Origin of the sequence: Stieleria sp. JC731 (genome assembly GCF_020966635.1) — a bacterium.
Classification (GTDB): domain Bacteria; phylum Planctomycetota; class Planctomycetia; order Pirellulales; family Pirellulaceae; genus Stieleria.
In genome coordinates this window covers 576,712-634,382 of sequence record NZ_JAJKFQ010000001.1, presented here as the reverse complement: position 1 = coordinate 634,382, position 57,671 = coordinate 576,712, and the positions used below count along the sequence as shown (strand labels likewise).

40 protein-coding genes and 1 tRNA gene (2 of these 41 only partly in view) are annotated in these 57,671 nt (G+C 54.3%); 16 read left to right on the top strand and 25 right to left on the bottom strand.

Annotated features, from left to right (window positions below; genetic code table 11):
- Positions 1-930, top strand: partial view of a hypothetical protein gene (locus tag LOC67_RS02150; protein WP_230260855.1) — the 3' portion only. Its footprint begins 819 nt before the window's first position; only the last 930 of its 1,749 coding nucleotides appear in the window; the start codon falls outside the window, past its left edge; it ends in the stop codon at positions 928-930.
- Positions 931-1,016: 86 nt separating this feature from the next.
- Here LOC67_RS02150 and LOC67_RS02145 read toward each other — a convergent pair whose 3' ends face one another.
- The 5 genes from LOC67_RS02145 to LOC67_RS02125 all read right to left on the bottom strand — a co-directional run bounded on the left by LOC67_RS02145 (position 1,017) and on the right by LOC67_RS02125 (position 7,806).
- Positions 1,017-2,723 (bottom strand): hypothetical protein, encoded by a 1,707-nt coding sequence (locus tag LOC67_RS02145; RefSeq protein ID WP_230260853.1) that lies wholly within the window; start codon positions 2,721-2,723, stop codon positions 1,017-1,019.
- A 119-nt stretch (positions 2,724-2,842) separates the two neighbouring features.
- Positions 2,843-3,502 (bottom strand): tRNA (adenine(22)-N(1))-methyltransferase, encoded by a 660-nt coding sequence (locus LOC67_RS02140; RefSeq protein ID WP_230260852.1) that lies wholly within the window; start codon positions 3,500-3,502, stop codon positions 2,843-2,845.
- Entirely contained in the window at positions 3,502-5,433 is a 1,932-nt protein-coding gene (locus LOC67_RS02135) for a glucosamine-6-phosphate deaminase (protein WP_230260850.1), read from the bottom strand. The genes LOC67_RS02140 and LOC67_RS02135 overlap by 1 nt, the downstream gene beginning before the upstream one ends.
- A 244-nt stretch (positions 5,434-5,677) precedes the next feature.
- Complete coding sequence (locus tag LOC67_RS02130) at positions 5,678-6,697, bottom strand: ROK family protein (protein ID WP_230260848.1); 1,020 nt, start codon at positions 6,695-6,697, stop codon at positions 5,678-5,680.
- A complete protein-coding gene (locus LOC67_RS02125; RefSeq protein WP_230260846.1) occupies positions 6,694-7,806 on the bottom strand; it encodes a PQQ-binding-like beta-propeller repeat protein in 1,113 nt (370 codons plus the stop codon). Before LOC67_RS02125 ends, LOC67_RS02130 begins: the two co-directional genes overlap by 4 nt.
- 426 nt (positions 7,807-8,232) lie before the next feature.
- On the opposite strand from LOC67_RS02125, the gene LOC67_RS02120 reads away from it, so the two are divergent.
- Both LOC67_RS02120 and LOC67_RS02115 read left to right on the top strand, forming a co-directional pair.
- On the top strand, positions 8,233-8,730 hold the full coding sequence (locus tag LOC67_RS02120; protein WP_230260845.1) for a Crp/Fnr family transcriptional regulator: 498 nt from the start codon (positions 8,233-8,235) through the stop codon (positions 8,728-8,730).
- A gap of 265 nt (positions 8,731-8,995) precedes the next feature.
- Complete coding sequence (locus tag LOC67_RS02115) at positions 8,996-10,219, top strand: M20 family metallopeptidase (protein ID WP_230260844.1); 1,224 nt, start codon at positions 8,996-8,998, stop codon at positions 10,217-10,219.
- A 135-nt stretch (positions 10,220-10,354) separates the two neighbouring features.
- On the opposite strand, the gene LOC67_RS02110 is transcribed toward LOC67_RS02115, so the two are convergent.
- Entirely contained in the window at positions 10,355-10,615 is a 261-nt protein-coding gene (locus tag LOC67_RS02110; protein WP_230260843.1) for a Trm112 family protein, read from the bottom strand.
- 135 nt (positions 10,616-10,750) lie between these two features.
- Between LOC67_RS02110 and LOC67_RS02105 the strand changes: the two genes are divergently transcribed.
- Positions 10,751-11,503: a hypothetical protein gene (locus tag LOC67_RS02105; RefSeq protein WP_230260842.1), complete on the top strand. Its 753-nt coding sequence runs from the start codon at positions 10,751-10,753 to the stop codon at positions 11,501-11,503.
- Positions 11,504-11,533: 30 nt separating this feature from the next.
- Here the strand turns inward: LOC67_RS02105 and LOC67_RS02100 are convergent, their stop codons facing one another.
- From LOC67_RS02100 to ftsY, 5 genes are all read right to left on the bottom strand, one after another.
- Complete coding sequence (locus tag LOC67_RS02100) at positions 11,534-11,926, bottom strand: hypothetical protein (RefSeq protein WP_230260841.1); 393 nt, start codon at positions 11,924-11,926, stop codon at positions 11,534-11,536.
- A 14-nt stretch (positions 11,927-11,940) separates the two neighbouring features.
- Positions 11,941-12,885 carry a universal stress protein gene (locus LOC67_RS02095; RefSeq protein WP_230260840.1) on the bottom strand — a complete coding sequence of 315 codons (945 nt, stop codon included), beginning with the start codon at positions 12,883-12,885 and terminating at the stop codon, positions 11,941-11,943.
- A 204-nt stretch (positions 12,886-13,089) separates the two neighbouring features.
- Positions 13,090-14,091, bottom strand: a complete 1,002-nt coding sequence (locus LOC67_RS02090; RefSeq protein WP_230260839.1) for a hypothetical protein — start codon at positions 14,089-14,091, stop codon at positions 13,090-13,092.
- An 898-nt stretch (positions 14,092-14,989) separates the two neighbouring features.
- A complete protein-coding gene (locus tag LOC67_RS02085; RefSeq protein WP_230260838.1) occupies positions 14,990-15,571 on the bottom strand; it encodes a tRNA-(ms[2]io[6]A)-hydroxylase in 582 nt (193 codons plus the stop codon).
- Between the two features lie 75 nt (positions 15,572-15,646).
- Positions 15,647-16,675, bottom strand: a complete 1,029-nt coding sequence (gene ftsY, locus LOC67_RS02080; protein WP_230260836.1) for a signal recognition particle-docking protein FtsY — start codon at positions 16,673-16,675, stop codon at positions 15,647-15,649.
- Positions 16,676-17,382: 707 nt separating this feature from the next.
- Between ftsY and LOC67_RS02075 the strand changes: the two genes are divergently transcribed.
- Together LOC67_RS02075 and LOC67_RS02070 are read left to right on the top strand one after the other, a co-directional pair.
- Positions 17,383-18,630 carry a porin gene (locus LOC67_RS02075; RefSeq protein WP_410001116.1) on the top strand — a complete coding sequence of 416 codons (1,248 nt, stop codon included), beginning with the start codon at positions 17,383-17,385 and terminating at the stop codon, positions 18,628-18,630.
- Between the two features lie 421 nt (positions 18,631-19,051).
- On the top strand, positions 19,052-20,443 hold the full coding sequence (locus LOC67_RS02070) for a porin (protein ID WP_410001108.1): 1,392 nt from the start codon (positions 19,052-19,054) through the stop codon (positions 20,441-20,443).
- Positions 20,444-20,792: 349 nt separating this feature from the next.
- Here the strand turns inward: LOC67_RS02070 and clpX are convergent, their stop codons facing one another.
- The 5 genes from clpX to LOC67_RS02045 form a co-directional block, all read right to left on the bottom strand.
- Positions 20,793-22,073: an ATP-dependent Clp protease ATP-binding subunit ClpX gene (clpX, locus tag LOC67_RS02065; protein ID WP_230260833.1), complete on the bottom strand. Its 1,281-nt coding sequence runs from the start codon at positions 22,071-22,073 to the stop codon at positions 20,793-20,795.
- Between the two features lie 385 nt (positions 22,074-22,458).
- Entirely contained in the window at positions 22,459-22,734 is a 276-nt protein-coding gene (locus LOC67_RS02060; RefSeq protein ID WP_230260832.1) for a hypothetical protein, read from the bottom strand.
- A gap of 237 nt (positions 22,735-22,971) precedes the next feature.
- Positions 22,972-23,796, bottom strand: a complete 825-nt coding sequence (locus tag LOC67_RS02055) for a sugar phosphate isomerase/epimerase family protein (RefSeq protein WP_230260831.1) — start codon at positions 23,794-23,796, stop codon at positions 22,972-22,974.
- 470 nt (positions 23,797-24,266) lie between these two features.
- Complete coding sequence (locus LOC67_RS02050; protein ID WP_230260830.1) at positions 24,267-25,247, bottom strand: UbiA family prenyltransferase; 981 nt, start codon at positions 25,245-25,247, stop codon at positions 24,267-24,269.
- A gap of 253 nt (positions 25,248-25,500) precedes the next feature.
- Complete coding sequence (locus LOC67_RS02045) at positions 25,501-26,625, bottom strand: TlpA disulfide reductase family protein (RefSeq protein ID WP_230260829.1); 1,125 nt, start codon at positions 26,623-26,625, stop codon at positions 25,501-25,503.
- A 601-nt stretch (positions 26,626-27,226) separates the two neighbouring features.
- Between LOC67_RS02045 and LOC67_RS02040 the strand changes: the two genes are divergently transcribed.
- The 3 genes from LOC67_RS02040 (at position 27,227) to dprA (ending at position 30,900) form a co-directional block, all read left to right on the top strand.
- Positions 27,227-28,663: a PQQ-binding-like beta-propeller repeat protein gene (locus LOC67_RS02040; RefSeq protein WP_230260828.1), complete on the top strand. Its 1,437-nt coding sequence runs from the start codon at positions 27,227-27,229 to the stop codon at positions 28,661-28,663.
- A gap of 269 nt (positions 28,664-28,932) precedes the next feature.
- A complete protein-coding gene (locus tag LOC67_RS02035) occupies positions 28,933-29,532 on the top strand; it encodes a phosphatidylglycerophosphatase and protein-tyrosine phosphatase 1 family protein (RefSeq protein WP_230260827.1) in 600 nt (199 codons plus the stop codon).
- Between the two features lie 156 nt (positions 29,533-29,688).
- Positions 29,689-30,900, top strand: a complete 1,212-nt coding sequence (gene dprA / locus LOC67_RS02030) for a DNA-processing protein DprA (protein ID WP_230260825.1) — start codon at positions 29,689-29,691, stop codon at positions 30,898-30,900.
- 1,291 nt (positions 30,901-32,191) lie between these two features.
- Here the strand turns inward: dprA and LOC67_RS02025 are convergent.
- The 3 genes from LOC67_RS02025 to LOC67_RS02015 all read right to left on the bottom strand — a co-directional run bounded on the left by LOC67_RS02025 (position 32,192) and on the right by LOC67_RS02015 (position 35,793).
- The gene (locus LOC67_RS02025; RefSeq protein ID WP_230260823.1) at positions 32,192-33,397 is read right to left on the bottom strand and encodes a nucleoside monophosphate kinase; all 1,206 of its coding nucleotides are present in this window, start codon (positions 33,395-33,397) and stop codon (positions 32,192-32,194) included.
- A 175-nt stretch (positions 33,398-33,572) separates the two neighbouring features.
- Positions 33,573-34,259 (bottom strand): DUF2461 domain-containing protein, encoded by a 687-nt coding sequence (locus LOC67_RS02020; protein ID WP_230260821.1) that lies wholly within the window; start codon positions 34,257-34,259, stop codon positions 33,573-33,575.
- Between the two features lie 616 nt (positions 34,260-34,875).
- Positions 34,876-35,793 (bottom strand): hypothetical protein, encoded by a 918-nt coding sequence (locus tag LOC67_RS02015; protein WP_230260819.1) that lies wholly within the window; start codon positions 35,791-35,793, stop codon positions 34,876-34,878.
- A gap of 584 nt (positions 35,794-36,377) precedes the next feature.
- On the opposite strand from LOC67_RS02015, the gene LOC67_RS02010 reads away from it, so the two are divergent.
- The 3 genes from LOC67_RS02010 to LOC67_RS02000 all read left to right on the top strand — a co-directional run bounded on the left by LOC67_RS02010 (position 36,378) and on the right by LOC67_RS02000 (position 45,898).
- Complete coding sequence (locus tag LOC67_RS02010; RefSeq protein WP_230260817.1) at positions 36,378-37,574, top strand: phosphoglycerate kinase; 1,197 nt, start codon at positions 36,378-36,380, stop codon at positions 37,572-37,574.
- 214 nt (positions 37,575-37,788) lie between these two features.
- Positions 37,789-40,524, top strand: a complete 2,736-nt coding sequence (locus LOC67_RS02005; protein WP_230260816.1) for an MGH1-like glycoside hydrolase domain-containing protein — start codon at positions 37,789-37,791, stop codon at positions 40,522-40,524.
- Positions 40,525-41,554: 1,030 nt separating this feature from the next.
- The gene (locus tag LOC67_RS02000) at positions 41,555-45,898 is read left to right on the top strand and encodes a PVC-type heme-binding CxxCH protein (protein ID WP_230260815.1); all 4,344 of its coding nucleotides are present in this window, start codon (positions 41,555-41,557) and stop codon (positions 45,896-45,898) included.
- A gap of 808 nt (positions 45,899-46,706) precedes the next feature.
- Here LOC67_RS02000 and asnB read toward each other — a convergent pair.
- The 5 genes from asnB to LOC67_RS01975 all read right to left on the bottom strand — a co-directional run bounded on the left by asnB (position 46,707) and on the right by LOC67_RS01975 (position 52,649).
- Complete coding sequence (gene asnB / locus LOC67_RS01995) at positions 46,707-48,614, bottom strand: asparagine synthase (glutamine-hydrolyzing) (RefSeq protein WP_230260814.1); 1,908 nt, start codon at positions 48,612-48,614, stop codon at positions 46,707-46,709.
- A gap of 9 nt (positions 48,615-48,623) precedes the next feature.
- Positions 48,624-49,610 carry a serine/threonine protein kinase gene (locus tag LOC67_RS01990; RefSeq protein WP_230260813.1) on the bottom strand — a complete coding sequence of 329 codons (987 nt, stop codon included), beginning with the start codon at positions 49,608-49,610 and terminating at the stop codon, positions 48,624-48,626.
- Positions 49,611-49,738: 128 nt separating this feature from the next.
- Complete coding sequence (gene pdeM, locus LOC67_RS01985; RefSeq protein WP_230260812.1) at positions 49,739-50,428, bottom strand: ligase-associated DNA damage response endonuclease PdeM; 690 nt, start codon at positions 50,426-50,428, stop codon at positions 49,739-49,741.
- A 13-nt stretch (positions 50,429-50,441) separates the two neighbouring features.
- Complete coding sequence (gene mutL / locus LOC67_RS01980) at positions 50,442-52,457, bottom strand: DNA mismatch repair endonuclease MutL (protein WP_230260811.1); 2,016 nt, start codon at positions 52,455-52,457, stop codon at positions 50,442-50,444.
- A 118-nt stretch (positions 52,458-52,575) separates the two neighbouring features.
- A tRNA-Ile gene (locus LOC67_RS01975) sits at positions 52,576-52,649 on the bottom strand.
- A gap of 335 nt (positions 52,650-52,984) precedes the next feature.
- Between LOC67_RS01975 and LOC67_RS01970 the strand changes: the two genes are divergently transcribed.
- Together LOC67_RS01970 and LOC67_RS01965 are read left to right on the top strand one after the other, a co-directional pair.
- Positions 52,985-53,167, top strand: coding sequence for a hypothetical protein (locus LOC67_RS01970; RefSeq protein ID WP_230260810.1), 183 nt, complete (start codon positions 52,985-52,987; stop codon positions 53,165-53,167).
- Positions 53,168-53,193: 26 nt separating this feature from the next.
- The gene (locus LOC67_RS01965) at positions 53,194-54,009 is read left to right on the top strand and encodes a biotin--[acetyl-CoA-carboxylase] ligase (RefSeq protein ID WP_230260808.1); all 816 of its coding nucleotides are present in this window, start codon (positions 53,194-53,196) and stop codon (positions 54,007-54,009) included.
- Between the two features lie 46 nt (positions 54,010-54,055).
- On the opposite strand, the gene LOC67_RS01960 is transcribed toward LOC67_RS01965, so the two are convergent.
- Positions 54,056-54,682 (bottom strand): hypothetical protein, encoded by a 627-nt coding sequence (locus LOC67_RS01960; RefSeq protein WP_230260806.1) that lies wholly within the window; start codon positions 54,680-54,682, stop codon positions 54,056-54,058.
- Between the two features lie 381 nt (positions 54,683-55,063).
- Here LOC67_RS01960 and LOC67_RS01955 point away from each other — a divergent pair, with 381 nt between their 5' ends.
- Both LOC67_RS01955 and LOC67_RS01950 read left to right on the top strand, forming a co-directional pair.
- Positions 55,064-56,308 (top strand): ABC transporter substrate-binding protein, encoded by a 1,245-nt coding sequence (locus tag LOC67_RS01955; protein ID WP_230260804.1) that lies wholly within the window; start codon positions 55,064-55,066, stop codon positions 56,306-56,308.
- Positions 56,305-57,671: the 5' portion of an ATP-binding protein gene (locus tag LOC67_RS01950; protein ID WP_230260803.1), read on the top strand. The gene runs 1,294 nt beyond the window's last position; the window shows 1,367 of its 2,661 coding nt (coding positions 1-1,367); its start codon is at positions 56,305-56,307; its stop codon lies beyond the right edge, outside the window. Before LOC67_RS01955 ends, LOC67_RS01950 begins: the two co-directional genes overlap by 4 nt.

Genomic DNA, 57,671 nt, shown 5'->3' with positions numbered 1-57,671 from the left:
GGAACCAAATCCGCAACTGGGATGATCCGTGCCTCGCGATTGATCACTAGTAGCGAATCGCCTGCTGACATTTCTGTTGGTGATGTGTTGCAGCCTATGATCCGAAAGAATGACCGCAACGGGAAACCGATTGCGATCGGCCCTATCGAGTGGGCCTATCTTTTGGCGACCGAGCGTGATGGCCCAAATGTCAAAATGGATTTTTACTCTGGAATGGCGGGCGGACTGTCGGGAAGGGCCAACAAGCGAACATTCAAGATGGCTCGCTTATTAAAGCCACAAATGCCAGACACAACGCTGCGGCTACACGCCAAAGGCGATCCCAACTTGCCATTGATTGGGTATGAGCTTTACCAACGCGAATTGCAAGGCAAAGAAATGACGTTCGTCGGGCGAACCGACTGGGACGGAAGACTTGTTATTCCGCGCACCGATGATCCGCTTCGTCTGCTCTATGTGAAAAATGGTGGAGCCGTCCTCGCGCGTTTACCACTTGTACCCGGCAGTACAAAGATTGAGATCGCGGACTTAACAGGAGACGACATTCGCCTCCAGGCGGAGGCTTATATTCGCGGGGTGCAGAACGCGATCATTGACTTGGTCGCCATCCGAAAGCTGTTCGCCGCCCGTATCCGCTTGCGGCTTAAACGGGGCGAACTTGAAGAAGCCGAAAAGATGCTGAATGATCTGCGAGACCGTCCGACCAATGAAGAACTGGCCAACGACATGGGTCGAAAACAGGGCCAGTACTTGAAAGAGATCGGAACAAGAAACGCGAATCAACGCCGCAAAGTTGACTTGATGTTCAAGGAAACTCGCGAGATGTTGGGTAAACAGATCAACCCAACGATCATCCGTGAACTTGAATCCGATCTAGAAACCGCACGTGCGAACGGCGGCAAACTCCCTGAAACCGAAACGGATTCGTAAGGTTTCCGCCGATAGAAACGGCTCATTTCTTCTAGACCCGAACTCACTCTCAAGCCTTGAGAGTGAGTTCCCGTAGTGTTCACTGATCAGTCACAACTGTTTTCGACCGTCTGATCATCAGTGTCTGAATTTGACGGACCGAATTGGTAATTGGTGATCGCGACTTTATCGATCAAGGCACCATCTTCCCGATAGGCAATGTCCAGACGATGCTTTCCAGGAGACAACGCCTGGTTGGTCAACTCGACCCAGTCCCAGCCCACTGTGCGTAGGCCGTTTGCAGCTTGAAATGGCCCCTCATCGATTCGAATCCAAAACGAATCGTCATCGGCACTGGGGCATTGGGCACGCGCAAACACATAAAACTTCGAATTCTTGGTGATCTCAAAGTCGATCTGCACAAGAGCCTTGTCTCCTTCAGGAGCTTGATCGGTTTTATTGAGCCCTGGCTTGGCCGTCAGCGCACGCCCTCCGGAAGCCTGCTCGTCGTCGATCACTTGCCAATCGCTGCCAACAGTTCCGCATTCGGCTTCGTAGTAGACCGCTTCGAAGTCATCCGCGTTGGGTTCAGGGAAAGTTGATTTCCCCGTCAACCATCCGTCGTACCAGTGGATGTATTCGAAATCGCTAAATGGATGCTTCGTCACGTCAGTACGGACATCTGTATGCCCCAAAAGGAACCGATCGATGAACGCTGTTACTTCAGGACGTTGACTAGCCGGCAGCCGGCAATGCGGGTGACCAGCAACAATCGAAAACCCAAACCGATCTCCGACCCCAAATGCCTTCCAAACCTCATGTGCGGCACGGCAAGAGACATACCCAGATTCATCGGCAAGCCACTCATAATCCGGGTTTCCAAGTACTAACAGCGCTCGCGGTGCAACCATCGCCATCAACTCATGATGGTCATAAGGAAGCTTGGGAACCCGGTTGGCAAACCGGAACAAGTCTTCGCGAAACCATGCACCACTGGTCTTACCCAGCGTTTCGACATTTCCGAGCGTTTCCGACACTCGCCACGCGGCCGCACCACCACCACCAGATTCCTGTGCAATCGTCAACGCAATTCGCTCATCGAAAGCCCCGGCAAACAGAGCCATTTTCCCTGCGAACGAACAGCCTGTGACGGCAAGTCGGTTCATGTCCACAGGAAGCTCCTCTTGGACCATCGCAAGACCATCGATAAGTCGACTGATTCCCCATGACCAAGCACTATAGGCGCCGATTGCGGTTTGCTTGGGGTAAAGACGGTTGATCGGCTCCTGCCCACGCTTCTGCGTGTGAGACATGACCTGTTGAAAGTTGAAGGGGATCTGCAAAATCCCACGATCTTTAAAAAGATCGGCGGGCAAGCTGCCACTACCTCGACCAATCCCAATGACCGCTGGAAATGGTCCGTCACCCTCAGGCACCTGGATTTCAGATGTCAATTGAAGCGTTTGGCCTTCAACTGTGATATCCACAGTCAAGACACCGTTTTCGAACTTAGCCTTGATATCTTCAGGCCGATTTGGCTTTTCACCGATCCCATAGTGTTCGATCTCGCATCGGATCTCGTTGCGTCTTCGACTCCAATCCGAAAATTCCGTTGACCGACCTTTTTTGTCCGACCACTCGAATGGATCGGGCAAAGGTCGAACCATTGGCAGATCACCAAATTCAGGCAATACAGGCGTCGGGAAATCGGCACCTGTGTTTTCAACTTGATAGACCAGAGGTGGTTCGCTCCCTTCACCTATCGAAACGGAAACAACCACCAAACAAAGAAAAACCGCAGGCCAGTATTTCATCACATCGCCTCGACCAGATTAAGACAAGAAGAACAAGCACAACGCCTGTTGAAGATACCAAGTTCAACTTTGGTAAGCAGCCATTAATCGTCGCATCGAGTGTTCACAGACGTCGACGATTACACCGATGCAGATTTTTCGGCGAGCAATCGAACGATCGCATCAAGCCGCTGCTGAGACTCAGCTGTCCGTTTCGCATACCCATCCAAGCGTTTTTTTTCACGTTGAAGATATGCAACGAACTCTGGCTCCCATCGTTCAATTAACAAAGGCCCAAATTGTAATGCGATCGCATCGTCTTGATTGTCACATTCTAACGAGCCTAGCATTCCACGTTCAAAGCGCATGATCATGTACGGATGGCGATCCAAGACGAATGATTCATCCACCAAGCCGTATCCCATTCGAATTGCCCAGCGACGTACTTGATCAGGATGATCATTTGGTGCCGCGATGACTGTCGCAGGCACACGATCAGGAAACGCTTCCAAAATATTGCTAATCAAGCGGCCGCCCATCCCACAAAGGCTGACACTATCGGCCTCCCCTTGTGACAATCCTGCAAAGCCATCTGCCAATCGAACGTCTGCCTTCAAACCTTTTAGCGTCCGTAAAGAGTTTGCAAACGGACTTTCCGTTTTTTCGATGGCAATTCCACATCTGATCTTGTTGTGACGCAACAACCAACGCAGCAGGTACGCGTGATCTGAACCGATATCCGCATGTGCTCCGAAAGGAATCTGCATTGCGACAGCCGCTAACCGCCGATCCAATCGCATCACTCCGCACCATCCTGTTGAAACCCTTTCCAACGAACGAAACCTTCGATCGCTTGATATTGCGCGAGCCCCAATCGGTCATAAATATTTGCGGTCAACGCGTTTCTCGCTTCGGCGCGTTGCCAGAATTCTCGCGCATCAGACCCCGGAAACAAGGCTCGATCCTTTTGAGACTCGTGTTTGAAGATCGCATCACGTTTACGATCCACCTCTTGAGGACTTAACGGGACGGCCATTTCGATTTCATGCGGTGCCCATTCCTGCCACGCACCTCGATACAGCCAGATGACTGCTGATTGAAACCAGTCATCATTTCGGCAAACTTCACAAGCGGCAAAAATGATATCGATACAAACACGGTGGGTGCCATGTGGATCACTAAGATCACCTGCCGCATAGATTTGGTGCGGTTGTACGGCACGCAACAAGTCCACGGTGATCTGGATATCATCTTTACCGAATGGATTTTTGCGAACTTTGCCCGTTTCATAAAAAGGCAAATTCAAATAGTGCAATCTCTCATCTTTGACACCACACACTCGGGCCCCGGCTGCTGCCTCACCTCGTCGGATCAAGCCTTTTAGCTTTTGCACCTCATCGATATCGATACTGCCGGATTGTTTGTTTTGCAGAGCATCGATCATCTTTGACGTCAGCTGGCGCATCGGCTCTGTCATCACGTCATATTGTTCGCAAAAGTCGACGACGAATTCGGCAAACCTCAATGCATCTCCATCGAACACCGCCAAATTCCCCGAGGTCTGATAGGCGACATGGACTTCGTGCCCTTGGTCAGCCAATCGAGTCAACGTCCCTCCCATCGAAATGACATCGTCGTCGGGGTGTGGCGAGAACAAAATGATCTTTTTGGGAAACACCGTTTCAGATTGCCCCGGCTTTCCGGCAGGCCAGCCCGTAATCGTGTTTTGCAAATACCGAAACACACTCAGGTTAATTTCATAAGCCGAACCATACTCGGCAAGCAAACTCTGCAAACCGTTGTTGTTGTAGTCCGTATCGGTCAACATCAACACTGGTTTCTCGATCGTCTGCGAAAGAGCGATGACGGCGCGACGAACCAGTTTGTCATTCCACTGCACTTCATCGACTAACCAAGGCGCACGGAATGCTTCCAAATTCGCAGCTGCGGCGCTATCAAGAAAGAACTCAACATCGTCATGCTGCTGCAAAAATGTTGCGGGAACACTCGGTGCCACTTCACCTTCGACCGCCCGGGCGACGATCGATGATTTCCCTTCACCATAGGCGAGCAAGATAATACGCCTGGCATCCAAGATCGTACCGACTCCCATCGTGATCGCTCGACGAGGGACGTTTTCAACACCGAAGAAATTGCTTGCCGCATCGATTCTTGTGATCGCATCTAAGGTAATTGGGCGAGTCCGTGAATCCGTTCCCGACCCAGGTTCGTTGAACCCGATATGCCCCGTCCGTCCGATACCGAGCAGCAACATGTCGATGCCGCCAAGCTTCTCGATACGCTTTTCGAACTTCAAACAATAATCAGCAAGCTGGTCTTGCGATGTCGTCCCGTCAGGAACAAAAACCTTCTCCGTCGGAACGTCAATATGATCCAGCAAGTGTTCTTTGATGAACCGGACGTGGCTTTGCAGACTTTCTGGCGCCATCGGCAGAAATTCATCTAACACAAATACGGCGACGTTCGCAAACGAAAGCGACTGTTCCTGATGCATTCGCACCAACGCCGAGTAGACGTTCACAACGGTCGACCCGGTCGCTAGCCCAAGAACACAGGTTCTGCCTTCGGCCGCCCGGCTTCGAACGAGTGTCGCGATCTCTTGTGCAGCAGCCTCACTGGCATCCCTGGCTTCTGGAAAAACGCGATACGGTATATTCGTTGATGGCGTCACGTTCCCAAAACCACGAATTTTCGAGTGATGTGATTTCATGTTGTTGATTCAGGATGATAACCGACAAAGGACTGTGCATTGAGCGGTGGTTGGACCGCTCCACCAAAACCTACGTCCCGACAAACCGTCAGATTGTTGAAATACAGCGGACGGAACGAGGCTCTGACCGAAATCATGTCACGCGAGTCGCATCGTGACAGCGAATCTAGCACTTAGCCGCCAAGATGGTTACGTGACGAAACGGATGACCGACAAGTCATCATGGGACCTTTCGAAATCTCGGCTAACGCAGCGCAACCAGTGACGCATGACGGGCCGCCCCCAACATTCCAGCATCGTTCCCCAGGCTGGCAAAATCGATCTCGATTGCCGAACCGATCTGATTGAGTGACAGACGTGCCATTTCGCCGCGAATGCTCATAAGGAATTCGCGACCGGTATCGGTTGCGTGTCCACCAAACGTGACGGCTCCACCTAGAAGCACGACGTCAGGATCTGCGACATGCGCCAAGATCGCGATCGCTCGCCCCAAGTAGCACGCGGTTTGTTTGACAACAGCCCGCGCGATTGGATCACCTTGCTCTGCAAAGTCAGCGATGACTTCGCACGAAAGGTCTTCAATGCCCCTGAGTTTTGACGCTTGATCGGAGTTGGCTAACTGTTGCTGGGCGGTTTGCACAATTCCACCGGCTCCTGCGTAGGCTTCCAAGTGGCCCGGTTTTCCACAGCCACAAATTCTGGCGTCGTCGGCATAATCGATGGTGACGTGTCCGACTTCGCCGCCGCACCCGTGTTCGCCATTGATCGGACGCCCACGCACAATCACACCCCCACCGACTCCGGTACCAAGCGTCAGAAAGGTCAGGCTGTCCGCTCGATGCTCTCCATAGTGTGCCTCGCCCAAAGCGGCCGCGTTGGCATCGTTGATCACGGCGACAGGCTTTTGAAAGACACTCTGTAGTTCCCGATAAAAACCGATCCCATGCCATGACTGCAGGTTTGCGGTTTCCATCAAAGTCGCCGTCGCCTCGTCGATCACACCCGCCATGGCTAGGCCAACCGCCTGCAGGTGATCAAAGGTCAGGCCTGCAGTTTCCAACGCTCCGGATGCAAAACGTCGAGCTTCGTCAAACGCGTCCGAAGGCCGATCAAAATCGGATGTGCGAATCAAAGCCCTGGCAATGACATCGTCGCCACGCAGCAACCCTAATTTGACGCTGGTGCCACCCAAGTCAATTCCTAGCACAATCGGATCGACGTCGCTGATTGGATTCCCGACTAGTAAACCTGGTTTTGTGATCACGGCTTCGAAATACAGAAAAGGTGTTGTTCGCCACGGATGAATAGTTCGTCACCGGCAACAGCCGGCGTGGCATCAATCCCTTCGCCCAATGTGTTCTCAGCAACGACTTCAAAATCCTCGCTATCCTTAATCACGACCACTGTACCTTCACGGCCAGTCAAATAGACAAATCCGCCTGCAGCGATCGGTGATGCATACGTTGAACGAATCGATGGCACACGCTGAGCTGAATAGTGCGCCGTTCCGGTCTTCGCATCGACGCAGGTTAAGATCCCGCCTTTTCCTTTGTGATAGTACAAGCGTCCGTCGGACAGCAGCGGCGAGGCGATATCCGGTGTGTCGCGGTTCACCGTCCAAGCGACTCGGTCGGTGCCTTCGATGTCACCGCTTCCACCGGGTAAGAACGCGGCCAAGAAGGAACCTCGAAAACCGCTACCGATGTAAACGCGCTCATGATCTGCAACCGCCGAAGCAACTGGTCTAGCCGTTTGGCCACCACAACGCCAAAGCTCTTTGCCGGAGTCCAGGTCATAAGCACGTGCATAGTTCTGACCGTTCATAATGACTTGCTGCTGACCACCACGCTCGATAATCAGTGGTGTGGCCCAACAACTCGGTTCGTCTCGGTCTGCCTTCCAAACCGTCTTGCCAGTTCGTTTGTCGAGTGCGTAGAGCGCCGACGCACCTTCGTGATCCCAAGGCACGATGATCTTGTCGCCGGCAAGCGTCGGTGAGCTGCCTTCGCCAAAACTGGAACGAGTTTCCATCCGGCCGAAATCGTCACGCATCCAAACCAATTCGCCATCGAGGGTGTAACAGTAAAGCCCTCGCGAACCGAAGTGAGCATAAATATGTTCGCCATCTGAACATGGCGAAGCCGAAGCGAACCCATTCGTCGAGTGCGTTTCTTGGTGGGGAGTCGCAACGATGGCCACTTGCTTCCATTGTTGTTGCCCCGAATTGCGATCGTAGCAGTGCAGTTGGAAGCTCAGCTCGGGAAGCGAACCGGTCCCCTTCCCTGTTGCCACAGCCGTGACGACAAAGACTTTGTCACCGACGACGATCGGTGACCCCGAACCTCGTCCTGGGATTTTGGTTTTCCACTTCACATTCTGCGTTGAGGACCAAGACGTGGGTGGAGAACCACTCGTGGCAACCCCATTCCCAATTGGTCCACGCCAATGGAGCCAGTCATCAGCACTCGCGATTGGCGCTATCGAAAGCGCCAATAGGCAAAATTTCCAAAGGAGAGGCTTGCGTCGGAAAGATGTTTTCCGGCAATGCGATTTCCAAACGGGAAGATGGGACATCTTGATTGATTGAAATTTGGCGGGGAAAGTCCAACTTTCGACAGTACACCTAGCGTCGTCGATGCCCCAGTTTATTCAAACCGACCCCGTCGATCCAAAGGACAGGAGGGATCAGGCCTGTTGTTTGCGAGAAAACTTTGACACCCCCTGCTGGATGCGAGACGATAGAGAATCACCGGATCGCAGATCGATCTCGAAATTGATTCCTTGTCTTGGAAGACGACGATGCTGCTCGAACAAACCCAGTTGATTCAAAAAATTCCGATCTGTGGCGGATTGAAGGTCGAAACATTGCGTTTCATCCTCGAACAGTCACAGGAAATTGAGTTCGAGGCCGGCGATTTCTTGTTTTACGAGGGAGATCCAGGCGACAGCTTGTTTGTCATCCGATCAGGGTCCGTGGTCGTTGAACGCCAGTGGGAAGGAAACGCGATCGTGTTGGCACGTGTCGGTCCTGGCGACTGCGTCGGCGAAATGTCACTGATCGATTTTCAAAAACGATTCGCATCCGTTCGCGCTGAATCCGATTGCGTCGTTGTGCGTATTCCTTACATAGCACTAAGCAAGCTTTGCAAAGTCGATACCGAACAGTACGCGATGGTAATGATGAATCTCGGCCGCGAAGTCAGCCGAAGACTACGAATCGCCGGAGAGCGACTCTTTCGCTACCAGCAAGAACTAGGACATCATTGGTTTGACGACGAACTGCAATACGATGCTTAGCAGCGTAGAACTGCCCACTAACGCAAAGTCATTTTGTGATGGCGAACCCGGTTGTCTGGCTGCTCTCTCTTTGTTTGTTGAATCGATACCGTGCCAGATGTCATGATCTGGCATTTAACGAACACTTCTTCACCGTTAGGATTTTCTAGCCGGACAAGACAAGAGTGTGGCGGAAGCACGCGGGACACCCACTGCTTCGCAGACAACCTGTCGATCGAGATCCGGTTCGCCTGAATGTCCCTTCGTTCAACCCACCCGAGTTCCAATGACGCCCGCGACCGATGGCGGTCAAACCGATCCATCTACCGAACTGGCAATCGACTATCTTGCAGAGCTGATTGGGTTCCCATCGGTTAGTTCGACAAGCAATGTTGAAATCAACCAATATGTGGCGACTGTCCTGAAGGAACTCGGTTTCGAAATCGCCGAAACTTTCTACCAAGACCACCACCAGGTAACCAAAGCCAACTTGGTCGCCGTGCGTGCTCCAAAACAATCCACGACTTCCCAAACCAAGGGACTTGCCTACTTCTGTCACACGGATGTCGTGCCAACGCAAAACTGGATCGGTTGCCCGAACCTTCCGCCGGCGTCAATGGATGCTGCCCCTGATCCGTTTACGGCTATTCGTACAACGGATCGAATTTATGGACGCGGAGCCTGCGATATGAAGGGATCCCTGGCAACCATGCTTGCCGCGGTCTCACGAATCCCAGCTGAACATCAAACAGGCCCTGTCTGGATTGTCTGCACTGCTGACGAAGAGGTTGGCTTCGAAGGGGCAAAGCACCTCGCAAATGAATGCGAAGCTTTCGGCAGACTTGTCAAACAAGATCCGGTTTCGATTATCGGTGAGCCAACCGAATTGCAAGTCGTCCACGCTCACAAAGGTATCCGGGGAATCAAGCTACGCGCCAATGGTAAGGCCGGGCATAGCGCGACTGACTTTGGTACCAACGCGAACGAAGCAATGGTACCTGTCTTGCAGTCGGTCCTGAAACTCTGCCAACAGACAAGAACCGACAATGCGCTGCTCGACGATCGATTCGATCCGCCAACACTGTCTTGGAATTTCGGTGTCTGCGACCACGCCAAAGCGATCAACATTACGCCCGACCGTTGTGACGCGTGGATCAGCTTCCGCCCCATGCCAAACGTCGACGGACAATCGCTTGTTGACGAGATCGGCATCATTGCCCGAACCCACAACGTCGAGGTCACATTGATTGACGGTTGTGACCCGATGTGGACGTCTCCTGAAAATGAAAACATCAAGACGATGGAACAGCTTTCAAACAGCTCGGCAAAGACGGTCAGCTATGCAACCGACGGCGGTGTCTGGAACGATCTCCATCATCGAATGATTATTGGCCCCGGAAGCATCGCGCAAGCTCACACGGTGGACGAATGGATTGCGATCGATCAGATCACACGAGGCATCGACCTGTATGAACGAGCGCTACGCCATTGGGCGTGTGGCGGTGAGTAAACCAGGATCGTTCGGGACGTGACATCTTTTGGGCGAAGTCACGGAACCGCGGCTAGCGCCGTCGCGGCTCAGTGTCGCTGCCACTGACTCGTTAACGCGATAGCGATGGTTGAACTACATCTGATCACCCATAAGTCACTCGACAGACGACTTCAGATCAATCGCGGATGTCACAACCAAACATGGAATGCCGCTTCGTATGGGATACAAAACGTCAGCATTTTCGTTGACCAATCCCCCCTGCAGGCCTTCGGCAACAAGCTGATCGGAGCGATCACGGAGGGTACCAGAAGAAATTTTTTGGTTCAGCGTCGCGAGGGTCTCAGCGTCCGATAGACGCAGACTTTGCCCTGTAATGGGGCACCGAATCCACTTCAATAACTTTTCGTCGATCATCAATTTTGCAGACCCTGCCGGGTATTGTTCGAGTTGAGTAACAGTTAATCCGATTTTGGGAAGGAAGCAAATCCTGTTCTTCTCTATTCAAAGGATTGACGCTGGGAAGGATTCCGGCGGGGAGTGTAATCGAGCATGAACGTTCAAAAAACGGATCTGTTACGTGGTTTGGTTTTAGGGTGCGCCGTCGCGACAAGCGTCGTCTCGGTCGGTACCAAGGCCAACGGTCAAGTCGTCGCCACGCAGATGAAAGAAGATCCCAAAACCGGTGACATCTACCGTGAAACCACTCGACAGGTGGTCCGTCCGGTTGTGGACGAGCGAATCGAAACGCAAACCCACTATGTGCCGCAAACCGTCAAAGAAACCCGCCCAGAATATCGCACCAGCTATTCACCTGTCACACAGATCAAGTGGATGCCATACGTCGAAGGTCGCTGGAATCCGTTCCGCACACCGACCGTCGCTTATCGCCAAGTCCCCATCACTCACTGGGAAGCCCGCAGCGAAGTGGTCGATCGGACCACCTACCGAACGCAGTATGTCGCTGAAAAACGCGACGTTCCGCACCGGATCACCCGCTACGAAACCAACTACGAAAAAGACCTCCAGTTGGTCCAGCGTGGCCAAGACCGCATTCACTCGGACGTCGCGTCGCGGCTGGTACCGATGAATTCATCGTCAACGATCAGCAACCCAATCCCGAGCACTTCGCAGACGATGGTTGCCAGCAATCAAGTCGGACGTACCACCAGTGCACAACCGCTGCGAAACTCGAACCAAAGTGGAATGCGAACCAAGGTTCTGATGCCGACCGATCCCTACGCGGCTCCGGGATCGACACCCACATCGATCGCGACGGTTCCTGCATTCACGCAATATCGATAACGGCACTCTCAGACGCCGAAAAACGTTCGATCAACCACTTGCCGAATCATCATTGGCTGCCGAAGCACCTTCGGCAGCCTTTTGCTTGCGCACTTCGATAAAGCTCTGGATAAACGCATAAAGCGCCCAAGCCGTTGTCGCCATCATGATGACGACTCTGACGATTGCCAGCGTATCGCTACGCCCGATCGCCCCTTTCAGCGGCATCACCAACCCCAGCAGAATCAATAGCGTCGCCAAAACAGCAAGGTGCGCGACAGCCTTGTTCTTGCTGCGAACACCTGGGTTGCAGGCGACCAAGATTCCACCGAAGACGACTGGGATCAAAGCCGTCATTGATGGCGTTTCTGAACCGAGGTATCCCCAAAGCCCAAGGACGATCAAGACGATCGCATTGAGCAGACTGACATTTCCAATATTCATTGATCAATCACTTCCTATTCTGAATCCGGCTTCACGTGGCCGGGCACGACGAGCACCGGATGTGGACTACGACGAATTCGATCATGTGCAAAGCCTTGCCCATATCGATCGTCGACTTCCAATGGCAAAACGATCAGCAACATGTCTTTGTTTTGCAAAGGGCTGGGCGGAGAAACCTCTCCGGCAAGCGGTCGCAAGTGGTAGCTTCGCCCGAGAGAGCTCGCCGTCTTGGCCATCGCTTGATGGATTGACTGATATGTCTTCGTCAGTGCTTCTGTAAAAGCTTCGGTGTCTAACGTTGACCCTTCTGACAAGGCCTCGACGATCGAGCGAATGTTTTCAAACTGTTCCTTCTCGACAACCAGATTCAAATCGACGGTGGCCGCTTCGGCGGATAACCCGAATGCCCATGCGGCGGACCGCTGAATCACATCACATTCGCTGCCAACAACAACCGCCACGTGTGACGTGCAGTTGGCAAGCGACTGATCACTGCGTCTGGTTACAAGCATTGCTGTCGGACACCGCGACAACAAGACATCGATCACCGTCCCGGCGCTATCGGTCCCAACTTTGTCAAAGTCACGTCCAAAGGGACAAGGAACGATTGCCAAATCGACGTCATGACTGGAGAGCGCCGCGAGAATCTTTTCATAAGACTCCGCCGCATCGTTTGTGATCGGGCGAGAGCCGGTAATCTGATCGACGACGCCAATCGCCAAATCATCCGCAACCGCAGCGCGGCCATCCAAAATCAACGTCTCTGTGTTGAAATTAGTACGCAGATAAACGGCGGACTCGATACCGGTTTGATCTTGTGGCGAACCGTCAAGCACCAGCAGAACGCGTGATGGGCGGATCGGCGTGATCGCGGCGGCTTCGCCGACTTTCGATTTTTCGAACATTCGCATCGCCGCGTCGACTTCGCGTCCGATGTCGTCTTGTTGCGAATCTGTCATTGAGGATGTCAGAAGAGTTGTAGAGTCATTGCTGATGGACTCTACAAATGTAGCAGGGATACGTCGCCGCAGTAATCCGGTCGGCGAGGCTTGAACTGGGCATGGAACCAGGAAGCCATCCCTCGGTAGACGTGCGAAGCAGCCAGCTTCGTGAGATCGTTCAATAATTCAATCTTTAAGCGGCTCGCTTCACCAAGTCAGCTTTCACTGGGTCAGCTTTCGTGAGGCATCGGCGTAATCGAGAACTGTGACCCGAACCGGCATAGGCAGTTTCGCGATTTCTTTATCGACATGTGGATCGGCCGTGCCACCGACAACGCGTTGATACCAGTGTCTCGATCGATCGTTGGTTTTGTTTTGGTCTGCCATTGGAATCAGTGTTTGACGAATCCAATCCGCCAAGGTGGCCTTGCCTGCGTCATTTTGCGACATTTCGGCCAACTTATGATCCAGATGTGCAAGACGCATCGCGATTTCGGCAGCGTGGGGATCATTCTCTAGATGGACAGCGACGACGAATTTTTGCGACGCCAAGTCTTCTAGCTTTTCATCGCGGAACAGCGACTTGCTGATACCTTTGGCTGCAACCGAAACATCGACCAAACCGCCGCGCCATCCGGCGGGAACCGCAAAGGAAACTTGAAACACTTTCTCACCTTCAAGCACTTGATGCGCGGTCCAGCGAAGTTTGAAGTAAACACCGCGACCACGATCTACGGTTCCTGATGCGATGACCGCTTGCATCGGAGCATGCTTGCTGTACTGCGATGCGTTGGAGTCTTTGTCGCTGGAATCAGCCCCCATGTGACCTCCGCCCCACGGATGATAGGTCCCATCAACATTGACACCGACATTGTCCGTCGTCTCGCGTTTCTGCGTGATCTCGATCGGTCCGGCATAGTCGGATTCCAATTCGGTCTTGGGCAAATAGCCGACGACCGGATATTGATCTCGCATCGAACACGTGACTAATAGATGGTCGATCGGCGGCGTCATCATGCCTCGGCGTGATTGATCAACCACCAGGGAAGATAACGGGAACGCGATCGTCACTTCGCGATTGTCTCCGATCGCACTGGTGTCGACCGCGGGAACCGCTGCGGGCATATCGAAGCGGACGACTGGTGCATCGGCCAAAGAGTTTTGGCAGGGAATCATGCACAAGCACACAACCAGTGAAATACCTTTCGCAAGTTGCACATCCATCTCGAAATTACTCCTGTTAATCGTCAACAACGTCAACCGGAGTCTTTCCGATGGTGGTTCGACCAGTTCCCTTGGTCGATGGCTTTAGAACGATCGCGATTTGGTTTGCCTTTCCGAATTGGCAACAAAAACCTCCGCGATTGCACCTTGATGATTGAATCGGCCACGCTGATTGACAAGGCTGATCAGGCAAAGGTTTTGAGGCAGGCCCTAAGAGAAAGCTTCATGATGCCGCGCGTGAAACACGATGGATAGAGTTTTTTGCGAAGGCCCGTAGGACCAGTTAACCGTCGCTAACGCGAGGCGGCTAGTGTGGGACGATGCCATACGATAATCGTTGATGCGCGGGCAACGATACTGAGCCGCTTTGGCGCTAGCCGCGGTTGCGTGGCACTGTCTCGTATACGGCTCGGACCTGCCAAGAAAGAAAACATCACACAACCGTCGCTAGCGCGATGCGGCTAATGTGGGATGATGCCATACGATAATCGTTGATACGCGGGCAACGATACTGAGCCGCTTTGGCGCTAGCCGCGGTTACGCGGCATTGTCTCGTGTACGGCTCGGACCTGCCAAGAAAGAAAACATCACACAACCGTCGCTAGCGCGATGCGGCTAATGTGGGATGATGCCATACGATAATCGTTGATACGCGGGCAACGATACTGAGCCGCTTTGGCGCTAGCCGCGGTTACGCGGCATTGTCTCGTGTACGGCTCGGATAAGCCAACAACGAAAACATCAAATAACCGTCGCTAACGCGATGCGGCTCAGATGGGATGATGCCAAACGATAATCGTTGATGCTTGGGCAACGATACTGAGCCGCTTTGGCGCTAGCCGCGGTTACGTGTCACCGAAAATGTCCGCACACCACTCATCGCCGTGAAACGCGAACGCTAACTGTGCATCCGCGCAAGCGCGCTACCTTTGGCAATTATCGCGGTTTCTTCAGTGGACAGTTGGTCTAGACGAGCCATCACGATTTGACGAGACGCAAAATGTTCGGCCAATTTGACGTATGTGGTGTGATGCCGAGCTTCCGATTCGAACAAGCCTTCATAGAAGACCGCCAATTCTTCATCGCGTGGGCGGATGTGTTCCGCCAGTAAACGAAAACGCTCACAACTGCGAGCTTCGATTAGCGATGCGACCAACAATCGATCCACCGCGCGATCCGGTTCTTGGGGCCGCGTCAGCGCGTTCAATTCGCGGCCATAGTGACCGCTTTGCAATCGACGGAATTCAATTCCTCGCTTTTCCAGCAGATCCAAGACCATGAAATAGTGTTCGAGCTCCTCTTCCACAATGCGAGCCATCTCTTCGCACAAGTGTCGGTTTTCGCTGTACGAATTCAGCAAGCTCATCGCGGTCGAAGCCGCCTTGCGTTCGCAGTGAGCGTGATCGATCAAAACCTCTTCCAAATTTTCATCGACCTGGGCAAGCCACCGAGTTGTCGATTCAGATTGCAGGTGCAGCATGAGGATATCCTAAGTCGACCGAAATTCTGTTGCGTTTACGTCAGTCGAAAGAAGTGTTTGCGAAACGACGAGCGATCAATCCGCGAATAAAGCTCGGGCAAAACTGTCGGCATCAAACTTGGCAATGTCATCGATGCCTTCGCCAAGACCAACAAACTTCACCGGCAATTTGAACTGGCGACGGATTGGCAAGATGACTCCGCCACGTGCCGATCCGTCAAGCTTGGCCAACACGATTCCAGTACAACCGGCCGCCTCGCTGAACCCTTTCGCTTGACTGAGCGCGTTTTGACCGGCGGTCGCATCGAGAACCAGCAGCACCTCATCGGGCTCGCGACCGAGTTTCTTTTCGACAACTCGGCGGATCTTTTGCAGCTCCTGCATCAAATTCGACTGCGTCTGCAAACGACCTGCGGTATCGATGATCGCGACGTCGACACCGCTTTCGATTGCCTTTTCGACCGTTTGGAACGCGATGCTTGCCGGATCGGCCCCCTGCTTTCCGGTCACGATGTCGCAACCGATTCGCTCGGACCAGATTGTCAACTGTTGAACGGCGGCGGCACGAAACGTGTCACCAGCACCGAGCACCACTTGCTTGCCGGACTTAGACAGAAAACTTGCGACCTTCCCAATCGATGTGGTTTTGCCGCTACCGTTGACGCCAACGACCAGCACCACACTAGGCTTGTCATCGAGATTCAGTGGGGCTTCGTCTTGCCGGAGCATCTCGCGAATTTGCTCGGTGATCGATTCGATCACTTCTTCAAACTGGACTTTGCGGCCGCGAAACTTCTTGGCAATTTCATCGCGAAGTTCTTCGGCGGGCCCGGCCCCCATATCGGTGCGGATCAGTTTGCCAAACAACTCGCCCAGAAATTCGTCATCGACCAGCCTTCCTTCACCTTTGAAAAGGTCACGGATGTCGGTGTTCAGCGCCCGTCGTGTTTTCTCGAGGCCGTTTCGAAATCGTCCAAACAATCCGCCACCAGGCTGACCACCACCGCTAGGGGTGACCTGTTGTTCGGATGAACCTGTCGCTTCGGCAGCTGGCTGCTCCGGGGCGGATTCTTCGGATTTCTTCTTTGATCGCCAAAAAGCCATGGGAAGTATCTATCAGGTTTAGTCGGAGCCGTCGGTATTGAGCTGGCGCCGTTTTAATTTCAGTTTGTGCGTCGCTTGAAGACCTGCGAGCCCAAAGCGGGAAAATCTCGCAGAGCACCGCGATCTCTGACTGACGCTCGCCAGTTCTGCAAAAACGATGCGGGCCGGCTAAAGTTTGCCGAAAAACGGGGTGTCGCGATACCGGGTGTTGCCCTGCTGTCCATTTTCAGCCAGCTCGTCCCCGGGACACACGTCACACGGTGGAACTTCTTTGCAGGCGGAAAAGTTTAACTGACAGGACAATCTTTCGCAGTCCTCTCGTGCAGACCGCTGATGTTTTCAGCCTTCACAAATCACTTAGTTTGAGACCAATCGACCGACGCGGCTTCCCGATAACGCTGGTGACGACAGAGGCGACGCGTCAGAAGGTCAAGTCGCAGCTCCGACACTGAATTCTTTTTGATCAATCGACGGGACGGCATTTATGCCCATCGCGAGGGACGAAAGGACACTTGAATGTTTGGAGAGGTGCTGGCCCGACCAAATGAGGGTCGCAACGGCCCGCGCACCTTGGTCGCGGGCGTTACTCGTTGTTGCCCTGCCCTTTTATCACACCCAGAAAATGGAATTCGGGAGAATTTAAAGCGATGAAGCTTAGCAAAATTGCCATGCTGGCTGCGATTGCCTGCGCGTCTTACACGAGCAGCATGACCGCCAGCGCTAACGACTCGATTGAATTGGTATCTCACTGTGCAGCTGCATGCGATTGCGGCGAGCCAGTTTGCGGATGCGAAGCTATCGACAGCGGTTGCGATCCTTGTGGAGACGCTTGCGATGTTGGTTGCGACGGCGGATGCGACTCGGCTTGCGGCTGTGGAAGCGGCTCACTTCTTCCTGGTCTTCTAGGCGACTGCTGCCTTGGCGACCAATGGTCACTATTCGGCGAAAACTGCGGCTGGGCAGCCGGCGGTTGGGTTCAAATGGGCTACCACAGCAAAGCACTGCCTTTGTTCAACAGCCGCCCTGACAACTACCAACTGCACCAAGCATGGTTGTACGCCGAAAAAGCAATCGACACCTCTTGCGGTTTCGATATCGGCGGACGTATCGATTACGTTTACGGTACCGATGCCCCTGACACCCAATCGTTCGGTATCAACAACGATCATTGGGACAACGGCTGGGATCATGGCAACGACTACGGTCACGCCATCCCACAATTGTACATGGAAGCTGGCTACGGCGACTTGTCTGTTAAAGTCGGACACTTCTACACCATCATCGGATGGGAAGTTGTGACCGCTCCGGACAACTTCTTCTACAGCCACGCGTACACCATGTACAACAGCGAGCCCTTCACCCACACCGGTGCTTTGGCTACCTACAACGTCAGCGACTCGGTCACCGCTTACGGTGGATACGTTTTGGGCTGGGACAGCGGCTTCGAAGACAACGGCGACGCTTTCTTGGGCGGATTGTCGGTTGCTCTGAGCGACGACTTCACGCTGACCTACGCTACCGTCGGTGGACGTTTCGCAGACGACCGCATCACGACCGAGCAAGGCTACATGCACTCGATCGTTGCTGACGTCGCTCTGACTGACAACCTGCAATACATCTTCCAAAGCGACTTGCTCGACACGGAAGACAACGCTGGTAACGTCAACCGCAAATCGTTCGACATCAACCAATACCTGATCTACACAATCAGCGATTGCTTGGCAGTCGGCAGCCGCTTCGAGTGGTACAACGTCGAAGGAAATATCCTTAACGGTACCGCTGCTGGTGTCGATTCGGACATCTACGCTCTGACCATGGGCGTTAACTACAAGCCTCACGCCAACGTCTTGATCCGCCCAGAACTTCGCTTCGATTGGGACGACGACTTGGTTGCAGGCCTGGAAGATGGCGACGATCAAACCACCTTCGGTGTTGACACGATCTTCATGTTCTAAGCGTCTTCCGACGCAGATCAGCCTGATCATCATCTCCAGCGACCGCCTTCCGAATTCGGAAGGCGGTCGTTTTTTTTGCGCGCATCGTCGTTAGCAACAGCCGTATTTACCTCCACCTGGGGTCCGCCGCGATCGACAAGGCTGCTCGCCGCCCAGGAAAACGCTGCGTGACCGGTACGGATTAACACCCGGTGTTAAGGCAGGCAAAATTGGCTAAATGCGAAAACCAAAAAGATCAGATTTTTCGGCGCAATCATCCCGATACATCACGTGGAAGATGATCAAGCGGCTCTCGATCGACGTCCCGCAAGGCGGACGAAGCGGTCGTCGGTGTGCCGCGTCGGCACTCCGATGACACATATCGAAGTTCTAGATCCCGAAACGAATGGATTCGTTCCGGAGCGGACTCAAAGGAAGACCCATGAAACGAAAACTGCTTTTCACCACAATCGCGATGTTGTGCTTTGGCTCAACCGCAATGGCCGGTGGCCCCGCTGCCGGAAACTATCAGGCTGTCTATCAAGCCGCCCCTGGCGCGATGGGCCAAATCGCACAAGTCAGCTGTGATGAAGTGACTTGTGGCTGTGAAACCCCGTGCGACTGTGAAGCTCCCAGCTGCGACGGTGCTCCCGATTGCGGATGTGCTGAACCAGCTTGCGGATGCGAAACCATGACCTGTGACAGCGGATGCGACTCCGGTTGCGAAATGGGCTGCGATGGCGGTTGCGACAGCGGCTGCGGTTGTGGTGCCGGTCTGCTCGGCGGGAAACTTGGCGACTGCGACCTAGGCGATCCCTTCAGCCTGTTCGGCGAAGCTTGCGGTTACTCCGCAGGTGGTTGGGTTCAAATGGGCTACCACAACAATGCGTTGCCATTGTTCAACAGCCGCCCCGATGAATTCCAACTGCACCAAGCATGGTTGTGGGCGGAAAAAGCGATCGACACCTCTTGCGGTTTCGACATCGGCGGACGCATCGATTACATCTACGGTACCGACTCGCAAGACACACAAGCGTTCGGCATCGGCAACGATCACTGGGACAACGGCTGGGACAACGGACCTGACTACGGTCACGCCATGCCACAGTTGTACATGGAAGCCGGCTACGGCGACTTGTCTGTTAAGGTCGGACACTTCTACACCATCATCGGATGGGAAGTTGTGACCGCTCCGGACAACTTCTTCTACAGCCACGCGTACACCATGTACAACAGCGAGCCCTTCACCCACACCGGTGCATTGGCTACCTACAACGTCAGCGATGACATGACCGTCTACGGCGGATACGTCCTTGGCTGGGACAGCGGTTTCGAAGACAACGGCGACGCCTTCTTGGGCGGTGTTTCGTTGACCCTTAGCGACGACGTTTCGGTCACCTACGCAACCGTCGCCGGCCGCTTCGCTGAAGACCGTCTGACGAGCGAGCAAGGCTACATGCACTCGATCGTTGCTGACGTCGCTGTCACCGACAACTTGCAATACATCTTCCAAACCGATTACTTGGATACGGAAGATTATCAAAGCAACGGCGTTCGCAACACATTCGACATCAACCAGTACCTGATCTACACGATCAGCGACTGCTTGGCTGCCGGCGGACGCTTCGAATGGTACAACCAAGAAGGTGTCTTCACCAACTACGGTACCGAAAGCGACTTGTACGCTCTGACCTTGGGTTTGAATATCAAACCACACGCCAACGTCATCGTTCGTCCCGAAATCCGCTTCGATTGGGATGACGATATGGTTGCCGGCCTGGATCAAGGCGACGACCAAACCACCTTCGGTATCGACTCGATCTTCCTGTTCTAATCGACAGAACGAAGTCAAAACGATTCCCGCAAAGAGACGCATCGATCAGCAATGGTCGATGCGTTTTTTTTGTTGCGCGAGCAGACGGAAGCGGGAGGATTGCAAAATGAACAATGCAAACTGCGAAATGAATCCCCGCATCCCATCCAGGCTCCCCTCTCCAACCAAACTTGTTTGAGGAAGAACAGCCGGGATTGAGGGGGCCAAGCGAAACCAAGATCTTCCCAATCGCCACACTCGGCATCGTGTTCCATCTAAAAGAAAACGCCGATGGCGGGGGGGCCATCGGCGTTATAAAAGTCGGAAGTCGGGACGGCTAGAAATCTAGACGTGGGCTGACCTGATCGGATCAAGCACTCTTGGTCGTGGGCATTTGGAACAAGTTGTACTTACCCGAGACCACATCTTCGTCGATCGTGTACACCTTGCCGGATTCTTGATCGGGCAATTCATACATGATGTCCAACATCACTTCCTCCAAGATGCCACGTAGACCTCGGGCTCCGACGCCTTTGTCGAGGGCACGACGGGCAACTTGGTGCAATGCTCCTTCGGTGAAATGGAGTTCACAGTTTTCCATTTCGAAGAGTGCCTGGAACTGCTTTGTCAAAGCGTTCTTTGGCTCGCGGAGCACTCGAACGAGTCCTTCTTCATCCAGTTCTTGCAAGTAGCTGACAACAGGCAGACGACCAACCAACTCGGGAATCAAGCCGAACTGCATGACGTCTTCGACCTGGATTTCCGCAACGAGTTCCGCAGGGGTTTGCTCGTTCAGCTTTCCAGCCCCTTCGCCGAAGCCCAGGGTCTTGTGCCCCAGACGTTGACGAATGATGTCTTCGATACCGACAAAGGTACCGCCGACGATGAACAGGATGTTGCTGGTATCCAGCTGGATGTACTGTTGCTCGGGATGCTTGCGTCCACCCTGCGGCGGAACATTGGCAACGGTGCCTTCGAGCATCTTCAGCAGACTTTGTTGAACGCCTTCACCAGACACGTCACGTGTGATGGAGACATTGCCACCAGTCTTGCCGATCTTATCGACTTCATCGATGTACAGGATGCCGCGTTGTGCCGCTTCGACATCAAAGTCTGCCGCGTGCAAAAGCTTTAGCAGCAGGTTTTCGACGTCTTCACCAACGTAACCGGCTTCGGTCAACGTGGTCGCATCACCGATCGCGAATGGTACGTCTAACATACGGGCGAGCGAACGCGCCAACAAAGTCTTACCGCTACCGGTTGGACCGCAGAGCAAGATATTGCTCTTTTCGATCTCGACTTCGCTGTTGCCTTCCCAGTCGCTGGTCAGACGCTTGTAATGATTGTGGACGGCGACTGCCAAAACGCGTTTGGCGGCCGATTGGCCGATCACGTATTCATCTAGATGCTCGACGATCTTGCGCGGCGAAGGAATCTCTTTGAAGAGTTTCTTGCTTGGTCCGCGTCGTCGTTCCTCTTGCTCAAGTATGGATTGGCAGAGGTCGATACATTCGGCACAGATGTAAACGTCGCCAGGTCCTTCGACCAGCGGGCCGACATCACGATAGCTTTTGCGACAAAACGAACAGTAAGCGTTCTTTTTGTTCGACGAGCTACCGCGAGTAGTATTGTTGTTATCCTTGACGGGCATAAACGACTCCTATTGCGTTCGCAAAGCCTCATCTAATTTGACCGCGTAGGGAATTGCAAAGCGATTGCCAATCGCGTCGGCGCTACGCATCCCGTCAAATTATACGAGACGATACAGAACTGCTTCGAACGGTTCGGCCCAATGTCCAAGCAACCTCATCGTTGTCCGTTACCGGTCAAGACCGGAGGGAGGGGACAACAAGGAGTCATCCATAACGGATGCCTGAACCCTGGTTGGTAAACGAGTTGGGTAAAAAGTTTCCGAAGCCGATTGCCCAGTTGAAATTGGGAGGGCCAACTGCGGAAAAGTTGTTCGCGTTCCGGCGTTGGATCAATCGAACCGTTAAACGGATCGATGGAAGGTCCAGATTATTTGTTCAGGCAAATCACTCTGTTGATTTGGATTCGGAAACCGAATCCTCACCCTCAGGGCTTTCGCCGTCACGGGTTTGACTCCGAGACGCTGCCTGTATTGTTCGGAATTCTTCTTCGCTGATGTCACCTTTCAAACGCATTTCTTCCAAGTTTAGAGGCTCATCAGGGCCCGCTTCCCAGTCTCCACTGGTGTAGTCGCGCAACCTTGCCACGAGGAAAAATGCGGCCAAAGACAAGACGGTCATAATCAGCAACGCAAGACCAGCCTTCACTGCTGGATCACTCATCAATCCCATTACTACCGCTCATCTCTAACACGTTCTTGGGACACCTTTGCCAGCTAGTCCGAGAACACTGCATGATACGAGTGTCCAGGACGCATGGTCCAGCAGTTTTGCCCCTGTGAAACAAGTTTTTCGTGTTTCACGAGCTTTTAGTCAACATCGATTTGCCAGCTTTTGCCGGCACGATCCCGCTGGCAGACCCTCTGATCGATCTGCGACTTACTGAACATCCGCCAGGCATCAACTGTTCTCGCGGACCACTTCGATCGCTTGACGTGCCAGATTGATGCCGGACCGCCCGTGCCCATAGGCCCTAAAGATGACCGGGCCCGCAAAGCCACTTTGCGTGAGCACTTCCCAAACTCGCCCCATATCAATGTCACCATGGCCAAAGGGCTGATCACCGCCGTGTTCCAAATCCGGCTCGCATAGGTAAACACAACTCAAGCGATGCTGCATTCGCGCCAAACGGGCTCCGATCGGGAATTCGCCACCCATCACCATTTCGCCCACGTCGGCTGCCAATCCCAAAGAAGTCTCCTGACCGATCCATTGCCCAAAACGTTCGAAATGGGCCACCGTCGCGATCGCATGCTCGGTCACCGGACGCAGCGCAAGGCTTGTTCCGTTGCAAGCTGCGAACTTGGACAAGTCGGCCGTGGCATCGGCCAAACGCTCCAATGTACCTTCACTTTGTCCACACCCTCGACCACTGGAAAAAGTAATCGCGACCGGACTCATCACCGCTGTCGCTTCGATCCAAAACCGTAATTTCTCCGCCGCCGCATCGGCCTCTTTGGAATCAGCACAGGCGAGCGACCAAGGCAGGTGCGAATCCAACCGATCAAAGAAAGGCGCATCCAGATCAATCACCACCTGCATCTCGTGATCCTTGCAGGCCGCCGAAATTTCTGCGGTGCGGTTTTCAAACCATCCCAACCGCGGATCCCATGCCCCGCGCTGCGGACTAATCGCGATCGCCCCAAATCCCATTTCCGCCAAGATCGGTACCAGATCAACGACGTCATGAAATTCGAGACTGCTGCAATGAAATCCGGGCGTCATGGTTCCTGATGGCCTGGTGCGATTGAGTCGCCGCATCGCGAAACGCCAAGCGGCTATCAATTCATTCTAACCACTAGCGATATCGGCACGGTGATTGTGCCAGCGGACACGCCGCCGCATCGCAATAGAGAAGGTTGATGAAACCCATTTGCCATCAGCCGCTACGCGCAAGCGTGCGGTTACGTGCCCGGGAGCACATGCCGGCAACCGCGGGCTGGCGACAGCGGCTGATTAAACGATAGGCGTAATGGTCGAACCGCCATCAGCCGCGACGCGCAAGCGTGCGGTTACATGCCCAGAGTACCAACCAGTCCACATAACCGAGGCTAGCGTCTTTCGGCTCAGGGACCAATCCGAACTGAGCCGCATCGCGCTAGCGACGGTTGGAAAAAGCTTCAACTCGAACTCCATCAGGAAGCCAATCACATAACCGAGGCTAGCGCCTTTTCGGCTCAGGGAATCATGCTGACCTACGTTACTTGCAACTTTGCTGACAATACGATGGCGGGGGCGACTAACGCAAACACCACTAGCCCCCAGACTTGCCCGGCACCCAAAAACGCGTAGCCGGCGGACAAAGGAATAATCGTCAGCAGCGCCGCACGAATGGTCATGCCAATGGCCCTTGGACTGGACTTCGTTTGCAATCGTACCGCGCGAACCACGACCGGTACCGCAATCAAAATCATCATCACGGCGAACTGCCCCGATGGACGAACCGCAAGATTCACCTGCTGTGCTTTCGTCGCCAACCCCGGCGCGAAGGCCAACATCAACACACCGATCAAGATTAAAGCCAAACCTGTGCGGCGATTCGTCGGATCACCTCCGGTCGCTTCATCGCGTGCCAACGTGGTAATGCCCATCACATACACGCCGAATCCCAATGCTGCCGACCAAACGAAACGTGGCACCTCTGGAACTCCGTTGACCAACGGCAATGCCGCCGACGCGCCCAACATAAAACTTAGAAAACGACATGATCCCATCACGGCTGGTGCGAACGCTGTCGACTTCAGCGGTCCGTCGTACGCGACAACAGCCGTCGCCAGCGCGACAGCGACCAACGCCGGGAACCATGTCGCGGGATTTGCTTCACTGACATCGACATAACCTGTGATCGCAGCCAACGCGACACCGAGCAACAACAGAATCCAGCCGACTCGCCTAGCGGCAAACAACGAGACCCGACCACTCGGCAGCGGACGGCTGGGCCTTTCCCGTCGATCCTTTTCGATGTCGAACACATCGTTCAGAACCATGCCTGCCCAATACAGCGAAACTCCGGCGAGCAAAATCATTGCCATCCGCAGAGGCGAAAGCGGCCCACCAGCCATCAACAGATAAGCCGCACAAACGTCCGCCAGAACAGTAAACACGGTTGGCAAACGAACGAGCTGCAACCAACCAAAAAATGAACCGGGTGTTTTCGTGGGGACAGGTTCGGCCATGCGTGATTCCAAAACACAAAAGACTTCTAAACGACGATCTTTATATCAGTGCCACTAAAATACAGCACCGCTAAAAATACATCGAGGCACACAGAAATAAAGCGAGGCACAGGGCTCGCCGAGGAGACTTACCCCTCAGCGATCCCTGTGCCTCATCTGATCATTCAGTTTTGAAGCGATAGGCCATCCATCGTGATGGACAACGGCCCTATCGATTGATGGCTTCTCGGTAAATGGCCATCACGAATTGCGACTACTCTTCGACAGGAGCTTCGGCTCCGCCTTCGAGTTCTTTTTTCAATTCGTCAAGCAACAGCTCCATACGGCGTTTTTGAGTGCTGGATAGTTCGCCCGCTGACTCCATCGCCTTTTCTTGAGCCGCGACGGCGTCTTTGAAGTTTTTATCCAACGCGTAGTACCGTGCCATGACTTCATAGAATGCTGCCTTGTTCTGTGCGTCGGCAGATTTCACCTCAGTCTCCAAAGCAGCGATGACATCACCGGTCAGCGGTCCCAAATCTCCGTCATTCTGTGAGATGCCGTAAAGCTGCATCGCAAATCGCAAAACGGCTGGACCGTTGCCTTCAAGCTCTTTCAACTCGCTGCGATAGTGTTCGAAGTCTGCTTCGGTAGCAGTGCCGGTCAGCAAACGGAATTGGTGCTGAATGTTAACCCAACGTTGTTTGTACTCGTCATTGGTGGCACCCGAGATTTGCTTGTCCAGCATCTCAGCGGCTTCGTCAACTTTGCCACGACCGGCCAACATTGCGAACTCCTGCAACGTTTCCTCGAACTTCGATTCTTCTTCACGTTGCTTTTTGAATGCTTCACGATCCCACGAATCGGAAAGGACCTGTGCAAGTGGCTCATCCATTTCCATGGGGTGTCCGATCCATTCAACCAAGCCAGTTTTCCCGACTACAAACGCCGCGGGAATCCCATTCAACTTGGCTGCTAGCATGTAATCACGGTGTGCAGAACCATCGGGATCACTCGTTAGCGTGTATGGCGCGGTGACCTCGGCAAACGAGGCTTCTTTACCGGGATAGGGCTCCTTCAGTTTGGCCGAAACCGTTTCTTGATCCTCGTCGCTAATGCTAACGATTTGAAGTTTGTCACCACGGTACTTTTGCTGCAATTCAGCCAAGTGCGGCATGCTGGCAACACATGGTGGGCACCAGGTTGCCCAGAATTCGACGACGTAAACGTTGCCTTTCTTAAAGTCCGTGACTTTTGCGTCACTTTCGTCGTAGTAGTGGGCCAAGTCGAGCGACGGAGCTTTGGAACCGATATCCAGATCGGTTTCGGCTTGAACCGAAGACGCGGACATCGCGGTCGCCGCGACACAGCAAAGAAGTACACGAGCGATACGTTTCATCGAGAAGAACTCTATTGGGGTTGTTAAAAACAATTTGGTTAAGTGGCACATGCGATCGTTGACACACATCAGTGTTATCATGCCGCCACATTTCAAACTGACTTGTGCAAATTTCACGCCGCAGTGGTCATCATCATTCTATGCACAATCGCTGTCGAGCGGCATAACCACCGATGGGCGGTCATCACTCATACGGCGACAGATTTGCGAGCAAACCGCTACTCTGCTGGCTGACCAGCTCCAATCGCAGGACCAGCATTGTATTCCGCATACGTCGGCCGACGGATTCACGTTCGCCCTCTGGAGCTCAGGATGTTCAATTCCGCCGGCTAACCGCCAAACGCCCCGCAAGACCCGACGCCCCCCCTGGCGAACAGCTCCCGTTGGCGTCTCGCGCAACCCATGACGGCGCCGGCGGAATCAAGTGAATCCCGACCTTGATTCCAGCCTTTGATCGAAACCTCTGCCCCGCTGTGGGGTTCACAGGCGCAGCACTTCGGCACATGCACCGCATCGTCGCCGGTCCTTCAGTGTCTGCTTCTTCTCTCATTTACTTCTTCCAACCAATTGGCAGCGTTCAGCCGGCCTCGGAGTCAACTCGATGAGTGTTTCGCCCCTCGCCCCCCGATCGAAAAAAACGTTGACCGCAACCTCGCGGTGTCGTCGTTTGGCGGCAAGAATCCTGACGGCTGCAATCGCCACCGCGTTACCGACTGTCGCGATCGCTACGATTTCGTCGGTTGACGTCAGCCCTGTTTCTGCGGCTGACTGGACACGTTTCCTGGGCCCCAACGGCAGCTCTGTGGCAGCAGATTCTCAGGGCCTAGTCGAAAAGTGGAGCGATGACGAAAACGTGCTTTGGAAGTCCGAGCTTCCCGGCCGAGGAGTCTCCAGCCCGATCATCATCGGTGACAAACTCTTCGTCACAAGCTATTCCGGCTACGGTACCGGCGGCACTGACGAAAAGATGGAGAACCTGAAACGACACGTGACCTGCCTGAATGCTAAGACTGGCAGCGAGATTTGGAGTCACACGATCGACGCGGTGCAACCGGAAGATCCATACGAAGGCCCTGGTGTACCATCGCACGGTTATGCCAGTCACACGCCGGTCAGCGACGGTGAGCACCTGTTTGTGTTCCTTGGTAAATCCGGAGTCATCGCCTATGACTTCGATGGCAATGAACTGTGGCGTCGAAGCGTCGGAACCGGCAGCGGACCGATGAAATGGGGTTCGGCGGCAAGTCCAATTCTGTATCAGTCCGACGAAACCAAACTGCTGATCATCCCTGCTTCCGAAGAAAGCGAAACCATTTTTGCCTTCGACCCGGAAACCGGCAAAGAGGTCTGGAAGTCCGAAGCGTCCAGCTTATCTGGATCTTGGAGCACTCCAACGTTGGCCAAATCGGGTGACCAAATCGACTTAGTCTTGATGGTTCCAGGCGAAGTCTGGGGGATGAACCCCGAAACCGGAAAACTGCGTTGGTATTCACGAGGAACCAGTGATAACACGACTTCGGCAAGTCCTATCGTTGCTGGAGATGTCGTGTACGCGATCGGAGGACGCGGTGGTGATTCGGTAGCGGTTCGCGCCGGAGGAAGTGGTGACGTCAATGATTCACACGTCGTCTGGGACGCCAAAATTCCAGGGCGATTCTCGTCGCCGATTATTAGCGAAGACCACATCTTCGTTTCTAGCGATGGAGTGATCTCGGTTTACGATGCGAAATCAGGCGACAAGCTTGGACAGCAACGCCTTCCCACCAGCTCTGGTGATCGTGGAGATTCCGGCGGGAGAGGTGGACGACGTGGCGGGTTTGGGAATATCACCTACGCGACGCCCGTTCTGGCCGATGGCAAACTTTACATTCCAACCGCAAGTGGTGATTTCCATGTGGTGGCTGCGACCCCCGAACTAGAAATCATCGCGACCAATAAATTGACCGACCCAACTGGCTTTTCCGCATCGCCAGCGGTCAGCAACGGGCGTTTGTACATTCGCAGCGGCGGCGCGGTTTACTGCATCGGCAAAGAATAAACGCCCTATGCTTCGCCCCGACCGTTCGAAGCACGTTGCTTTTTTGAGGTGTCTAACACCAAGCAAGTCAGACGCCTCGGAAAATCGATAGAAAAGTGTTGCACCTACCGGCATTCTGAACGCCGGTAGGTTCGCTTTAAACGCTTCATCCAGGGTCAGCGGCCAAATCGAAGTTTTGCCCGATTGATTAAGCAAAGTTGCAATTATCGTTTGCGACCAACAGCGATAGAATAAACCTGTCGCCGAATTGATTTCACTGTGTCGCAAATATGCCTCTGATTTCCCGCCTGTACGCTCGATCTGTTTTTCTTCCCACCCTGTGCTGGAATTATCTTCTTGCACGAGTGCTACATGTCCGCCGGTGGTGGGACCGAATCGATGAACATGTCATCGTCGGTGCATACCCGTTCGCTGGTGATGTGGCCGCGTTACGCGGCGAAGGTGTACGCGCCGTCGTCAATACATGTGAAGAATACGGCGGGCCTAGCAGTGAATACCAATTGCATGGGATCGAGCAGCTGCATATCCCGACAACGGATTTCACTCATCCAAAGCTTGCCGATGTCGAAGCAGCCGTTGAGTTCATCCAGAAATACAAACTGCAAAACGACACCGTCTATATCCACTGCAAAGCGGGACGAGCACGTAGCGCGACGATTGCTGTCTGCTGGCTGATGAAATATCGGCAGATGAGCGCGGATGAAGCACAAGCCCACCTGCTTGCCGCCCGCCCACACATCAACCCTCATTTGGCTAGCCGTCCCGTCGTCCGGCAATACGCTGCACTACTGCGCGATGAGGAAAGCTCCTCGGGGCTTTTCCCCAAAATTGAAGAGGAACCGCTAAGTACAACTCCGGGCAGCCACTAGCGCTCAAGTATCGCTGCTTCCACGGAGTGGATGGCGATGATCTGCGGTACCGAAGCAATGAATCTCGCGAAGCACTCCACCAGGTTCAGCTAAACGATAGACACCTGAGTGGGGAGCCGCTACGCTGCTGGCACGAAGTCGATCGATGGCTGATCGATGTGCCTCTCTATTTGGACCGCCAAGATGGACGGCTCGAACGATGTCACGATCGGAAACGTCTCTCACACGGATTCCGTCGTATGCAATGACGATGAAAACGCTGCCGCGAGCAGACTGCTTCGACAAACCTTGCAACTGACAACACTTCCCGGCATCGGGCCCCGAACACTTCGATCCCTGCTCGATCATTTCGAATCTCCGGAACATGTGCTCAACGCATCCGCAGATCAACTGAGTCAAGTCCCTGGGGTTGGCCCGAAACTCGTCCACACGATTCGGACCGCTGACCACCATGTGGACATCGAACCGATCATCCAGTGGTGCTCCGATCATGATGTTGACATGCTGCTGCAAGGCACAACGCGGTATCCGCAACCGCTAACCGACCTGGTCGACGCACCTCCAATTCTGTTCTCTCATGGGACCCTTACCCAAACAGACCAGTTGGCCGTTGCGATCGTCGGCACTCGCCATGCCTCCAGCTATGGGACACGACAAGCGAATCGGATCGCTTACGGTTTAGCCAAAGCAGGCATCACGGTCGTTAGCGGGCTCGCTCGCGGAATTGACGCCGCGGCCCACGAAGGTGCGCTCTCCGCTGGCGGACGAACGATCGCGGTACTCGGAGGCGGTATCGGGCAGATCTACCCTGCCGAACACGAGGGACTCGCAAAAGCGATTGCGGCCGACGGTGCCGTTGTCAGCGAATTCCGTCCCGACGCCAAGCCGCGCGGCGGCATGTTTCCACAGCGCAATCGAATTATCGCGGCTCTCTCGTTGGCAACTTTGGTTATCGAAGCACCTGATCGCAGCGGAGCCCTGATTACGGCTAGGCTCGCTAGTGAAATCGGACGAGAAGTCATGGCACTCCCCGGACCGGTCACCAGCCGCGCTTCGCGGGGTGTAAATCAACTGATTCGCGAAGGGGCGACCCTGGTTCAAACCGTCGATGACGTTCTTGAAGCCATCGGCCCGATAGGATGCGATGTTTCGATCGATGGAGATCAGAACATTCGCAACCCCGCCGAACTGAAGCTCAACGAACTTGAACGGAATGTTCTTGATGCGATTGAGCCGACTGGAACGGTGATCGATCAAGTGATCGCCAGCAGCGGCATCCCGGCCCATCAAGTGATGGCCACGATCAGTGTCTTGGAAATGCGCAAGCTGATTCGCAGGTTGAGCGGGCAGTACGTTGCCAGAGTGTAGGAAACCGCCATCACATGCCGCCCTCTCATCAGCCGCTGGGCGCCAGCCCGCGGTTCCTGCCGAAAACCGATCCTGCACACCTAACCGCACGCTCGCGCGTAGCGGCTGATGAAAATTGCTACCATTAGCCGCATCGCGTTAGCGACGGTTAACAGTCCAGCTCGCAACAGCGGCTAACGCCAACGCGCCCACAGCTGATAAAACCGCGATCGCATGCCGTCCTCTCATCAGCCGCTGGGCGCCAGCCCGCGGTTCCTGCCGCGAACCGTTCCTGCAAACCCAACCGCACGCTCGCGCGTAGCGGCTGTTGAAAATTGCCCCCATCAGCCGCATCGCGTTAGCGACGGTCAACAGTCCAGCACTCAACCGCGGCTAGCGCCTTCGCGGCTCAGTGAAACGAACCAAACCGCGATCGCATGCCGCCCTCTCATCAGCCGCTGGGCGCCAGCCCGCGGTTCCTGCCGCGAACCAATCCTGCAAACCCAACCGCACGCTCGCGCGTAGCGGCTGATGAAAATTGCCACCCACCAGCCGCATCGCGTTAGCGACGGTTAACAGTCCAGCTCGCAACCGCGGCTAACGCCTTCGCGCTCACAGCTGATAAAACCGCGATCACATGCCGCCCTCTCATCAGCCGCTGGGCGCCAGCCCGCGGTTCCTGCCGCGAACCGTTCCTGCACACCCAACCGCACGCTCGCGCGTAGCGGCTGATAAAAATTGTCCCCATCAGCCGCATCGCGTTAGCGACGGTTAACAGTCCAGCGCTCAACCGCGGCAAACGTCTTCGCGCCCACAGCTGATAAAACCGCGATCACATGCCGCCCTCTCATCAGCCGCTGGGCGCCAGCCCGCGGTTCCTGCCGAAAACCGATCCTGCAAACCTAACCGCACGCTCGCGCGTAGCGGCTGATAAAAATTGTCCCCATCAGCCGCATCGCGTTAGCGACGGTTAACAGTCCAGCGCTCAACCGCGGCTAGCGCCAAAGCGGCTCAGGAAAACGAACCAAACCGCGATCGCATGCCGCCCTCTCATCAGCCGCTGGGCGCCAGCCCGCGGTTCCTACCGCGAACCGATCCTGCAAACCTAACCGCACGCTCGCGCGTACCGGCTGTTGAAAATTGCCCCCATCAGCCGCATCGCGTTAGCGACGGTTAACAGTCCAGCACGCAACCGCGGCTAGCGTCTTTGCGGCTCAGGAAAACGAACCAAACCGCGATCGCACGGTTTTTGGAAAGAGACCGGACTCGTCGCCTCGTCCACTACCGTCATGCGTTAACGAAAACTCACCGACTAGCCTCGACGGATCTCACTTCCTTTGAAGAACACTGCGATGCGATAGACCTTGATCTGTTCGCAATGGATCTTACCGGTTTCCAAATCAAACCGCTCGGGAATCGTTCGGCGGCGAATGTCGATCACCGCGTGGAACCCACGCTCGGAAAAGATGTCGATCAACATTTGTAGCGCCAACGGATCTTCCAAAATCTCATCTTCGCTACTGATGGTAGCCCGTCCCGAGATCGCGTGCCGCACAATGATCGGAATAAACTTGCTTTCGATCAATTGAGCGATGCGATGAAACATCTCCGGATGATCATACTCATAAGAATCCAATCGCCGCACCAAGTCACGTCGCGCGTGCTGAACGATATTACTCGCTACAGGAATGTCACCGATGGCATGAAACGTCCGAGGATCAAGCTCAAGCGAACTTTGGTACTCCAATTCATTCAAGATGTTTTCTTGAACGACAACCAACTCAGCCTGCGCGTTGATGAAGTGAAAGTGAAACAGTTGCTTTAGCGAAACCAACGCGTCGTAAGTTTTCTCTTTAAAGACACGATAGCGGTTGCGGGCCAAAGCTTCATTGAAATCAGTCGCACGTTCTTCCCAAGCCTCACCGATACCAGAGCGGCTGACCTCTTCGTTGTGTGCGATCACTTGACGACCACGCATCAGTTGACGGCGGATGCTTTCAGACTCGTCGACGAACAGCACCATGATGTGAAACACCGGCGGCTTCATCTGTTCCAAATGCGGATTGTCGATTAACTCGCGGCGCAACGCTTTCATCCGATCGTAAAGCATCTTCAGACATTCGACCTGGACCTTCGTCCGTGGAAAGCCGTCCAAAATTGCGCCGTTTTGGAACTGTGGCTCCAACAGCTTGTGGAAAATCAGCGAGACCACTTCGCGGTCGCCGACCATGCCGCCTTGAGCTTTGATCTGCTGTGCTTCGGGCGTGTTGAGAAGCTCACTAACCACAATCGGGGCCGCTGAGATATCACGAACCTGACGAATAAAATCGGTGTTCGTGCCTTTACCTGCGCCGGGGGCACCGCCGAGCAAAATCAGCTCGGTCGGAAAGCGAAGATTCAGCTTCCCTTTTTCGCTCTCAAGCTGCTTCCATACCGAATTGAAAATTAGCAGGGCGTCTTTGACTTCGAGATCATCCGGTGTCAACGACTTGCGTTCGGGTTCAGGAGCACGATTCACTTCGATTCAGCTTTTGGCAACTAGGAAAGCGGGCGGTGAAACGGCTCGTCGTACGAAACCGTCAAAAGCACGAGGATTTTACATGCTGGCTGACGATTGGAGAGTGACCTAACGCGGCAAAAATAATTTGTCGGTGGTCTAGCCACCCTTACAAGGCACTCGTGAAGACGGGTGGTCAGTATGGCACACCGATGGCATCACACAGAAACCGCATCAAAGGCCTGACTTGCTTGACACGTTCGATGATAAGCGGCACAAGATCGCCACCTGTGATTTCAGATTCTGAAAGCGGAGCGATGGCGATGAAATCTTTCCGGCGTAGATCTTCGATCATCGGATGATCTTTAGGGTAGTCTCGGGGTGCCGTCTTGAGACTTTCCCCGACGAGCGTGTAGTGTTCCGCGAAGGCCTTTTGGTCGCGTGCGCGTTTCCAGGCTTTGGGATCTTCATCGATTGCAGCACGGATCGACGCCAGCGCGGGGCCCGCGGGGTGCCAACATCCGGCGGCGACAAAACACTCCTCAGGATCGAAGTGGATATAGACGCCTGGCGCGTGAATGTCCTTTCCCGCCTGATGCCGAAACGATATGCCGACATTCGTTTTGTAGGGAAGCTTGTCTTTGCTGAATCGGGTGTCTCGATAAATCCGCAGCAACGAACCGTTGTGAGCTTTCGGTTGCACTAGCAACATCGGAGCCGTTTTAGCCAATGGTCGTTCCAGCTTTGCGATCAGCTCAACCGCCGGATCGCGAACGTCTTTTTCATAGCGATGTTTGTTTTCGGCAAACCAATCACGATCGTTGTTTTTTTGGAGATCGCGCAGAAATTTGAATAGTTTCTTGTTGATGATTGAATCATCCATTTGATCGCCTTGCGGAATGGCAATGTAGACGGGGACGAGTCAAACAGTTTATCCGCGATGCTCGATTTCATCAGGGGTACTCGTCGAGGCCGCGTGCAACACACCATCAGCCGCCACACCGTCAGCCGCTGGGCGTTTGCCCGCGGTTCCTGCCGCCAACCGTTCCTGCACACCTAACCGCACGCTAGCGCGTAGCGGCTGATGAAAATTGCCCCCATCAGCCGCATCGCGTTAGCGACGGTTAACAGTCCAGCACTCAACCGCGGCTAACGCCGGTGCGGCTCAAGAAACAAACCAAACTGAGCCGTGATCGCGCTAGCGACGGTTGACGGGGGTGAGCTTCAAAAACGAATCCACGCAACCGCGGCTAACACCGTTGCGCCCACGGCTGATAAAACCGCGATCACATGCCGTCCTCCCATCAGTCGCTGGGCGCCAGCCCGCGGTTCCTGCCGCGAATCGTTCCTGCACACCTAACCGCACGCTCGCGCGTAGCGGCTGATGAAAATTGCCCCCCATCAGCCGCATCGCGTTAGCGACGGTTAACAGTCCAGCTCGCAACCGCGGCTAACGCCGTTGCGGCTCGAGGAATCAAACCAACTGAACCGTGATCGCGCTAGCGACGGTTCGCGTCCGTGGCCGATTCACGTGTGGCGGTTTTTGTCTGTGATATGACGTGCCGCCGATAGGTTTCCTTCACCACGGAAGCAAACTTGTCACGAACGCTTTGATCGACTTGTGGAATCCTTTGCACCATATCAAGCATGCCTTCCGGATTCGCTTGGCAAGCACCCGAAACTTGACTGATGAAACTTGCCGTCTCGACGAAGTTATGGTCGGCGGACTTTCCGATCAAACCACGTAGCGAACGGGCAATCAAATCGGCCCCCAGACTTTCGAATTTCACATAGCAGTCCAACGTTCCCATCACGGTCGTACCACCGTCAGCGGCAACCGCGTAGGTACTGCGAAAAACAAATAGCCCTTTGCCCGTGATCGGCTTTTGAGTGAACTTGCCGTCATATTCGCCTTCGGCATAGTAGACGTGCAAGTTTTGATCGCCGTAGATCAGGTCGATGTGGCACGTAGTGCCAGCACCATCGTCGGCCTTCAGTTGATAGGGACCGACACGCTCGGCTTGAACATTTGTAATCCCCATCAAATCCCACAGACCGATAATGGCCTCGGGTTGACGAGTCAAAAATAGAAACAGGTCTTCATCACAACGAATCGCTTGCGAGGGCAGACGACGCTTGATCGTTGGGTTCTCTGTGACCGATGCGATCCGCTCTCTGGCTTGAGCGGTCAACCGTTGCATCGGCAATGCACGAAGCAGCTCGTCGCCCTTGGCGGCATCCTCATCGTCGCTATTGCTGCCAATCAGATTGCGAAATCCGAACAATCCGCCAGAACGCTCTTCGCCATCGTCCGAATCATCGCCGTAGCGACCGGCGGGGCTTCGAAGCCGCGGATTCTCGGCCTTCACTGCGGCACCATGAGCCCCACAAAACGCAATGAACGCAACTACATGCACCCAACACCTGCGAATCAAATGATTCAGGCATCGACATGCGCTAGCATTCGCTTCGTTAGGCCCGGTCTTTGTTGCCACCAATTTCCCTAGAGCTTGGAGGGGAAGCCGGCCCCGAGTCCCGAAAACGTCCTTGCAAACGCCTTGCCGGAGACTCGGCGATGTCCGCGATGAATGTGACCACGAATTTGCGTGGCCCCATCAGCGACTGCCCATTATCCCAAGGTAACGTTCGGTCAGAGAGGTCGTCAGAGTTGAGCGTTTTCGTCTGGGGGAGGAGTTCCGGCGAAGAAGAGTCAGCAAATGGGGGCTACAACCGCAACTTTGGCCAAATGCAGGAACTTTTGTCATCCCTGCAAAAATGCTCAAGTTTCGCACCCTCGACACCTTCGATGGGGTGCTGAATAATTCATCGCGTCGCCAGACGGCCTTTGAGCGTCCAGGCTCCACGTTGACCAAACCTGCCCACGGCATGATGCGTCGACAGATTCCCGAGTGTGTGGACCGAATTTTTCGCCAGCAGACATGCCGGTTTGATTCGATCAAAAGGCCGCTAAACCGAGTAATACCTCCAACTTGAATGAAAGATGGCAAAGAAAACGATTGACCAAATCGATGTCGCAGGAAAGACCGTCCTGATGCGGGTTGACTTCAATGTCCCCTTGGATGATTCACAGAACATCACCGACGACCGTCGAATCCGGATGGCTTTGCCCAGCATCAAAAGCGTGATCGATCGCGGCGGAAAGCTTATTTTGATGAGCCATCTCGGACGCCCGAGCGGCGACCCTTCCGATGCCGAAAAGTACTCGCTCGCCCCGACCGCCAAACGCCTTGGCGAACTCCTGGGCAAAGACGTCGCCTTCGCCACCGATACGGTTGGCGATGATGCCACCAGCAAGGCCGCCAGCTTGACCGACGGTGACGTGTTGGTTCTGGAAAACGTGCGATTCAATCCAGGCGAGAAAAAAGGCGACGAAGAATTCGCTGGCAAACTTGCGGCAATGGCCGACGCCTACTGCAACGATGCATTCGGAACGTGCCACCGCAAAGACGCATCGATGTATGCCGTCCCGCTGGCCATGGAAGGCAAGCCACGCGTTGTCGGACATTTGGTTGCTAAGGAAATCCAGTACCTCAGCGACGCGATCGGCACCCCACAACGCCCCTTTGTTGCGATCCTCGGCGGTGCCAAGGTCAGCGACAAAATCAATGTGATCAACAATCTGCTAGGCATCTGCGATTCGGTTTTGATCGGTGGTGCGATGGCTTACACCTTCTCGCTGGCCCAAGGCGGAGCCGTCGGCAACAGCTTGGTCGAAAAAGACAAAGTCGACTTGGCTAAAGAACTGATCGAAAAGGGTGGCGACAAACTGGTACTGCCCGTCGATACCCACTGCGGTGATGACTTTGGTGATCCGGTTGGCTGCAACAAAGAGATCGTGCCTGCTGGCGAAATCAAAGATGGCTTTGAAGGCATGGACATCGGCCCCAAAACTAGCGAGCAGTATGCCGAGATTCTGAAGTCTGCCAAAACGATCGTCTGGAACGGCCCAATGGGCGTCTTCGAAAAACCACCATTTGATGCCGGCACCAAAGCCGTCGCACAAGCGACCGCCGACAGCGAAGGGATCAGCATCATCGGTGGTGGTGACAGTGCTGCCGCAGTTGACCAACTCGGTTTTGCTGACCAAGTATCCCATGTCAGCACCGGTGGTGGCGCCAGCCTTGCCATGCTGGAAGGACAATCCTTCGCCGCGGTCGACCTACTCGACGAAGCCTAAGGATGTGTTGCAATTTGATCGCCACTTTAACTCGACGATCAGATCACCCTCCATTGCCGTTTGATCCACCAAACGGCAAACCCGGAACAATCACCAACTAACGATAAACGGCCGAACCATGGCGGCGTTGCCAAAGCGCGACTTCGCCGGTTCGGCCTATTTCGTATCCATCGCTAAGCTCAACTGAATTTCGACACCCAAAGAATACGTCGCCATGAGAATCACCGCAGAAGACCAGCGTTTGATCGAAAGCGAACGTCGCCAGAAACATTGGCAGCGTTGGGGGCCCTACTTGTCAGAACGACAATGGGGAACAGTCCGCGAAGACTACAGCGAAGGTGGCGATGCGACGTGGAGTTATTTTCCGCATGACCATGCACGCAGCCGCGCCTACCGCTGGGGCGAAGACGGCTTGCTGGGGATCACCGACCGAAAAGGTCGACTCTGTTTTTGCTTCGCAATTTGGAATGGACGCGACCCCATTCTGAAAGAACGCCTGTTCGGTGTGACCGGCCCCGAAGGCAACCATGGCGAAGACGTCAAAGAGTGCTACTACTATCTCGATAGCACACCGACGCACAGCTACATGAAAGCGTTATACAAGTACCCACAAGCGAGATACCCCTACGAGGAACTTGTCGCCGAAAGCCGGACCCGTTCGCGTGAACAGCCCGAGTACGAACTCTACGACACAGGGATCTTTGACGAATCGCGGTACTTTGACATCCAAGCGGAATACGCCAAGACCGGCCCCAACGATCTACTGATCAAACTGAATGTCACCAACCATGGCCCACAGCCCGCTGTCATTCACCTCGCCCCACAACTGTTTTTTCGCAACACGTGGACTTGGCACTGCACCGACGAAGGATGCACCAGCCGACCGTCGATGAACTTGAAAGGGAATAGCGTTCAGGTCATCCATGAAACGCTCGGCGAATTTTGGTTCACCTGCGACTGCCTCGGTAAAAGCGATGCATGGACATGGCTCTTTACCGATAACGAAACCAACCCGGAACGCCATCCCGGGCTGCCTTCGGAATCCGACTTTTACAAAGACGCCTTCCACGAATACATCATCGAAGGCGATACCAGTACCGTGAACCCGGCACAACGAGGCACGAAGTGTGCACCCTATGGTGTGGACCTGATCCCGGCAGGTCAGACTCGGACCTTGCGACTAAGGTTGACCGCAACCGATGAACCCATCGCGGCGGAAGTCTGCGGCGGGCGCATCGAGAAATTCTTTGACAACGCGTTCGATGATCACTTTGAAGAGAGCTTTAAAGATCGCATCAGCGAATGTGACCAGTACTACAAAACTCGCATCCCCGATTCGATCCCCGAATGCCGACACGGCGTGATGCGACAAGCCTATGCGGGATTGTTGTGGACCAAGCAGTTCTATCACTACGCGGTCAACACTTGGCTGGAAGGTGACCCGAACGGTGTTCCCGTTTCGCCCGGCCGAAAGCATGGCCGCAACAGTGAATGGCGACACCTGTTCAATCGAGATGTGATCTCGATGCCCGACAAATGGGAATACCCTTGGTACGCGGCATGGGACTTGGCATTTCACATGGTTCCGATGTCACACCTGGATCCCAAATTCGCCAAGGAGCAGATGATCCTGTTTCTACGCGAATGGTACATGCACCCCAGCGGCCAAATCCCGGCTTACGAATGGCACCTCGAAGACGTCAATCCTCCCGTCCATGCCTGGGGTGTCTGGCAAGTCTACAAAGCCAGCGGACCGCCGATGCAACGCGACCGGTCTTTCCTCGCTCGCGCGTTCCAAAAACTGCTGCTGAACTTTACCTGGTGGGTTAATCGAAAAGACCCTCGAGGCAGAAACATCTTCAGTGGCGGATTCTTGGGACTGGACAACATCGGAGTCTTTGACCGCAGCAAACCGCTTCCCAATGGTCACCTTGAACAGGCCGATGGCACCGCTTGGATGGCATTCTATTGCGGCACAATGCTGCGAATCGCGATCGAACTTGCAGACGAAAGCGAAGCCTATGGCGACATGGCCAGCAAGTTCTTTGAACACTACGTTGCAATCGCCGAAGCGATGAACACGATGGATGGTTCAGGATTGTGGGACGAGGAAGAAGGCTTCTACTACGACCACCTTTACGTTGACGGAAAATCGATTCCGATCCGCGTTCGATCGCTCGTGGGGCTGCTTCCGTTGATGACCGGTGTCATCTTGGAAGAGAAAATCATCGGAAAGCTACCCGGCTTTAAGCGACGAATGAAATGGTTCCTGGCAAGCCGTCCGGATCTATCGACCCACATGACTTATCAAGAGGGTGAAGGTCCCGACGCTGAGGACCAGATCACGCGGCGGCTGTTGGCAATCCCCAGCGAAGACCGTTTCCGCCGACTGCTCAATGTGATGCTTGACGAGTCGGAATTCCTTTCGGCTTATGGGATCCGCAGCCTCTCGGCGGCTCATGGAAAGGAACCGTTTGTGTTTGACTTTGGCGGGACACGAAACGAAGTTCGATACGTGCCTGGGGAAAGCGACAGTGCGATGTTCGGCGGCAACAGCAATTGGCGTGGACCGATCTGGTTGCCAATGAACTACTTGATCATTCAATCCCTGAAACGATATCACGCTTTCTATGGAGACTCCTTCACCGTCGAATGCCCGACCGGAAGCGGACAGCAGATGACATTGATGGAAGTCGCACGTGAAATCGAGAGCCGTTGCATTTCATTGTTTGAATGCGATGCTGACGGAGTTCGCGCGGTGCATGGCGAAGAGACTCGTTATGCGAATGACCCGGCCTGGAAAGATCTGATTCTGTTTTATGAATACTTCCACGCGGACAATGGCCGTGGATTGGGTGCGAGCCACCAAACCGGCTGGACAGCTCTGGTCGCATCGATGATCCGCAGTCAATCCGATTTGCCGCGTCACACCCCGATCGCAACGTTGTAGGCGCTTCATGGCTGTCGCTAGTGTTGCAGCCGTAGTGAATCTGAATTCACGAAACCGTGGCTAGCGCCAAAACGGCTCAAGGAACAAAACATACTGAGCCGTTATCGCGCTAGCGACGGTTATGTGTCCGGACATATGCCTATAACCGCGGGCTGGCGCCAGCGGCTGATTAGACAACAGGCGTAGTGGTCGAACCATGTCAGTCTCCACGCGCCAGCGTGCGGTTACTTCCCGGACGTACTAGCAGCCCACTCAACCGACGCTAACGCGTTTCGGCTCAGGATGTCCCTATCAGCCGCATCGCGTTAGCGACGGTTATGTGTCCGGGCATAAGCCGATAACCGCGGGCTGGCGCCAGCGGCTGATTAGACAACAGGCGTAATGGTCAAACCATGATCAGCCGCCACGCGCCAGCGTGCGGTTACTTTCCGGACGTACTAGCAGCCCACTCAACCGACGCTAGCGCGTTTCGGCTCAGGATGTCCCTATCAGCCGCATCGCGTTAGCGACGGTTATGTGTCCGGGCATAAGCCGTTAACCGCGGGCTGGCGCCAGCGGCTGGTTAAACAACAGGCGTAATGGTCGAACCATCATCAGCCGCCACGCGCCAGCGTGCGGTTACGTGCCAGACGTACTAACACCCCATCAACCGACGCTAACGCGTTTCGGTTCATGTGATGCCCCTATCAGCCGCGACGCGTTAGCGTACGGTTATGTGTCCGGAAACACATACCGATAACCGCGGGCTGGCGCCAGCGGCTGATTAAATGACAGGCGTAGTGGTCGAACTATGATCAGCCGCAACGCGCCAGCGTGCCGTTATATGCCGGATGTACTAGCAGCCCACTCAACCGACGCTAGCGCGTTTCGGCTCATGTGATGCCCCTATCAGCCGCATCTCGCTCGCGACGGTTAACGGATTGTCTTCTCGGTTGACCGACCAAAACGGGCTCTTCTGACCGGCGCGGGTTGGGTTGGGATATACTAGGACGCCTCTCCTAGTCCCGACGCCCTCCTTGCAAAACGATCGATGATACGACGACGCCCCAAGCTGGCTTGTGCGATCTTAGCCGCCACACTTCTAACCGGCCTCCCCGTCCCCTCGGCCTATTCACAGCTGACAACCGTTCCCCCGACACAATTTGCGGATGGCGATCGTGTCGTGATGATCGGCGACGGACTCATTGAGCAAGAGCAATACTTCGGCTGGATCGAAACGATGCTCACCACGGCCGATCCACTGGACCATGTGACGTTCCGAAACCTTGGCTGGAACGGCGACACCCCCGCTGGCGATTCTCGATTCGGACTCAGCCTTCTACAAGCCGGACACGAACCGGCGGACGAAGGTTGGAAACAACTTCAAAAGCAAATCGACCTGACCAAACCGACCGTCGCGATCATCGGCTACGGGATGGCGAACGCTCTTGACTATGCGGCCGAGGCAAAGAACCCAACATCGACACGGACATTGCAACAGGCCACGGCCGATTTCGAGGCTCAGTTGGACCGACTGGCAAAACGTCTTCGCGAATCGAACGCCGACTGCCAACTGATTTTCCTGACTCCGATTTCGCCGGTGGGTGAATCCGCCGTCACACGCGAAATGATTGATCGATTCGCCGACGTCGTCTTTAACGTCGCAGACAAATACGACAGCAAGTCCGTCAACTTGCTAGACACAGCGTCAAACGCCGACGAACGCAAAGACGCCGTTCACCTCAATAATCAAGGCTACAAAACCGCTGCTTCAACGATTGCTCAATCACTGGGCTTTGATCACCAAGACTGGAAAGAAGGTCGTCCTGTCGAATCGTTACGCAAAGTCATCTTGGAAAAGAACCGACTTTGGTTTCACCGCTCTCGGCCCGCCAACATGGCTTATGTCTTTGGCTTTCGAAAACACGAGCAAGGTCAAAACGCCGTCGAGATTCCTCAGTTCGATCCGTTAATCGAAGCCGAGGAAGCCAAGATCGCAAAACTGCGTGCATTGAAGGTAGCCGATTCAAACGAATCGAATCCCCAAATTGAATCCCAATACGCCGAGTTCACTCCCCAACCTCATCCTGAATTCGTCGTCGGCGATGGCTTGGAAGTTTCACTTTGGGCTGAAAACCCAATGCTGAACAAGCCGATCCACATGAACTTCGATCCACAAGGTCGGCTATGGGTTGTTAGCAGCGAAGCCTACCCGATGATCGAGGTCGGGCAGTCGCTGCCAGACAAAGTGCTGGTCTTGGAAGATTCCAACAACGACGGCAAAGCCGACAAATCCACGGTCTTCGCTGACCAGTTGCTGATCCCAACCGGTATCGCACCGTCCGGCAATGGAGTTTATGTCGCTCAAAGCACTGACTTGCTGTTCCTCGAAGACACCGACGGAGACGGCAAGGCGGACCGCCGCGATCGTGTGCTCAGCGGATTTGGTACCGAGGACACTCACCACAATTTACACACCCTGAATTTCGGTCCGGACGGAAGGCTTTACATGAACCAGTCGGTGTATACACGCACCGATGCGGAAACACCCCATGGCGTTGCCAGACTGAAAGCCGGAGGCGGATTTCGGTTCGATCCAAGCCACCGCCGCATGGATATCTTCTTCCACGGTTTATGGAACCCTTGGGGCCACCAATTCGATCAACACGGCAACTCGTTCATGACCGATGGTGCCGGTTTCCAAGGAATCGCCTATGTATTTCCCGGGGCAACATTTAATCCTACCCCCGGTGCCCGCCAAGTTTTGGATTTGATTAGCCCCGGAAATTATCCCAAATTCTGCGGTGGTGAAATTGTCCAAGGTGACAGCATTCCCGACGACTGGCAGGGTTCTTTCGTCACATGTGACTTTCGTGCCAATCGTGTCACCCGCTTCACTCTGTCGGAGTCTGAATCCGGATTCGTGACCACGCAGCAAAGCGACTTGCTGCGCACCAATGCGAGCACCTTCCGTCCGATCGATATCAAGCAAGGCCCGGATGGTGCGTTGTACGTTGCCGACTGGTCGAACCCCATCATCAACCACGGTGAAGTCGACTTCCGCGACCCACGTCGCGACCGCTGGCACGGAAGAATCTGGCGAATCGCGGTCAAAGATCAGCCGACTCGGCAACCGACAAACTTGCGAGAACAAAGTGACAGCGTGCTGGTCACGAACCTGTTCGGCAACGATCGTTATCTCCGCGATCAATCACGACGTGTACTGATCGAACGAGGCGAACAGACGCTGCAACAGCTGGCATCGATCTGGTCGCAAACGAAGACACCGCGTGACCACATCGATGTGGCATTGCTATCTGCAGCGTTGGGAAAACCAAATCCCAAATGGCTCGAAACCTCGTTGCAAAGCGAAGATAGCGACGCACGGACTTCGGCCACTCGCATCCTCGGTGACTGGGCTGACTACGCCAATCCTGCCGCATCGATCGATGCCGCCAAAGCAATCGCTTGGCTAGAAAAATTAGTCGTTGATTCCGATCCGCGTGTTCGGCTCGAAGCCATTTGTGCCTTGAACAAGATCGGAACCCTCGACGCGATCAAGCTTTCACTTCAATCGCTACAGCAACCCAGCGACCGTTTTATTGCTCACGCGTTGTTTAACAACGTCGACCAATACGCGGATGCATTGATTGCAGACCTGAACAACCCCAGCGGCAACCAAAGCCTCGGGCAGAAGCAACTGGAATTTCTATTGACCAGTGTCCCCGCAGATAAAGCGAGTCGCTTCCTAAGCGATTACCTCGCAAACAACGGAATCCCAAAGGATGGAAAGGGACCTTGGATCGAACTGATTGCCAAGGCTGGCGGCGAAAACGAGGTCGCGTCGCTCTATCAACAAGCGATGGCAGGTGACTTTAGTAATCCTGCGTTGGTCCGTGCATTAACAGCGGTCGCCAATGCAAGAAAGTTCCGCAAGATCATGCCCAAGATCGATTCCCCTGGCCGTGGCCTTCGATCACTTCTCAAGAATGATGATCCGGCAGTTCGCACGTCGGCAATCGAGCTGATTGGTGCTTGGCGTTTAGGCTTCCTCGTTCCACAACTCGTCGAGATCGCCGAAGATGACAGCGAAGCCGATTCGGTGCGGCTAAAGGCGATCGATTCACTTCGATCCGGAGGAAACAAGAATGCTGCCGATGCACTGGTCAACTTGGCCGGTGATTCGAATTCCGGATCGATCCGCAACGCATCCATTGCTGCTCTAGCCGTCATGGATGCGAACCGAGCGATCAAGCCGTTTTATAGCACCCTTGCTGGTATCGAAGACGAAACAGCAGCGATAGGGCTGTGGCGTTCGATGCTGTCCGCTAAGGATGGTGAAAAGCTACTGGTCAGTTCCATGCCGACGGATGGAATCAGCCAAGTCGCGGCACGAGCTGGTATTCGTGCTGCCAACGAAATCGGCAAATCCACGGGCCCACTGATCGACGCCCTGATGCCGCAAAGTGGCTTGACCATGACGGCCGCTGCGTGGTCACCCGAACGCGCTCGTGAGATTCGCCAACAAGTCGAATTGAAAGGCGATCCACACCGCGGCGAATTGGTTTACCGACGCCAAAGCTTGCAGTGCACAACGTGCCATGCGATCGGTGGCGTTGGTGGCAAGGTCGGCCCAGATATGACCAGCCTCGGAGCCGGAGCGCCGATCGATTACATCATCGAATCTCTGTTTGATCCGAATGCAAAAATCAAAGAGAACTTTCACTCGGTAACCGTACTCAATGATTCTGGACAAGTCTTTGCCGGAATTGAACAAGGCAGTACGGATGATGAGATGGTGCTACGCGATGCCACCGGCAAAACCGTCCGGCTTCCACGCGACGAAATCGTTCAAGTCAAACAGGGTAAATCCTTGATGCCAGCGGCGTTGCTGGATCGGATCCCACAACAAGATCAATTGGATTTGATCAAGTTTTTGACGCGTTTGGGTAAACCCGGCGATTTTGATGCCAGCCGCCAAACCGTCGCTCGTGTGCTGGAAGTTTTTGCCGGGACACACCGAATCGAGCAGCAAGGAAATGGTGACATCATCGCTGGCAAAGCGATCGAGGGCTGGAAGCCGTTGCAATCACGCGTCAGTGGAAAGATCGAACGCGAGACCTTGCAACAACTGACCGCACAGCCACGGCACATTTCGTTGGTCAACATTTATTTGCGAACGAAAATCGAAGTTAGCTCGGACACCGTTGCAAAGTTCAGCATCGACAATTTTGACGAAGCAAATGTTTGGATCGATGGTAAAGAGCAAGGCACCACCAAGGACTTGATCAAACTTCCCGCCGGCCAACACACCTTGCTATTGCAAATCGACGCACGTGATTTGCCCGAGTCGATTGCGATCCGAAGTGAAGAAGTCACGTTCGTGCATGAATAGCGATGATCGATCAGCCGCTGGCGCGTTAGTTTGCGGTTATGTGTCCACAGTACCAACAGGCTCACGAAACCGTGGCTAGCGCCAAAACGGCTCAGGAAACAAAACATACTGAGCCGCATCGCGATAGCGACGGTTGATGACACTCAAACACCATCAGCCGCAACGCGCCAGCGTGCGGTTATGTGTCCGGGTGCGCATACCGATAACCGCGGGCTGGCGCCAGCGGCTGATTAAACAACAGGCGTAGTGGCCGAACCATCATCAGCCGCGACGCGCCAGCGTGCGGTTACTTCCCGGACGTACTGGCAGCCCACTCAACCGACGCTAACGCGTTTCGGCTCAGGATGCCCCTATCAGCCGCTGGCGCGTTAGCGTACGGTTACGTGTCCGGGAACACATGCTGATAACCGCGGGCTGGCGCCAGCGGCTGATAAAACAACAGGCGTAATGGTCGAACCATGATCAGCCGCCACGCGCCAGCGTGCGGTTATATGCCGGACGTACTAGCAACCCACTCAACCGACGCCAACGCGTTTCGGCTCAGGATGCCCCTATCAGCCGCTGGCGCGTTAGCGCACGGCTATGTGTCCGGGAGCGCATGCTGATAACCGCGGGCTGGCGCCAGCGGCTGATCAAACGACAGGCGTGGCGTAGTGGCCGAACCATCATCAGCCGCCACGCGCCAGCGTGCGGTTACTTCCCGGACATACTCACAGTCCACTCAACCGACGCTAGCGCGTTTCGGCTCAGGATGCCTATACCTGCCGCTGGCGCGTTAGCGACGGTGAATCAAACTCCCGTCAGCCGGCTATGCCCACTGCCGCAACCACTGTTCCAGAATCAACAGATTCCACAGCCGGTAACCGTGGTTATTCTCCATGCGTTCATGCTGACCAACCAACCGCTCCACCATCTCACGTCGGAAAAACGGGGCGATCTTTGCATCCGCACCAAGCAATGTGTCGTGGACCATCGGTTTCAGCTCATCCCGAAACCACTGCCCGATCGGAATGCCAAACCCCATCTTTCGACGGTGAAAAATCGAACGCGGGATCATGTCTCCAAACGCGTCTTCCAACAGTAACTTCCCACGCCGACCACGGAACTTCAGATCCACCGGCAATGAAGCCGCAAACTCGACAACACGATGATCGAGCATCGGCTGGCGAACTTCCAGCGAATGAGCCATCGATGCGATATCAACCTTCGTGCACAAGTCGCACGGCAAGTAGCTCAACAGGTCAGAGATCGATGCTCGGCTAACAACATCACGACCGTCGGTCCGCTTCCAAACCGAATCTAAAAACTCGAAGGGATCTTCACCAGGAAGCTGCGAAACGAAGTCGTCGGTGTACAGTTCCGCTCGCATCCGTTCGGGGAAAATCTGCAGCCAATTGAGATATCGACGGGCTTCGGTTTGATCCAACGCTTCGAAGAACCGTTTTGCACGGCGGACAAGCGAATACTGCTTGTTGTTGTCGGGCAAACGTTGAATCAATCCGATACCAGGAACCCGATGGATGGGGAACATTCGCCGAAGTCGAACACTTAACCACAATGCACGATAACGTTCATAGCCGGCGAACAGCTCATCACCGCCGTCACCGGATAGCGCCACCGTGACTTCACGACGGGTTAACTCCGACAAGTACCATGTGGGAACCGCGGATGAGTCACCAAAGGGCTCATCAAAATGCCAAACCAATTTCTCGATGACTTGCGCACCGCTCGGCTTGACTTCGAAACGCTGATGATTCGTCCCAAGGTGCTTGGCAACTTCGGCAGCATGAGCGGTTTCGTCAAAATCGGCGACCGGAAAGCCAATACTGAATGTCCGAATTGGCTCTTCACGCTGCGACGCGGCGATCGCGGTTATCAAGGAAGAATCGATCCCGCCCGATAGAAAAGATCCCAACGGCACATCGCTCTGCAAACGATAGCGAACCGAATCGGTCAGCAGCTCTCGCAACGTTTCGACAGCGGCTTGATGACTGATCGGTTTTTCAACCGTCGGATCAAAGTCCCAGTAGCGATGAACGCTTAGCTGCCCCTTTTCAAAAACAAGGTAATGTCCCGGCGGCAGCTTTCGAACGCCTTTCCAGATCGTTCCAGGATAGGGGACGTACTGATAAGTTAAAAACTCATCGATGGCGGCGGGATCAAGCTCCTGACAAACGCCATCAACAGCGGCCAAACATTTCAGTTCGCTGCCAAAGACAAGACGTTGCCCATCAAACGCATAGTAGACGGGTTTCTGTCCAATGCGATCACGAGCGAGGACCAATCGACTACGGCGACGGTCCCAAAGACCGATCCCAAACATGCCGTTCAGTTCGGCAAAGCAACCGGTGCCCAAGTCCTCGTAAAGGTGAACGATAGTCTCACCGTCACCATCGGTTTTGAAGCGGTGCCCGCTTCCTTCAAGACGACGACGAAGTGTTTTGTAATTATAGATTTCGCCATTGAAGACCAACTGCACGGCGCCGTCTTCGTTCGCCATCGGCTGAGCAGCACCGGCAACATCGATAATCGAAAGTCGACGAAAGCCAAGTGCCACGCCGTACTTTCGGCCTTGCCCATCGATCTGGTTTGGGTCAATCCAATGTTTGTCGTCGTCAGGCCCACGATGCGCGATCGCATCGGTCATTTTTGACAAGAGAGACTGATCGACGGCGGCTCGATCGTCCAGCCAAACGGCTCCAGTGATTCCACACATGAATTCGGATCAGTCCTGATCGAGCTGCTGAACGACATCATGAATTGCTTCGATCATTTCACGCATTGTTTGGAATCGGGCTGCCGGTCGTTTCTGCAACGCTCGCATCACGACTTCGTCAGCGATCTTGGGAATATTCCGGTCCGGTGCCAGTTCACTCGGTGGTGGGACTTCGCCGTGAATGATATTCCGGAACGTTTGATCGATATTGGCACCCCGAAACGGCTCGCGGATCGCCAACAATTCATACATGCAGACACCCACGTTAAAGATGTCGCTGCGTTCATCAATACTGCGTGTCCCCTGAATTTGTTCGGGAGACATATACAGTGGGGTTCCGGGACGCTGTCCACCCCCGGTGAGGGTTTGGAATTGCTGTTCTTCCTCCGCCTTCTTCAGCTCGGTCGCGTCGTAGCGGACCACCGTCTGGTCATCCATCGACCCCCAAACTTTCGCGGTCCCCCAATCCAGCAAATACACCTCGTCAAAATTTCCGAGCCAAATATTCTCCGGTTTGACATCGCGATGAATCACGCCGCGGGCATGGGCGTACGCGAGGGCACGGCAAGCGCCGATCAAGGCGGACACCCTTCGGGCCGCCGGATACGCCTGCTCCGTCTGGGTATCTCCGGTCGCTATCCGCTTAAGAATTTCGAACAGATTCTCACCCGAAATCAACTTCATTGTGAAGTAAATGCCGTGGACCAAATCATTTCCGATCTCGTACACAGGCACCGTGTTTGGGTGCTGAAGCTGCGCCGTAACGCGAGCCTCTCGCAGCAATCGCCGGCGTTCGTTCGGGACGGCATGAATATCGAACGGCAACATCTTGATCGCCACCGTCCGACCGGTCACCGGATCGAAAGCGCCTTCCAAAATACCGTTTCCGCCGCGGCCGACCTGACGTCGACCTTTATATCGACCGAGCCCCGACGGCAATTTGCGCGGTAAATCGGGATCCGTTCCAGACAAGATGATGGTGGGTTCGTTTTGCATCGATGCGCCACTTCTATGAAGAACTGCAATTACTTCATTGTAGCGCATCACCAAGGCTACGGTCAGCCCAGGCGAACATTCTGTCGATCAAACATCACGATCGGGCCGCATAGCGATCAAAGGTCGAATCACTGAGGGATTTCCAGAATGACTTCGTCAGCCGAAACCCAGATTCGATCGTCCGCCGATTGATGCCGTACTCCGTAGGTTCCGGTAAATTCACCGATCGCTGGCAACACCAAACATCCACGGGAATACCAAAAACATGGCAGTCGCCCCAGTCGCTCGGTTGCGGTTTGTAGCGAATACGACGGATGTAAATGCCCCGCCAAAGCCAAGCCTTCATCATCTCGCATTTCAACGGGATGATGGCACAGACGCAGGTTTTCGATCGGCACGTTTTCAGCTGACGATTCGATGCCCCATGCCTTGGGCAGTTTCGAAAACGAGGCGTCGTGATTGCCGCGAATCAACGTCATCGACAGATCGCCACAACGCTTGCGAAATGATCCCATCGCCAAGTTAACTTCGTCTGACACCGAAGATCGTGCATGAAACATGTCACCGAGCAAATACAGATGCGAAGGACGACACTGTTCGATCAGGCATTCGACCTTGGACAGCGTTGCGGCACATCCGCCACTGGGAACCGGCAAACCATGCTTGCGGAATGTCGCGTCTTTTCCCAAATGCAAATCGGCGACAAAAAGAAATTCCAAATCGCGGTGATAAACGCCTCCACCACTGAATAGGCGGAGGCGGTGATCTCGCAAAACGACATCACACGACGATGCCACACTGGATATTGAAGACCGCATCCGTGGTGATCCCCTAAACTCGTCCTCGCGGCCCCAATCGCCCGAACATTCGGTCCAATTCGTCGCGACTGAAAAATAGTGCCGTCGGGCGTCCGTGAGGACAATGATGTGTGTCGTTGAAGAGATCTTTCTGCTCAAGCAAAGATTCGATCTCCTCCGGTGCCAACGGATCGCCCGCTTTAACCGCCGCTTTACAGGCGATTGTCGATAGCAGGTGATTGAGCAATTCGATCGGCTCGGGTTTTTTCCCTCCGCCAAGGACCGACTCCATCAACGTCCGCAGCATCTCTGACGGCGGCTTGTTTCGCAGCATTGCAGGGTAAGAGCGTATTACGACGGTTTCGCCGCCGAACTCCTCAACCTCCATCCCGATCTGCTTCAGCGTTTCTTGATGTTCCAAGACTGCTGTCCGCTCATCTGCGGTCAACGAAACCGGCTCGGGGACCAACAACCCCTGCGACTCTAATGGCTGACCGCTATCGAGCACTTTCGATTTAACACGTTCATACAACACACGTTCATGCAACGCGTGCTGGTCGATCACGACCATGCCTTTTTCATCCTGGGTTACCAAGTATCGATTGTGGACCTGGAAACCCAAATAACAAACACTCGGATGATCATTGCGTGATGCGGACGTGACATCAGCATCGGGGTTGTCCCAGGGGGCCAGCAATGGATCCGGTGCCGGACCGGAATGCTCCGAAGCAATCTGGCCGGGTATCCCCTGTCCCGGCATACTCTGTCCTGACGGGAAAGGCTTAAAGTCCGGCGTCGCTCCGAACGAAGGCATCGAACGCGCCGCGGCATCTCCGGCATTTCCTCCGGGCACCGATGCGGCGTCCACCGAAAAGTTATCGCCGCCACGATTGGGAGCGACAAAGACTTGATCGGGTGACCGTCCCGTCCGCGCCCATTCGATCACCGATTGGCGGTGTGCTTGTTCGCTCCGGTTCAGAACCGGTTCGGGCTGTGGAGTCGTATCCGATTGTGGGGGCGGGCCGACTCGCTGAGTCATATCGGTTGTCAGAAAATGATGTCGAAGCGTTTGCAGCAGACGACTGTAGACGCGGCCGCCATCGGTGAACCGCACTTCTAACTTGGTTGGGTGCACATTCACGTCGATCATTTCCGCGGGCATCCTCATCTGCAGAAAACAGACCGGATGTCGCCCCACCATCAACAACCCTCGGTAGGCCTCGCCCAAGGCATGCTGCAATGATCGATCACGGATATGCCGACCGTTGAGAAACAGATACTGCATCCGCGAATTCCCCCGGCTCACCGACGGATCACAGACATAGCCGGACACTTTGATCTGGGCGTCATCGCTGTTGATCGGGATCAGACAGCTGGCGATCTCGCTGCCAAAGAATGCTTCAATTCGCTCACTCCATCGTTCAGTAGCGGGCAAATCATAAAGCGGCTTGTCATTATTGTTGAGCACGAAATGCACATGCGTATTCGCCAGCGCGATCCTTGTGAACGCTTCGACGATGTGCCCTTTTTCCGTTTGTGCCGTTTTTAGGAAGCGATGCCGGACCGGCGTATTGAAAAACAGGTTGCGAACTTCCATCACCGTGCCGACGCCGCAGCCACATGGCACGGGTGGATCGATAACTCCGCCGCGAACTTGAATTTCGTTGCCGGCATCGTCGCCATCGACTCGGCTGCGGATGGTCAGCTGCGAAACACTGCCGATCGATGCGAGAGCTTCACCGCGGAACCCTAAAGTGCTGACGTGAAAAAGGGCCTCGTCAGTGGGAAGCTTGCTTGTCGCGTGGCTGGCCAAAGCCAGCGGCAACTGTTCCGCCGTCATGCCGCAGCCGTTGTCGCTGATGCGGATCATTTCGGTCCCGCCGCCAACGATAGAAACCTCGATCCGTGTTGCTCCAGAATCGACGCTGTTTTCCAGCAGCTCTTTGACGACCGAAGAGGGACGTTCGATGACTTCACCTGCCGCAATCTGATTGATCAAATTGGGAGGCAGCTGACGAATTGTCGGTAGTTTTCTAGCGGTGGCATCCATACCGCCAATCTACCGATCCGGATGCGATCGTCCAACCGTTTAACGTGGATTGCCCTCTGGTTTTGATCGCTAGCATTTTTGCATTTCAACGCAAAAAACGCCTCGAACCAGAAATCAATAGGGTAGGAGGGACTTGAACCCCCGACCAAGCGATTATGAGTCGCGTGCTCTAACCGACTGAGCTACTACCCCGGTTTGCCTGAAAGCCTGTTCGGCTCTATTTGAAGCCCCCTTCGGCGGCCACAGTTTAACCGCAGCCCACCCCATTTGACCAGGGAAGGCTTTTGCATGGGGACGACGTTTGATTTTCAAAATCTCTTGATCATCAACGAGCCACCATCGCCTCGAATTCTCGCGAATCGAACTGGATTCTAAACACAAGCTCCATGCCTTTGATCGTCTTCATGCCCGGGTACACTTTCAAGCCCAGGTACACTTTGGTGAATCCCTGGACGATTCGTTGCGTGCATACGCTCGAATGATCTATTACAGCTTGCCAGACTATTCGATCACAGTCCGATAAACCGATGTCGTACGACGAAGAAGAAGACGAAGACGGCTTTGATTACGAAGAGTACATTGAGCGTGAATTTGGCAATCGACGTGCGATTGATGACATCCCAAAACTTTGGCGGTATGTCGCTGCCGGGTTGCTGCTTCTGTTCCTTCTGACTTTTTTGGCGACGTTCGGATCGTGGATGCCTTTCTAGACTGTGTTGGTGAAACCGAAGCGCGCATGCGTCTGGCAGTCACAGAACTGCTCAGCGATGGTGTGATCGGATCGTGTCGCTACGCCGACGAAACTTTATCGACTAACACCGACGCGCTAAACGATGTCCAATCCGGTCTCGCGAATGAAAGTCACCTTCCCAAGCTGTTCCTGACCGATCGACAAACCTCTGGACGCGGACGCCAAGGTAATCAATGGCTCAGCAGCCACGACTCGCTGACTTTTTCGCTACTGATTCGCTTTGACGTTCGATCGCCCAACGCGACACTAATCTCAATCGCAGCCGGCATCGGAGTCGCGCAAGGGATCGAACATAGCTGTGCACCGTTAAAGGTATCGCTGAAATGGCCCAACGACATCTGCATCGTTGAAACCACTCCAACCACCCCACAGCTACGAAAGCTTGGTGGAATCCTGATCGAGACATCTGCCTCAGCGCCTGACCGGATGGTGATCGGAATCGGCATCAACATCGATCGGGCACCCGAATTGACCGACACGGAAACGTCCGCTGTCGCACTGACCCAGATTGCCCAGCGGAGCATTTGCCGGGAAGACCTACTTCAATCGATCGTCACGTCGGTTTTAGAACTGATTGATGAAACGACCGGTGACGATGCGGCATCATCACGCAATCGATTGATTCAGTCCTATCGCTCGCGATGTGCATTGTCGGGACGACAGATCTCACTTCGTCAAAACGATCAAATCATCGAAGGCCACTGCCTTGGTATCTCCGATGACGGTTCGCTGCGTTTGCAACACAATGGTCAACACGTCGACCTTCGCAGTGGTGAAGTTCAGCAAGTCCGCTTTCGCTAGCCAACAACGCTGGCGATGATCGACATGGCTTTTAGCAAGCCAACCGCTACTGCGTAATCCTTTCCGATCCGATCGCCGATGCGGTACGAACCGGAACTTGTTGAGTGCCGATGCCGTCGTTTTCATCACTTAGTTGAGCCGAAACGACGGTCGATTCTGCTGGCTGGGCAACCGAATTGGCGGGCGTTCCAAAGGCAACCGCGTTGGCAATAGTCGCGCCTTGTCCAGCATCGGTGATCGTCGCTTGGGTCGGGACAAACCCTTCGACCTTCTTGGGAAGCTTGTACATTGCCCCGCTCGCCCCATCGACGATGATCCCGGGAACGCCCCCAACAACTAAGTTTCCAACAATCCAGGGATCAGGTTTTGCCCTGATTTCTTTTGTTTGACTTGTGTTGGAACCGCCTGCGAAAACGACCGAGTATTTCGCGGGAATGAAGGGATAGCGTTTGGCATCGAGAGTGACCTGCTGAGGAGTCACACCCTGTTGAATGACATTATTCTCCTGGTCAATGACAGAAAAATAAGTCGGGCCAGGCGGGTTGTCGATCGTCACCGGATAGCGTCTTTCGCTAACCAAAGTCGCACATCCGGAGCAGAGGGCCAGGATCATGATCCCAAAAATAAACGCTGGTGCGAATCGTTGATAACGACGGAGAAACATCTGGTGCATGAAGTTTGGTTGACACAAGTCGAGCAATTAGTGGGGCTAACTGCTAGCGTTTATCAAGGCATCTGACTCCTCCGCAAGAGCAGGTTGGCTAACCTTCGCCAGACGCATCTGGAATGTCTTTGAAACAGCCTATTCATCAAACACCAAAGCAGACCTACATTTAATTGCACGAGTTCGGCGGCTGAAGCAAACTTGTAAGGCAACTCCTTACATCAGGCCTTTCAGGGGGGCCGTTTCAGCCGCTCTAAGGGAGAACCCCTGTACAAAGGCGACAATGTTTCTTCGACAAGTATCTTTCGATACCCCAAGTTGACCATGGAATCATTCCGCACCGATCCGGAACGACAAACACATGGATTCTGGCGACCGACTGGAGCTACCATGCCACGGTTCTTTAAATTCGACTCAACACACCTCACCTTCATCGCTGTAGTCACATTCAGTTTGATTGGAGTTTGCCCGACCAAGGCAAACGATCCAGACAAGCCGGTCAATGGCGAACCATGGCGAATCGGAATGTCCGCTGCATTTTCGGGACCGGCGAGCGCGCTTGGAAACGGGATGCGGCTGGGGATCGAAACATACTTCGACTACGTTAACAATCGTGGGGGCGTCCACGGACGAGCGCTGGAACTGATCGCGTTAGACGATTCGTACGAGCCCAGCAAGACGGCTCCGAATATGCGGACGTTGATTGACCAGCACGATGTCATGTGTGTGATCGGAAACGTCGGAACGCCAACCGCTGCGGTCGCAGTACCGATCGCAAACGAGAAAAAGATCCCGATGTTCGGTGCGTTCACCGGCGCGGGTTTACTGCGAAAATCGCCTCCGGACCGGTACGTGATCAACTACCGTGCGTCATATGCCGAAGAGACGGCAAAGATGATTCAGGGTGTTGTTAAAGAACTGGGCATCTCGCCAAGCGAGGTTGGCTTCTTCACTCAAAATGACGCTTATGGCGATGCCGGTTGGAAAGGCGCCGTCAAAGCACTAAAAGAAATTGGCTTTGAGGACGCAGAGTATCTTCCACACGGGCGCTACACCCGCAACACCGTTGACATCGAAGACGGCTTAAGCCGCTTGATGGATCCACGCGAATCTGTCAAAGCGGTCATCATGGTCGGGGCCTACAAACCGTGTGCGAAGTTCATCAAAACCGCTCGTCAGCACTTCTTTAATCCGGTGTTCCTGAACGTGTCATTCGTTGGGAGTTCATCGCTGGTCGCGGAACTGGGTGACCAGGGCGACGGAGTCATCATCACACAAGTCGTACCGACACCAACAAGCAACACCGATGCGGCAATCGAATTTCGCCGCATTGTTCCTGCCGAAAGTCAGAACTTTGTCAGTTTAGAAGGCTTCCTTGTCGCAAAAGCATTTGTCGAAGGGCTGCAATTGGCAGGCCCCGATGCGAGCGCGGAAAGTTTTATTGATGGGATCGAAAGTGGAAAACCAATCGATTTGGGTCTTGGGTTTAAACACCAACTATCCAAAGACGAGCACCAGTTCAGTCATCAAATCTGGCCAACGTCGATTCGCGACGGGCAACTGATACTGCTAGAAGATTGGAACCAAGCGATCGTTGACGCAGACCAATATACGGTTGAGGAGACGTACCAGTGACCCTGAATTCCGGAAGTAATATTGAACGCAACGTCAAGACGATCGCCGCGCTCGGGGCGTTCGTTCTTGCAAGCATGATCGTCACGATATGCGTCGTCCAACACACCTTGGGCAAATCGATTACGCAATTGTCCGATGATGTGGTCCCCATCCAAAGTCAATTGGTCGAACTGAACGACTCGGTCGGCCGAATGTTCTTGAGCCAAAGCAATCTCGAGCGACTCAATCGCAACGAAATTGAGCAGCTTGAAAACGACAAGCACGACGAAAGCGTCGCACTAAATACATTGGAGCGATTGCACGATCAACTCGGCGACCCTGAGATCGTTTCAAACCCGCGTTTCCCGAAAGAAGCGGCATCGCGTTTGGACGACGAAGTTGATGGATTCCTGCAAGCACGTCAGCATCTCTTTGACATTGCCAAACAAACCGACGAGTTGGGTTCGCAATTCCAAAAATCGCATTCTGGAATCGATGCCGACCTGAATTTACTGTTGCAAGAAACAGCCGCGATCTCCGGTATCCTGCGATTGAACTACGTGCTGGAGATGCGTGAAATCGCACACCACCTCGCCACTGGCGAACCTCACGACGACCATGTCCGAGGTTTGATCGTCGGTGATACCCGAATCCAAACCGAAGCGATCGATGCATTCAACCTTTCGGCGCAACAGCTCAATGCGCTTGCCGGTCGCATCGCGGCTGCCAAGAACATTGATGTACTTAATTCGCTGTCGGCCAACGAAGTCGCACAAACCACACAGAAACTGCAAAAGTCACTCGATCAGATCGAACGCGTCTTAACCGATGAAGCGTTCGGAGATCGGTTGGAAATGCTCAAGAAGCTAACCAACCAATTGATCTCGCGAATCGACGCCTCTGGCTCGAACCAAACCTTGGCATCGAAACGTCGCGAGATCCTGCTACGGACCCTTGACCTTTATGATGTACAGCGACGTGCCGAACAGTCGGCGCATGCTCTTCAGCAATGCACGTCGGAACTGACAGCGTTTTCCGAAGCATTCGCCGAAAACACCAGCCAAACGGCTGAAAGCACAATCGTGATCAGTCGCACGGCAACCGGCCTGATCGTCCTGATTGGTTTGGCAAGCATGGTGATCGCGGCGATCCGAGTTCGCACCAGTGTGCTGGATTTACGCACCCAAAACCAAAAGCTAAGCGACCTGTCCAACAGCCTTGCCGAAGTGAACAGCGGCCTGGAACAAGCGGTCAAACAACGAACCGCATCGTTGCAATTGGTACTTGATAGCACCGGTGACGGGATCTTCACTGTCGACACCGACGGAAGCATCCTGCCGGAACGCTCCAAGGCAGTTGTCGAATGGTTTGGCGAACCTTCAGA

Coding starts and splice junctions, on each gene's coding strand:
- LOC67_RS02145 (WP_230260853.1), bottom strand. CDS start 2,723: ATGAAATACTGGCCTGCGGTTTTTCTTTGTTTGGTGGTTGTTTCCGTT.
- LOC67_RS02140 (WP_230260852.1), bottom strand. CDS start 3,502: ATGCGATTGGATCGGCGGTTAGCGGCTGTCGCAATGCAGATTCCTTTC.
- LOC67_RS02135 (WP_230260850.1), bottom strand. CDS start 5,433: ATGAAATCACATCACTCGAAAATTCGTGGTTTTGGGAACGTGACGCCA.
- LOC67_RS02120 (WP_230260845.1), top strand. CDS start 8,233: ATGCTGCTCGAACAAACCCAGTTGATTCAAAAAATTCCGATCTGTGGC.
- LOC67_RS02115 (WP_230260844.1), top strand. CDS start 8,996: ATGACGCCCGCGACCGATGGCGGTCAAACCGATCCATCTACCGAACTG.
- LOC67_RS02110 (WP_230260843.1), bottom strand. CDS start 10,615: ATGATCGACGAAAAGTTATTGAAGTGGATTCGGTGCCCCATTACAGGG.
- LOC67_RS02105 (WP_230260842.1), top strand. CDS start 10,751: ATGAACGTTCAAAAAACGGATCTGTTACGTGGTTTGGTTTTAGGGTGC.
- LOC67_RS02100 (WP_230260841.1), bottom strand. CDS start 11,926: ATGAATATTGGAAATGTCAGTCTGCTCAATGCGATCGTCTTGATCGTC.
- LOC67_RS02095 (WP_230260840.1), bottom strand. CDS start 12,885: ATGACAGATTCGCAACAAGACGACATCGGACGCGAAGTCGACGCGGCG.
- LOC67_RS02090 (WP_230260839.1), bottom strand. CDS start 14,091: ATGGATGTGCAACTTGCGAAAGGTATTTCACTGGTTGTGTGCTTGTGC.
- LOC67_RS02085 (WP_230260838.1), bottom strand. CDS start 15,571: ATGCTGCACCTGCAATCTGAATCGACAACTCGGTGGCTTGCCCAGGTC.
- ftsY (WP_230260836.1), bottom strand. CDS start 16,675: ATGGCTTTTTGGCGATCAAAGAAGAAATCCGAAGAATCCGCCCCGGAG.
- LOC67_RS02075 (WP_410001116.1), top strand. CDS start 17,383: ATGACCGCCAGCGCTAACGACTCGATTGAATTGGTATCTCACTGTGCA.
- LOC67_RS02070 (WP_410001108.1), top strand. CDS start 19,052: ATGAAACGAAAACTGCTTTTCACCACAATCGCGATGTTGTGCTTTGGC.
- clpX (WP_230260833.1), bottom strand. CDS start 22,073: ATGCCCGTCAAGGATAACAACAATACTACTCGCGGTAGCTCGTCGAAC.
- LOC67_RS02060 (WP_230260832.1), bottom strand. CDS start 22,734: ATGAGTGATCCAGCAGTGAAGGCTGGTCTTGCGTTGCTGATTATGACC.
- LOC67_RS02055 (WP_230260831.1), bottom strand. CDS start 23,796: ATGACGCCCGGATTTCATTGCAGCAGTCTCGAATTTCATGACGTCGTT.
- LOC67_RS02050 (WP_230260830.1), bottom strand. CDS start 25,247: ATGGCCGAACCTGTCCCCACGAAAACACCCGGTTCATTTTTTGGTTGG.
- LOC67_RS02045 (WP_230260829.1), bottom strand. CDS start 26,625: ATGAAACGTATCGCTCGTGTACTTCTTTGCTGTGTCGCGGCGACCGCG.
- LOC67_RS02040 (WP_230260828.1), top strand. CDS start 27,227: ATGAGTGTTTCGCCCCTCGCCCCCCGATCGAAAAAAACGTTGACCGCA.
- LOC67_RS02035 (WP_230260827.1), top strand. CDS start 28,933: ATGCCTCTGATTTCCCGCCTGTACGCTCGATCTGTTTTTCTTCCCACC.
- dprA (WP_230260825.1), top strand. CDS start 29,689: ATGTGCCTCTCTATTTGGACCGCCAAGATGGACGGCTCGAACGATGTC.
- LOC67_RS02020 (WP_230260821.1), bottom strand. CDS start 34,259: ATGGATGATTCAATCATCAACAAGAAACTATTCAAATTTCTGCGCGAT.
- LOC67_RS02010 (WP_230260817.1), top strand. CDS start 36,378: ATGGCAAAGAAAACGATTGACCAAATCGATGTCGCAGGAAAGACCGTC.
- LOC67_RS02005 (WP_230260816.1), top strand. CDS start 37,789: ATGAGAATCACCGCAGAAGACCAGCGTTTGATCGAAAGCGAACGTCGC.
- LOC67_RS02000 (WP_230260815.1), top strand. CDS start 41,555: ATGATACGACGACGCCCCAAGCTGGCTTGTGCGATCTTAGCCGCCACA.
- asnB (WP_230260814.1), bottom strand. CDS start 48,614: ATGTGTGGAATCACTGGAGCCGTTTGGCTGGACGATCGAGCCGCCGTC.
- LOC67_RS01990 (WP_230260813.1), bottom strand. CDS start 49,610: ATGCAAAACGAACCCACCATCATCTTGTCTGGAACGGATCCCGATTTA.
- pdeM (WP_230260812.1), bottom strand. CDS start 50,428: ATGCGGTCTTCAATATCCAGTGTGGCATCGTCGTGTGATGTCGTTTTG.
- mutL (WP_230260811.1), bottom strand. CDS start 52,457: ATGGATGCCACCGCTAGAAAACTACCGACAATTCGTCAGCTGCCTCCC.
- LOC67_RS01970 (WP_230260810.1), top strand. CDS start 52,985: ATGTCGTACGACGAAGAAGAAGACGAAGACGGCTTTGATTACGAAGAG.
- LOC67_RS01965 (WP_230260808.1), top strand. CDS start 53,194: ATGCGTCTGGCAGTCACAGAACTGCTCAGCGATGGTGTGATCGGATCG.
- LOC67_RS01960 (WP_230260806.1), bottom strand. CDS start 54,682: ATGCACCAGATGTTTCTCCGTCGTTATCAACGATTCGCACCAGCGTTT.
- LOC67_RS01955 (WP_230260804.1), top strand. CDS start 55,064: ATGCCACGGTTCTTTAAATTCGACTCAACACACCTCACCTTCATCGCT.